General features: G+C 60.1%; 51 protein-coding genes and 1 riboswitch (1 of these 52 cut by a window edge). Of the genes, 30 read left to right on the top strand and 21 right to left on the bottom strand.

Annotated features, from left to right (window positions below):
* Positions 1-447: 447 nt before the first annotated feature.
* The 8 genes from ASG55_RS26500 (at position 448) to ASG55_RS19680 (ending at position 10,372) form a co-directional block, all read left to right on the top strand.
* Positions 448-1,635 carry a YcaO-like family protein gene (locus tag ASG55_RS26500; protein WP_082530321.1) on the top strand — a complete coding sequence of 396 codons (1,188 nt, stop codon included), beginning with the start codon at positions 448-450 and terminating at the stop codon, positions 1,633-1,635.
* A gap of 26 nt (positions 1,636-1,661) precedes the next feature.
* On the top strand, positions 1,662-3,368 hold the full coding sequence (locus ASG55_RS19710) for an ATP-binding cassette domain-containing protein (protein WP_056789900.1): 1,707 nt from the start codon (positions 1,662-1,664) through the stop codon (positions 3,366-3,368).
* Between the two features lie 167 nt (positions 3,369-3,535).
* Complete coding sequence (locus ASG55_RS19705; protein WP_007913915.1) at positions 3,536-4,495, top strand: AAA family ATPase; 960 nt, start codon at positions 3,536-3,538, stop codon at positions 4,493-4,495.
* 5 nt (positions 4,496-4,500) lie between these two features.
* A complete protein-coding gene (locus tag ASG55_RS19700; RefSeq protein ID WP_056789465.1) occupies positions 4,501-5,445 on the top strand; it encodes a DUF58 domain-containing protein in 945 nt (314 codons plus the stop codon).
* Positions 5,442-5,939 (top strand): DUF4381 domain-containing protein, encoded by a 498-nt coding sequence (locus tag ASG55_RS19695; RefSeq protein ID WP_056789462.1) that lies wholly within the window; start codon positions 5,442-5,444, stop codon positions 5,937-5,939. Before ASG55_RS19700 ends, ASG55_RS19695 begins: the two co-directional genes overlap by 4 nt.
* Complete coding sequence (locus ASG55_RS19690; protein ID WP_056789460.1) at positions 5,932-7,011, top strand: vWA domain-containing protein; 1,080 nt, start codon at positions 5,932-5,934, stop codon at positions 7,009-7,011. The genes ASG55_RS19695 and ASG55_RS19690 overlap by 8 nt, the downstream gene beginning before the upstream one ends.
* Positions 7,008-8,744: a vWA domain-containing protein gene (locus ASG55_RS19685; protein ID WP_056789457.1), complete on the top strand. Its 1,737-nt coding sequence runs from the start codon at positions 7,008-7,010 to the stop codon at positions 8,742-8,744. Before ASG55_RS19690 ends, ASG55_RS19685 begins: the two co-directional genes overlap by 4 nt.
* Positions 8,741-10,372 carry a BatD family protein gene (locus tag ASG55_RS19680; RefSeq protein WP_056789454.1) on the top strand — a complete coding sequence of 544 codons (1,632 nt, stop codon included), beginning with the start codon at positions 8,741-8,743 and terminating at the stop codon, positions 10,370-10,372. The genes ASG55_RS19685 and ASG55_RS19680 overlap by 4 nt, the downstream gene beginning before the upstream one ends.
* Positions 10,373-10,462: 90 nt before the next feature.
* Here the strand turns inward: ASG55_RS19680 and ASG55_RS19675 are convergent, their stop codons facing one another.
* The 7 genes from ASG55_RS19675 to ASG55_RS19640 form a co-directional block, all read right to left on the bottom strand.
* Complete coding sequence (locus ASG55_RS19675) at positions 10,463-10,765, bottom strand: hypothetical protein (protein ID WP_056789452.1); 303 nt, start codon at positions 10,763-10,765, stop codon at positions 10,463-10,465.
* A 290-nt stretch (positions 10,766-11,055) separates the two neighbouring features.
* Positions 11,056-11,265, bottom strand: a complete 210-nt coding sequence (locus ASG55_RS26880) for a hypothetical protein (protein WP_150740990.1) — start codon at positions 11,263-11,265, stop codon at positions 11,056-11,058.
* Between the two features lie 148 nt (positions 11,266-11,413).
* Positions 11,414-11,725, bottom strand: a complete 312-nt coding sequence (locus ASG55_RS19660; RefSeq protein ID WP_056789445.1) for a hypothetical protein — start codon at positions 11,723-11,725, stop codon at positions 11,414-11,416.
* A 72-nt stretch (positions 11,726-11,797) separates the two neighbouring features.
* A complete protein-coding gene (gene cdiI, locus ASG55_RS19655) occupies positions 11,798-12,160 on the bottom strand; it encodes a ribonuclease toxin immunity protein CdiI (protein ID WP_056789442.1) in 363 nt (120 codons plus the stop codon).
* 23 nt (positions 12,161-12,183) lie between these two features.
* Positions 12,184-12,420, bottom strand: coding sequence for a hypothetical protein (locus tag ASG55_RS19650; RefSeq protein WP_236708183.1), 237 nt, complete (start codon positions 12,418-12,420; stop codon positions 12,184-12,186).
* Positions 12,421-12,432: 12 nt separating this feature from the next.
* The gene (locus ASG55_RS19645) at positions 12,433-12,861 is read right to left on the bottom strand and encodes a hypothetical protein (RefSeq protein ID WP_056789439.1); all 429 of its coding nucleotides are present in this window, start codon (positions 12,859-12,861) and stop codon (positions 12,433-12,435) included.
* A 429-nt stretch (positions 12,862-13,290) separates the two neighbouring features.
* Positions 13,291-13,767: a hypothetical protein gene (locus ASG55_RS19640; RefSeq protein ID WP_056789437.1), complete on the bottom strand. Its 477-nt coding sequence runs from the start codon at positions 13,765-13,767 to the stop codon at positions 13,291-13,293.
* A 711-nt stretch (positions 13,768-14,478) separates the two neighbouring features.
* Between ASG55_RS19640 and ASG55_RS27535 the strand changes: the two genes are divergently transcribed.
* The 5 genes from ASG55_RS27535 (at position 14,479) to ASG55_RS19615 (ending at position 25,258) form a co-directional block, all read left to right on the top strand.
* Complete coding sequence (locus ASG55_RS27535) at positions 14,479-15,210, top strand: toxin VasX (protein WP_330219660.1); 732 nt, start codon at positions 14,479-14,481, stop codon at positions 15,208-15,210.
* A gap of 3,364 nt (positions 15,211-18,574) precedes the next feature.
* Entirely contained in the window at positions 18,575-19,705 is a 1,131-nt protein-coding gene (locus ASG55_RS19630) for a hypothetical protein (protein ID WP_082530316.1), read from the top strand.
* Between the two features lie 77 nt (positions 19,706-19,782).
* Positions 19,783-21,027 carry an exonuclease SbcCD subunit D C-terminal domain-containing protein gene (locus ASG55_RS19625; protein ID WP_056789434.1) on the top strand — a complete coding sequence of 415 codons (1,245 nt, stop codon included), beginning with the start codon at positions 19,783-19,785 and terminating at the stop codon, positions 21,025-21,027.
* Positions 21,024-24,665: an AAA family ATPase gene (locus tag ASG55_RS19620; protein WP_056789431.1), complete on the top strand. Its 3,642-nt coding sequence runs from the start codon at positions 21,024-21,026 to the stop codon at positions 24,663-24,665. Before ASG55_RS19625 ends, ASG55_RS19620 begins: the two co-directional genes overlap by 4 nt.
* Positions 24,662-25,258 (top strand): glutathione S-transferase, encoded by a 597-nt coding sequence (locus ASG55_RS19615; RefSeq protein WP_056789428.1) that lies wholly within the window; start codon positions 24,662-24,664, stop codon positions 25,256-25,258. Before ASG55_RS19620 ends, ASG55_RS19615 begins: the two co-directional genes overlap by 4 nt.
* Positions 25,259-25,305: 47 nt before the next feature.
* Here the strand turns inward: ASG55_RS19615 and ASG55_RS19610 are convergent, their stop codons facing one another.
* The 8 genes from ASG55_RS19610 to ASG55_RS19575 all read right to left on the bottom strand — a co-directional run bounded on the left by ASG55_RS19610 (position 25,306) and on the right by ASG55_RS19575 (position 32,192).
* Positions 25,306-25,563: a hypothetical protein gene (locus ASG55_RS19610; RefSeq protein ID WP_056789426.1), complete on the bottom strand. Its 258-nt coding sequence runs from the start codon at positions 25,561-25,563 to the stop codon at positions 25,306-25,308.
* Entirely contained in the window at positions 25,560-25,772 is a 213-nt protein-coding gene (locus ASG55_RS19605) for a hypothetical protein (RefSeq protein WP_039763920.1), read from the bottom strand. Before ASG55_RS19605 ends, ASG55_RS19610 begins: the two co-directional genes overlap by 4 nt.
* 380 nt (positions 25,773-26,152) lie before the next feature.
* A complete protein-coding gene (locus ASG55_RS19600; protein WP_016775003.1) occupies positions 26,153-26,332 on the bottom strand; it encodes a hypothetical protein in 180 nt (59 codons plus the stop codon).
* A 156-nt stretch (positions 26,333-26,488) separates the two neighbouring features.
* Positions 26,489-27,664: a lactonase family protein gene (locus ASG55_RS19595; protein ID WP_056789423.1), complete on the bottom strand. Its 1,176-nt coding sequence runs from the start codon at positions 27,662-27,664 to the stop codon at positions 26,489-26,491.
* The gene (locus ASG55_RS19590; RefSeq protein ID WP_056789420.1) at positions 27,651-27,962 is read right to left on the bottom strand and encodes a DUF5629 family protein; all 312 of its coding nucleotides are present in this window, start codon (positions 27,960-27,962) and stop codon (positions 27,651-27,653) included. The genes ASG55_RS19595 and ASG55_RS19590 overlap by 14 nt, the downstream gene beginning before the upstream one ends.
* A 180-nt stretch (positions 27,963-28,142) precedes the next feature.
* Positions 28,143-29,723: an aldehyde dehydrogenase (NADP(+)) gene (locus tag ASG55_RS19585; RefSeq protein ID WP_056789417.1), complete on the bottom strand. Its 1,581-nt coding sequence runs from the start codon at positions 29,721-29,723 to the stop codon at positions 28,143-28,145.
* A 9-nt stretch (positions 29,724-29,732) separates the two neighbouring features.
* Positions 29,733-30,725: an AraD1 family protein gene (gene araD1 / locus ASG55_RS19580; RefSeq protein WP_041480069.1), complete on the bottom strand. Its 993-nt coding sequence runs from the start codon at positions 30,723-30,725 to the stop codon at positions 29,733-29,735.
* A 144-nt stretch (positions 30,726-30,869) separates the two neighbouring features.
* Positions 30,870-32,192, bottom strand: a complete 1,323-nt coding sequence (locus tag ASG55_RS19575) for an MFS transporter (RefSeq protein WP_056789414.1) — start codon at positions 32,190-32,192, stop codon at positions 30,870-30,872.
* A 192-nt stretch (positions 32,193-32,384) separates the two neighbouring features.
* Here ASG55_RS19575 and ASG55_RS19570 point away from each other — a divergent pair, with 192 nt between their 5' ends.
* Both ASG55_RS19570 and ASG55_RS19565 read left to right on the top strand, forming a co-directional pair.
* Positions 32,385-34,121, top strand: a complete 1,737-nt coding sequence (locus tag ASG55_RS19570; protein WP_056789412.1) for an IlvD/Edd family dehydratase — start codon at positions 32,385-32,387, stop codon at positions 34,119-34,121.
* Between the two features lie 187 nt (positions 34,122-34,308).
* Complete coding sequence (locus ASG55_RS19565) at positions 34,309-35,028, top strand: FadR/GntR family transcriptional regulator (protein WP_024013185.1); 720 nt, start codon at positions 34,309-34,311, stop codon at positions 35,026-35,028.
* 264 nt (positions 35,029-35,292) lie between these two features.
* Here ASG55_RS19565 and ASG55_RS19560 read toward each other — a convergent pair whose 3' ends face one another.
* Both ASG55_RS19560 and ASG55_RS19555 read right to left on the bottom strand, forming a co-directional pair.
* The gene (locus ASG55_RS19560) at positions 35,293-37,677 is read right to left on the bottom strand and encodes an efflux RND transporter permease subunit (protein ID WP_042606775.1); all 2,385 of its coding nucleotides are present in this window, start codon (positions 37,675-37,677) and stop codon (positions 35,293-35,295) included.
* Positions 37,674-38,717, bottom strand: coding sequence for a WD40/YVTN/BNR-like repeat-containing protein (locus ASG55_RS19555; protein WP_056789409.1), 1,044 nt, complete (start codon positions 38,715-38,717; stop codon positions 37,674-37,676). The genes ASG55_RS19560 and ASG55_RS19555 overlap by 4 nt, the downstream gene beginning before the upstream one ends.
* Positions 38,718-39,179: 462 nt before the next feature.
* Between ASG55_RS19555 and ASG55_RS19550 the strand changes: the two genes are divergently transcribed.
* The 7 genes from ASG55_RS19550 to ASG55_RS19520 all read left to right on the top strand — a co-directional run bounded on the left by ASG55_RS19550 (position 39,180) and on the right by ASG55_RS19520 (position 44,520).
* Positions 39,180-39,770, top strand: coding sequence for an amino acid synthesis family protein (locus tag ASG55_RS19550; RefSeq protein ID WP_056789406.1), 591 nt, complete (start codon positions 39,180-39,182; stop codon positions 39,768-39,770).
* A gap of 32 nt (positions 39,771-39,802) precedes the next feature.
* Positions 39,803-40,636 (top strand): alpha/beta fold hydrolase, encoded by an 834-nt coding sequence (locus ASG55_RS19545; protein ID WP_056789403.1) that lies wholly within the window; start codon positions 39,803-39,805, stop codon positions 40,634-40,636.
* Positions 40,633-42,114: an aldehyde dehydrogenase gene (locus ASG55_RS19540; RefSeq protein ID WP_056789392.1), complete on the top strand. Its 1,482-nt coding sequence runs from the start codon at positions 40,633-40,635 to the stop codon at positions 42,112-42,114. Before ASG55_RS19545 ends, ASG55_RS19540 begins: the two co-directional genes overlap by 4 nt.
* 12 nt (positions 42,115-42,126) lie before the next feature.
* Positions 42,127-42,612 carry a flavin reductase family protein gene (locus ASG55_RS19535; RefSeq protein ID WP_056789390.1) on the top strand — a complete coding sequence of 162 codons (486 nt, stop codon included), beginning with the start codon at positions 42,127-42,129 and terminating at the stop codon, positions 42,610-42,612.
* A gap of 131 nt (positions 42,613-42,743) precedes the next feature.
* Entirely contained in the window at positions 42,744-43,133 is a 390-nt protein-coding gene (locus ASG55_RS19530; RefSeq protein WP_024013190.1) for a carboxymuconolactone decarboxylase family protein, read from the top strand.
* Positions 43,134-43,190: 57 nt separating this feature from the next.
* A complete protein-coding gene (locus tag ASG55_RS19525; RefSeq protein WP_042606770.1) occupies positions 43,191-43,955 on the top strand; it encodes a GntR family transcriptional regulator in 765 nt (254 codons plus the stop codon).
* Position 43,956: 1 nt separating this feature from the next.
* Positions 43,957-44,520 (top strand): NUDIX hydrolase, encoded by a 564-nt coding sequence (locus ASG55_RS19520; RefSeq protein WP_056789389.1) that lies wholly within the window; start codon positions 43,957-43,959, stop codon positions 44,518-44,520.
* A gap of 123 nt (positions 44,521-44,643) precedes the next feature.
* Here the strand turns inward: ASG55_RS19520 and ASG55_RS19515 are convergent, their stop codons facing one another.
* On the bottom strand, positions 44,644-44,940 hold the full coding sequence (locus ASG55_RS19515) for a DUF1330 domain-containing protein (protein WP_056789386.1): 297 nt from the start codon (positions 44,938-44,940) through the stop codon (positions 44,644-44,646).
* Positions 44,941-45,008: 68 nt separating this feature from the next.
* Here ASG55_RS19515 and ribBA point away from each other — a divergent pair, with 68 nt between their 5' ends.
* The 5 genes from ribBA to ASG55_RS19490 all read left to right on the top strand — a co-directional run bounded on the left by ribBA (position 45,009) and on the right by ASG55_RS19490 (position 50,463).
* Positions 45,009-46,118, top strand: a complete 1,110-nt coding sequence (gene ribBA / locus ASG55_RS19510) for a bifunctional 3,4-dihydroxy-2-butanone-4-phosphate synthase/GTP cyclohydrolase II (protein WP_056789383.1) — start codon at positions 45,009-45,011, stop codon at positions 46,116-46,118.
* A 426-nt stretch (positions 46,119-46,544) separates the two neighbouring features.
* Entirely contained in the window at positions 46,545-47,570 is a 1,026-nt protein-coding gene (locus ASG55_RS19505; protein ID WP_016775018.1) for an ABC transporter substrate-binding protein, read from the top strand.
* Positions 47,567-48,475, top strand: coding sequence for an ABC transporter permease (locus tag ASG55_RS19500; RefSeq protein ID WP_056789380.1), 909 nt, complete (start codon positions 47,567-47,569; stop codon positions 48,473-48,475). The genes ASG55_RS19505 and ASG55_RS19500 overlap by 4 nt, the downstream gene beginning before the upstream one ends.
* 6 nt (positions 48,476-48,481) lie before the next feature.
* Complete coding sequence (locus tag ASG55_RS19495; protein WP_007918021.1) at positions 48,482-49,291, top strand: ABC transporter permease; 810 nt, start codon at positions 48,482-48,484, stop codon at positions 49,289-49,291.
* A 17-nt stretch (positions 49,292-49,308) separates the two neighbouring features.
* Positions 49,309-50,463, top strand: coding sequence for an ABC transporter ATP-binding protein (locus ASG55_RS19490; RefSeq protein ID WP_056789376.1), 1,155 nt, complete (start codon positions 49,309-49,311; stop codon positions 50,461-50,463).
* 203 nt (positions 50,464-50,666) lie between these two features.
* Here the strand turns inward: ASG55_RS19490 and map are convergent, their stop codons facing one another.
* A complete protein-coding gene (map, locus tag ASG55_RS19485) occupies positions 50,667-51,458 on the bottom strand; it encodes a type I methionyl aminopeptidase (RefSeq protein ID WP_024013195.1) in 792 nt (263 codons plus the stop codon).
* On the bottom strand, positions 51,455-51,682 hold the full coding sequence (locus tag ASG55_RS19480; protein WP_007918027.1) for a ParD-like family protein: 228 nt from the start codon (positions 51,680-51,682) through the stop codon (positions 51,455-51,457). Before ASG55_RS19480 ends, map begins: the two co-directional genes overlap by 4 nt.
* A 209-nt stretch (positions 51,683-51,891) precedes the next feature.
* Positions 51,892-52,083: riboswitch (cobalamin riboswitch) on the top strand.
* 141 nt (positions 52,084-52,224) lie between these two features.
* On the opposite strand from ASG55_RS19480, the gene ASG55_RS19475 reads away from it, so the two are divergent.
* Genes ASG55_RS19475 through ASG55_RS19465 form a run of 3 tightly spaced genes read left to right on the top strand, consistent with a single transcriptional unit; the run spans position 52,225 to position 55,012 of the window.
* Positions 52,225-53,238, top strand: a complete 1,014-nt coding sequence (locus ASG55_RS19475) for an ABC transporter substrate-binding protein (protein WP_056789375.1) — start codon at positions 52,225-52,227, stop codon at positions 53,236-53,238.
* A complete protein-coding gene (locus ASG55_RS19470; protein WP_056789371.1) occupies positions 53,235-54,251 on the top strand; it encodes a FecCD family ABC transporter permease in 1,017 nt (338 codons plus the stop codon). The genes ASG55_RS19475 and ASG55_RS19470 overlap by 4 nt, the downstream gene beginning before the upstream one ends.
* A complete protein-coding gene (locus tag ASG55_RS19465; RefSeq protein WP_056789368.1) occupies positions 54,248-55,012 on the top strand; it encodes an ABC transporter ATP-binding protein in 765 nt (254 codons plus the stop codon). The genes ASG55_RS19470 and ASG55_RS19465 overlap by 4 nt, the downstream gene beginning before the upstream one ends.
* A 210-nt stretch (positions 55,013-55,222) precedes the next feature.
* On the opposite strand, the gene metE is transcribed toward ASG55_RS19465, so the two are convergent.
* Positions 55,223-56,804, bottom strand: partial view of a 5-methyltetrahydropteroyltriglutamate--homocysteine S-methyltransferase gene (gene metE / locus ASG55_RS19460; RefSeq protein WP_056789365.1) — the 3' portion only. 707 nt of this gene lie beyond the right edge of the window; 1,582 of the gene's 2,289 nt are visible here — the last part of the coding sequence; its start codon lies off the right edge, out of view; its stop codon occupies positions 55,223-55,225.

Raw genomic sequence — 56,804 nt, 5'->3', positions numbered from 1 at the left:
ACGCTGATCGATACCTCTACAAGCTCTAAACACCTGAAAACCATAATTCGCGCTAATTTTCCGCATAGAACGCCGCTGTGTTTAACAGCACGAAGCTCGATCCTACTACTCCTCAAGAAGTGCCCTACGCAATCATCGGAAGCCGTCTGATTGCGGGCCCACCCCTCCCTTGTTATTACTCGTTGCGCTTGCAAAAAAACATGCAAGCTCGGCGCACAAAAAAGTGCCGACAACGTGATATTCAATGGAGTCATATGTAATGGGTAGAAAACGTTCTGAAATAAACACCTTCGAGGATTTGCCTTATGGCTCGGGCCACTTTGAAGGTTTCCTGGCGACGGAACTGGACTTCTTCGCCTCACTGACCCGCTGACTCGGCCTCCCGATCAGCCAATCCTGAAAATGCCGAAAGTCGATCTTTCGGCATTCAAGCCTACGAGGCTCACCATGTCAGAGCGTGAGATTTCATCCAGCGAAGCGTTTGTCCGAATAAACAATGTTATCCAGACACTGGGTTTGAAAGCGCGAGTGCGCTATGTCGATGACGGTAATCTGGTCGCTACTGCCGAACTCTATAACGAATACGACACGCTGATTGAATCAGGCGCAGGCAAAGGTCCCGACGCGCTTGTAGGTGCACTTGCTGAAAGCCTTGAGCACTACGCGATGTTTCACGCCGAGCCGCCATTTTGCACAACGCTTGGTTGCAGTGACATCGCTTCGCAGAACGGGGTCGAGTCGGACGGCATTTTCACAAGTCTGCGAAAAAACATCGAGCCTCTACAGTGTCTGCAGCTTGCAGCACTCGACGGCTGCGCCGGGCTTTTTGTGCCATGCGCCCTGCTGTATCCGGTCAAAGATGAACGTAAAACAACGAGTCAACCGACGCGCTTTTTAAATCGCTACGCCTCTAACTCAGGAACTGCTTTCGGCTGCACGAAATCAGAAGCACTGCTGCACGGTACCCTGGAACTGATTGAGCGACACCTGTTGTCCCGGTTTTTCATGGCCGTCTGCAGACTGATACCTGCGATAGATCTCTACTCACCGTCGGCGCCCCTGCTTGCGCAAGCCCTGTTCAACAACTCATACGCGCTACGGGCTGCCGAAGCTTTGCAGATCATCATTATCAAAGACGAGTCAGAAGTTTATCTGGCGGTTGCATTCCCACGAACCGGCCCCGGCGACCGACATATATCCGCAATCGGCTCCGGCTGTTCTTTGGACATATTTATCGCCATCCAAAGAGCGGTAACGGAGCAATTCCAATCAAACGCCTTATACGACGCCAACGATGAAATCGCGGACCGAAAGGTACTTGATGTGCTTTGTCAATCCGAGAAACTGAAACAGCTGATAGACTTTGCACCCGTTAAAAACTTGAAACTCAATACCCTGGCGCCGCCAAAAAGCCTGCTTGCACTCTCTGTTCCTGAACAACTTGCCTTGCTCCGAAAAAACCTGAGCGGTATGAACAAAGTCCTATTTTTCAGAACAGTCATGGAGTACCCGGGGACCAACGTAGTTACCCAGACTTATATCCCGGGTCTCGACCGATTCAACATAATCAGAAATGGCCAACCCGTAGCTCCTCAGCACATTTTGCTCGGCACCAGGAGCACGCCAACGGCGTGATCCAAAACGACCACAGGCCCATACTCATGCAGACATTTATAAGAACAGCCTGCGAGAAACATCGACTCCTGCTGGTGATGACAATAGGCGCGACCATCACCCTGAAAATCCTGTCCCTGGCCCCTCCTTTGTTATTGGGCAAGATCGTCGATTCACTAAACGATGCCGATCACACAACGCTGCGTACGCTGCTTTTTTTCACCGCAGCTTTTACGCTGGCCGGTTGCATTCAGTCGATGACCACCCCCCTGCAAACGCTGCTGCTCTCAAAGCTCGTCCAGCGAATTGTCATGGATGCTTCCATCAATTGGATGGCGCGGTTGATGGGCAAGGATTTTTCCCAGTTTGGCACGTGGCGAGTAGGACACTTCATCAAGTCGGTCGAGCGCGGAATCACTGCCCACGAACAGTTGCTGATGTTCTTCGTCACTACGGGTTTTCCCCTGTGCCTGGAATTTCTTATTGTGGCCGGCGCATTCTGGTATATGGGCGGAGCCTGGGTTTTCTGCGCGCTAGCTGGCCTCGGTGGCTGTTATCTCTATGCAACTCACCGGATCATTCGATGGCGCAGAAAACACATCGATGCTGTTAATGACCAGGAGGATGAGCTGAGTGCAACCTTGGTCAATACTTTGAGGGCTGGTAAATCGATAAAACTGGAACGCGCCGAACGCACGGCCCTGCAACCCTTGAACCGAGCGTTTGAGCGCTACGCCAATGCTGCGGTGACCGTAGCAGGCTCGGGCGGACTGTTGAGCGCGGCGAAGATTTTGTTTATCAGCCTGTCCACCGGCGGTTTGTTGGCTTGGGGAGTCATGGATCAGACGTCCGGACAAGCAAGTATCAGCGTCGGTCAGTTGGTGGCCATTTCCTCTATTGCTGGTACGTTCCTGTTGAATGTATCGGCGCTGACCGAAGGCTATCGGGTGCTGGATCAATTTTCGGCTGATCAACGGCGACTCAAAGAATTACTTGCAACTGCTGACTTCGATAACGATCGCTGCAATGACTCTGATGCGTTGCATAACCTATCAACATTACGGCTCGAGCCCTGCGAGATCACCCATAACGGTGTTGCGCAGCTATCAATTGCCAGCCAGATCAGCTTCCGACAGGGCCAATCCGTTGCGATCATCGGGCCCAGCGGCGCTGGCAAATCGACGTTACTCGAAGCGCTGGCAGGACTGGATTTTTCGGTGCGGCCCCGGCTGTTCATCGACGAGCTGTGCATAGATCGCTTAAATGCTCGCGTTCATCTGGAAACGGTGCGTTACAGCCCCCAGTCTCCGCAGTTCCTGGAAGGAAGTTTTGAACAGTCCGTACTTTTCGGTGTTGAGCAGTCGAAAGCATTGAACGAGGCAATTCAATGCCTCCAGCTTGATGAAATCATTGGCCGAGGTCACATCGCTGAAAACGCCACCAATATCTCCGGAGGTGAAGCGAAGCGGCTTTCGTTGCTGCGACTTCTGAATCGACCGGGCAAATTCAATCTGTTTGATGAGCCGAGTGCTTCGATTGAACCGAAACTCGCTACACCAGTGTGGGATTTGCTATTCAAGACATTCGCTGGACAGGGCCTTATATGTGTCACCCATGATGTTGAACATCTCCATCGTTTTGACCGCGTGCTCGTCATGCAGCAAGGCGCCATCGTTGATGAAGGCAAATGGTTCGAACTACTTGAGCGCCCCGCCATCAAGGTCATATTGCACAGCTTGCACACGCAGACCTGAATCGCAAAAACGTCCAGAAACGGCCCCACGCAGTGCAAACGAGGGCCGATACTGACAAATCGCGCAAATGCCGTTAGTCGCCGCCCCCCACGATGGATTAAAGTAACGCCCCCAGCCCCGGCGTTATCCGAACGCCCCGGCCACCCCCTTTCCAGGAACAGTCACCGATGGAACATCGTGAAGCGCTGCTGGCGCTGCGAACCTTTCTTTCAACGCAGATTCTCGGCCAGGAAAAACTCATCGAGCGCTTGCTCATCGCCCTGCTCGCCGACGGCCATATGCTGGTCGAGGGCGCTCCCGGTCTGGCCAAGACCAAAGCGATCAAAGAACTCGCCGAGGGCATCGAAGCCCAGTTCCATCGTATTCAGTTCACCCCCGACCTGCTGCCGGCTGACATCACCGGCACCGAAATCTACCGTCCGGAAACCGGCAGCTTCGTCTTCCAGCAAGGGCCGATCTTTCACAACCTTGTGCTGGCGGACGAAATCAACCGTGCGCCGGCCAAGGTGCAATCGGCCTTGCTCGAAGCGATGGCCGAGCGTCAGGTCAGCGTCGGGCGCAGCACCTATGAGCTGTCGCCGCTGTTTCTGGTGATGGCCACGCAGAACCCGATCGAACAGGAAGGCACCTATCCGCTGCCGGAAGCCCAGCTCGACCGTTTCCTCATGCACGTCAAGATCGGCTTCCCTGACGCCGCTGTCGAACGGCGCATCCTGCAACAGGCCCGTGGCGAGGCGTTGAATGGCGAGACCAAGCCCGAGCGTCGGGTCAGCCAGCAGGCGATCTTCGCCGCGCGCAAGGAAATCCTCGGTTTGTACATGGCCGACGCCGTGGAGGAATACCTGGTGCAACTGGTCATGGCCACGCGCAACCCGGCCAAGTTCGACCCGGAAATGGCCGAATGGATCGCTTACGGTGCCAGTCCGCGCGGTTCGATTGCCCTCGATCGCTGCGCCCGCGCCCACGCCTGGCTGGCCGGTCGCGACTTCGTCAGCCCGGAAGACATTCAGGCCGTGCTGTTCGACGTGTTGCGCCATCGCATCATTCTGTCGTTCGAAGCCGAAGCCGCTGGCATCGATCAGGACCGCGTGGTGCAGCGGATTCTCGACGTCGTCGCCGTCGCTTGACCCCCATGAACGCCGCCCTGCCCTCCGAATCCGGTATCCGCATCAGCCTCGCCGAGCTGATCGAGATGCGCCACCGCGTGCGCGAGGTGCAGCTGTTTTCCACGCCGAGTCAGCGCAGCCCGCTGATCGGCCTGCATCACTCGAAATTCCGTGGCCGGGGCGTCGACTTCGATCAGGTGCGGGTGTATCAGGCCGGTGACGACGTGCGCACCATCGACTGGCGCGTCACCGCGCGCACGCAGGAGCCGCACACCAAGCTGTTCCATGAAGAACGCGAGCGGCCGATTTTCATCATGGTCGAGCAAAGCACGCGGCTGTTTTTCGGCTCGGGGCTGATGTTCAAGTCAGTGCTGGCGGCGCAGGTTGCAGCGTTGATCGGCTGGGCCGCGCTGGGGCACAACGACCGCGTTGGCGGGCTGGTGTTCGGCGACAACGAGCACTACGAAATCAAGCCTCGGCGCAGCAAGCAGAGCCTGCTGCAATTGCTCAACCGGCTGGTCAAGGTCAATCAATCGCTGCACAGCGAGCGCGAGCCGGATCGCGATGCCTTCGGCGTGGCCCTGCGCCGCGCACGGGAAGTGCTGCGGCCGGGCAGTCTGGCCATCGTCATTTGCGACGAACGCGCGTTGTCCGACAGCGCCGAGCAGCAATTGAGTCTGCTGGCGCGGCATTGCGATCTGCTGATGTTGCCGCTGTCCGACCCACTCGATCACGCCCTGCCCGCTGCCGGCCTGCTGCGCTTTGCCGAGCGTGGCGCGCAGCTGGAAATCGACACGCTGAACTTCGACCTGCGCCAGACCTACCGCGCCCAGGCCGAAGCGCGCATCGCTCGCTGGGAATTGCTCGCACAAAAGCTGCGGGTGCTGCTGATGCCGTTGAGCACGCAAAGCGAAATGGTCGAGCAGATGCGCGAGTTCCTTAACCCGCAGCGTCCGGGGAAAGGTCGATGAACGGCCTCGACCAACTGCAGCCGCTGATCTCACCGCCGCCGATCGCCTTCTGGCCGCCGGCGCCGGGCTGGTGGCTGCTGCTTCTGCTGTTGCCGCTGCTGGGTTTTGCCGTGTGGAAGTTGCGACGTTTCATTCCGATCAAGAAACGCCCGGTGGTGCGCGCCGAGCAGCCGCTGGACCCGGTACGCATCGCCGCGCTCGCCGAACTGGCGCAAATGCCCAAGCCTTACGACGGCGCTCCGGCCGGCGCTTGGCTGCAACAACTCAACGGCCTGCTCAAACGCCTGTGCCGCAACCACTATCCATACAGCCAGAGTCACACCCTCAACGGCCGCAAATGGCTGGCCTTCCTCGATAACCGCTGCCCGGCTGCCGGCCTGACGCGCTGGATGGTGCTGGTCGAAGGCGCGTACAAACCGGAATGCAAACTCGATGACAAAGCCATCGCCGGCCTGACCCAAGCGGTCGACACGTGGATTCGCAAACATGTTTGAGTTCGCCTGGCCTTGGATCTTTGTGCTGTTGCCGCTGCCGTGGCTGATGCGTCTGATCCTGCCGGTGGCCGACAGCGGCGAGCCGGCATTGAAAGTCAGTTTCCTCGCCGACCTCGAAGGCCTCGCCCGCCGCCGCGCCCGCGCCAACTTGCCGGCGTGGCGGCAGCAGGCGCCGTTTATCTTGCTGTGGCTGATCTTGCTGATCGCCGCCGCGCGCCCGCAATGGCTCGGCGAACCGCTGCCGATTGCCGCTAGTGGCCGTGATCTGCTGGTGGCGGTGGACGTGTCCGGTTCGATGGATTTTCCCGACATGCAGTGGCAGGACGAAGAAGTCAGTCGCCTGTCGCTGGTGCAGCACTTGCTCGGCGATTTCCTCGAAAGCCGCGACGGCGACCGCGTCGGTTTGATCCTGTTTGGCAGTCAGGCCTACCTGCAAGCACCACTGACCTTTGACCGGCGCACCGTTCGCATCTGGCTCGACGAAGCGCGGATCGGTATCGCTGGCAAAAACACCGCGATCGGCGATGCCATCGGTCTGGCCCTGAAACGCCTGCGCCTGCGCCCGGCGCAAAGTCGCGTGCTGATTCTGGTCACCGACGGCGCCAACAACGGCGGCGAAATCAATCCGCTGACCGCCGCAAAACTGGCCGCCAGCGAAGGCGTCAGAATCTATCCGATCGGCATCGGCGCCAATCCCGAGGACAGCGGCTCGACCGGCCTGCTCGGGGTCAATCCGAGCCTTGATCTGGATGAACCGGCGCTCAAGGCCATCGCCGAAATCACCGGCGGCCAGTACTTCCGCGCCCATGACGGCAAAGAGCTGCAAGCGATCAAGGACACCCTCGATCAGCTCGAACCGGTGACTCAGCAACCGACTCAGGCACGCCCGGCGCAAGCCTTGTATCATTGGCCGCTGGCGCTGGCGCTGTGGTTGAGTCTGTTGCTGGTCGTCCGCGAACTGTGGCCGGATAACCCGCTGCAACGCCTGTTTACCAAGCAACTGTATTTGCAAAGTCCGCTGCCGGACTGGCGTGAGCGCTTGCAGCGTTTGCGCCTACGGAGGCGCCGATGATCGCGCTCTGGCCGCACTGGTTCCGCCCTTGGTGGCTGCTGCTGTTGCCGCTGCTCGGCTGGCTGCTCTGGCAACTCTGGCACCGGCAGAAACGCGCCGGCCGCTGGCAGATGATTCTGCCGCCGGCATTTCACGCTGCGCTGCTCAGTGGCGGCAGCGGTCGCCAGAGCAAACTGCCGTGGATCGCCCTAGGCGTGGCGTGGTTGCTGACCATTCTGGCCTTGCTCGGGCCGAGCTGGGAGCGCGTCGAACAGACCAGCCAGAAACCCGCCGATCCGCTGGTAGTCGTGCTCGAACTGACCCCGGAGATGCTCGCCACCGACTCGCCGCCGACGCGTCTGGAACAGGCGCGGCGCAAGCTGTTCGACCTGTTGCAGGCGCGCAGCGATGCGCAGACCGCCATCGTCGTTTATGCCGGCAGCGCGCACACGCTGGTGCCGCTGTCGGATGATCTGGCAACCAGTCGCAACCTGCTCGACGCGCTCAAGCCATCGCTGATGCCGGAAGCCGGCCACCGCGCCGATCTGGCCGTGGACGAGGCGCTGGCGTTGCTCAAGCAAGGTGCGCTGGGACAGGGACGGATTCTGCTGATTGGTTCGTCGCTCAATGAAGAGGAACGGCGCGGCATTCGCCGTGCGCTCAATGGCGAGTCCACGCAACTGCTGATGCTCGGCATTGGCACCGCCGAAGGTGCGCCGATTGCCCAGGAGGACGGCAGTTTCCTCAAGGACGAGCAAGGCGCGATCCGCGTGCCGCAACTCGACAGCCCTGGTCTCGCGACTTTCCTCAACAGCGTAGGCGGCGAGTATCACCCGGCGCGTCTTGACGAGGCTGATCTTGGCGCTCTCGGTTTGCTCAACGGCCCGCGCAGCCTGCGCGACGACGGCCAGACCGTGCGCCTCGATACGTGGGCCGATCAGGGTTACTGGCTGCTGTTGCCGCTGCTGTTGCTCGCCGCCTGTGCCGGGCGTCGCGGCTGGCTGTTCTGCCTGCCGCTGCTGTGGTGCCTGCCGCAACCGAGCTACGCTTTCGACTTCGAAGACTTGTGGTTGCGACCCGACCAGCAAGGTTTGCACCTGCTCAAGCAGAAACGCCCGGCCGAAGCCGCGCAGCATTTTGACGATCATCAATGGCAAGGGGTGGCGTTGTACGAGGCCGGCGACTACAGTGGCGCCGCTCAGCGTTTTGCCGAGGGCAGCGATGCCCGCGCCCACTACAATCGTGGCAACGCCCTGGCCAAAAGCGGTGAGCTGGAAGCAGCAATCGACGCCTACGAACAGGCGCTGGAACTGCAACCGGATCTACGTCCGGCGCAGACCAACAAGGCGCTGGTGGAAAACCTGCTGAAGCAGAAAAACGCCCCGCCGCCGCCCGAACCGGACAACCAGCCGAACGAACAAAGTCTGCCCGGCGATGAGCCATCGCCCACTACCGCGCCCCCTCCGGCGGTGAGCAGTGAAACCCAGAGCGAGGCGCAACCGGCCGAGTCGGCCAGCGAACCGCCGCCAACCGCCCCGCCGCTGCCCGGCCCCAATGAAATCCCCGGCAGCAACGAGGAAGAGGAAACCGACACGGTGCCGACCCTGCGCCCGAGCGAGAACAACCTCGAAGGCGAGCAGCGTCAGGCGCTCGAACAATGGCTGGGCAAGATCCCGGACGACCCGGGCGAACTGCTCAGGCGCAAATTCTGGTACGAACAGCAACAACATCAGGATCAGGAAAACAATCGATGACCCGCTTCACCGCTCTCTTGCTGCCCCTGCTGATCTGCACGGCCACCGCTCAGGCGGCCGAGCTGACCGCCAGCGTGGATCGCAGTCGCCTGAACTCCGGCGAGACGGTCGAGCTCACCCTCGAAACTGACGACGTCACCCAGTTCGGCAAGCCCGATCTGTCGGCGCTGGAAGCGCTGTTCGAAGTGCGCGGCACGCGCCAGGTCAACCAGCTCAACACCCTCAACGGCGACAACCGCGCGACCACACGCTGGATCATCACCCTGCTGCCGAAAGAAAACGGCAGCGTCGTGATTCCGCCGCTGCAACTGGGCGAAGCACAGAGCCAGCCGATCACCGTGCAGGTGATCGCCAGCGACAACCGCGAAGACAGCAACAGCCTTGATCCGGTGTTCATCGAAGCCAGCCTCGATCAGACCAGCGTCTACGTGCAGGCCCAGGCCATCCTGACTTTGCGCATCTACCACTCGGTTTCGCTGTACGACGACAGCAGCCTGAGCCCGCTGCAAATTGCCGATGCGCGCATCGAACAACTTGGCGACACGCGCACCTACGAGAAAGACATCAACGGTCTGCGCCACGGCGTGATCGAGATGCGCTACGCGATCTATCCGCAGCACAGCGGCCTGCTGACCATCGCGCCGCAGACGTTCAGCGCCACGCTGGTGGATACCGCGCCATCGGCAGACGCCTCGGGGCCGAAACCCGGCAAACTGATGCGCGTCAGCTCGGCGTCGATTCCGCTGACGGTCAAACCGAAACCGCTGACCTACCCGGTCGATGCGCCATGGTTGCCGGCGCGCAACCTCAGCCTCAGCGAAAGCTGGAGCCCGGAACCGGATCACACTCAGGTCGGCGACTCCCTGACCCGCAGCCTGACCCTGAAAGTCGAAGGCCTCGCCAGCTCGCAACTGCCAGCCCTGCCCGCCACCGACGTCAACGGCCTGCGCCGCTACCCCGACCAACCGGTGCTGAGCAACCAGAGCAGCGACCGCGGGATCATCGGCAGCCGCGAAGAACGCGAAGCCCTGGTGCCAAGCCGCAGCGGCGCGATCGACCTGCCAACCGTCGACGTGGTCTGGTGGAACACCTTCGAAGACCACCTCGAACACAGCAGCCTGCCCGCGCGCACCCTGCAAGTGGCGAACAACCCCAGCCTGCAAATCGACACCCCGGCCGGCACCCTGCAACCGAGCACGCCCGACAACGACACCCTGTGGTGGTGGAAACTCAGCACCCTGATCCTCGCCTGCACCACCCTGCTCGGCTTCGGCCTCTGGTGGCGCGCCCGCTGGCAACCGGCAATCCACCGCGCCGCCCAGACCGGCCCGAGCCCACGCACCCTGCTCGACGACATCAAACGCGCCAGCCAGGCCAACGACCCCCACGCCACCCGCCAGGCACTGGACGCCTGGGCGCGGCAACAGCCGGAGACACTGGCGGATATGGCGGCGCGGTTTGTGCCGTTGTCGGATGCGCTGGATGGGTTGAATGGAGCGCTGTACAGCGAGACGGGACAGCACTGGCAGGGTGAGGATTTGTGGCGGGCGATCCGCACGATTCCCGCCGCCGAGCGCGTGCAGGATCCGGTGAGTGAGAGTGGATTGCCGCCGCTTTATCCGAAGTGAAAAGCAAAAGATCGCAGCCTTTGGCAGATCCCTACGGATTGTGTGTAGGAGCTGCCGAAGGCTGCGATCTTTTGATCGGAAAGTCCGGAATCAATACTCGAATTTCGTTTTGACTTGTTCGCCTTCTCGATAGGAGAGGACGAATGACTTCCATGGCTCGCCACGCTTGACTGCGTTTTCCTGAAGCTGGTCGACCAAACGAAGGATAATCGCCCCGTTAATATCAGTTTCAGCGTTCCAGTCCTCGACGCCATCTTTCTCAACGCACAGCTCCGTCTCGATGTAGCCCTCCCCCAACTCCACGCCATAACGGAACGCGCCATAGCCATGGACGATGCCGGCTTCGACCACCTGGAAGATCTCTTGGACGATCTTTATGTCTTCGGTAATCACTGTAAAACCTCCAGATTGCGACTGAAGCTGAGTTCCTCTGAGATGTCCAATCCATAAGCTATTTGTTTCCCGCGCCTCTCCTCATGCGCCACCAACTTCTACTTAGACAGCCTCAACGATGGCGTCGTTTCCCCCGAAATCAGGCACATAAAACCTTAAACCCACGCCAGTGACACTGAAGCCTGAATTATTGAAAACCAGAACCTCTCCTCGCTTGGCCAAAAACTGTCGAACCACAAGCGCATTCTCACCGACCAGTTTCTGGTTGTCCCAAGCAAGCTCACTCCATTTCAAAACTCAACGCCAAAGACCCGGTAGCGCTCATCAAAGTAAACGTGCACGCCTAAATCATCGTAAGCGTCGGTCGGTACTGTCGAATATTCGGCTTTGTAAAACGCCTCAAACCGATCACCAAGCGCCTTCCTTGATTCTTCTCGGGACATGCCAGCGTGAATCAATCCGAGATCACCGCGACTTAAAAAACTAAATACCAATGTCATCTTTTCCGGGATCTCCTGAACCAAGAAAGATGCGCGAGTCCTTCCAAGATGGTCAGGCTTGACGCCCGCGCCCCTTACTAAAGACCCGATGTCGTCGCATTCTGCACCTATGGATAACTCACTGGTGGTAGCCCTGATAATCAAATCCTTATGGAATATCCGGCCAGACTGGCTTGCGCAGCAGTGCATCCAAATCTTCGAAAATATCCCTGAAAAAATTGGCGAGATCCATGAAGTCCGTTCGTGAATTCAGCAACGCGGCTTTCAACATGACATCATCTGTATTTTCTTTGGCGGATGCCGCTCTGGACATATTGTAGAAAGCGTTTGCTAGCCTTTCCGCTAACTCGTCTTCCCAGTTCAGCTTGTAATCAGCTTCCCAACTGCCACCATCAAAATCACCGGCTTTATCTTTCACCAATTGGATAATCAGTTTCTTTACTGACTCGAAATCTTTCATCTTTCATCTTTCAACTTTCTCTTGATCGGATAACTTTTGGCTGCGCTGAACAAATGGCACACTTTTTACTTATCAGACATGGCTCCCGCTCAAGAGAACATCGACTTTCGCCTTATATTCAGGATGACGCTGTAGGTACTTATCACAAGCTAGCCGAAGGTATTCCATGCAGACCTCTTCACTGATAATAATTGTGTCTGCATCGCTAGAGGGATACTCATAAGAAAACTCCACTCCTTCGAAATGGCCCTCTTCAAATGAGCTATTTACATCAGGAAAGTTACAGTATGCTCCATCAACACTGAACCCCCAACGCCTCGCAATATAGCCCGCAGCCTCGATGAAACGGCCATCATCATACATCCGGTCAAAATACCCTTTGACAATCCAATAAGGGTCTGACTGGCGGTATGGCTGACCGAACAACTCCTTCATAACAACCTCACTTCATTGCCGGATCATACACTGTCATTTCTTGAGTCTTCTGAATCGGGAACAATGTCCAACTCGTCCCACAGCATCGACAAGCCTATGCTTTCCATATAAGTCCCAAAGTCCAGAAAAGGCGCAACGCCGATCGCCTCAACTGAAAACCAGGTAGCGTCGCACTCTGGGCACATGAATAACTCTTTCCCAGTGGCCTTGACATGGGCACAGACAATGTAATCCTGCTGACATCTTGGGCAGATGATCATCTCTGGCTCCTGTTAGAGCACGATGCCGTTGAATGAATTTTCGCGGCGCAGATTGATATATAAAGTGGTGATCAAGTCGTCGTCATCGTCAACGTAAAACCCCATCCCCAACTCACCGACTTCAAATCCGTCATCGTCAATGACGGGGTCAATACCATGGCGACGAAACAAAGCCAACACGTCCGTGGATGTTTCGCCTACCAGCTTGTGGCCGTTCCAGGACACCGTGCTTCTTTCGAAAAACTCTACCCCTTTAACTATATCTCGCTCGTCGTAGTAGACATGAAGATCGAGCTGAATATAAGCATCGGTAGTATTCAAGGAGTCAGTTGTTTTCCAGAACACTTCGAAACCGGCTCCCAGAATTTCGCGCACTTGAGCTCTGGACAGTTTTCCATTCAGGGGGCCGACCAATCCGTATTCCGCAATTGAAAAGTCCATTTGAAGCCTCTTGCTGGCGAACAATCCAGTTTCTACTCTTTCCCCGCAACGCATGTGGGCGCGCCCTAACGTACTTCCTTGGTATAGGAAGAAAATTTACCGCCACCTTGATCAATATGTAGTCGTTCGCATTTATTGCATCGATAAACAGTAGTAGCACCCGCTCCTATCTGCTGATAGAACTCTTCCTCTGACAACCAACGATCTGCCAAGGCAGCACCCAGCTCATCTATCTTTCGCTCGGCAACCATTGAAAACTCGGACTCGGACATACCATGAGACAAATTGATTATCTGACCGCACACACAGGAAAATTTAGGCATTGTATTGGTGGCTCAACTCAAGAAAAGTAACTGCTCGCACACGGTCTTGAGACGGGCACATCAAGACAAAAAATCTTTTATCAGCGAGCGTTGGGAATGGGATCAATCATTGTTTCACCTGATAAAACGTAACCACCGGGCCGTAATCCTCATCCGAGTTCGACACCTCGACAGTGAATAATGTGTCCGGGAATTTCTCCTTCAGCACCATTCGCCAGGCAAACCCGATCATCTCGCACAGCTGAAGAAATATTCTGGGCGATACACCATTTCCGTATTGGCCAAAAACATCATAAATCTTCACACAATTCATAAGCCGCTCAACCTCCGCCATGTCGCCAGCGGCCAGGTTCACGCAGCGCGCGAACGCTTCGTGTGAAAAATTTCGCTCGAGGAAGACGCCTCCCTCAGACTCGATGAACGTCGGGAACAGCAACGTGGAAAACATCAATATCTGTTCCGGGTGGCATTGGTCGTTGATATACGAATGAATATCCAGGCCTTCCTGATTTGCCCATTGCTGCTTCCACGCGTCATAGGGTTCAGCGTCGATGACGAAGGGTAAAGAGTTGATCAGATGCATTGCATGGGCTCCAGACACGATTTTCGCCGTAGGGGACCTGGGGGACAGATCTCTGTTTATCAGAACTTGGTTTGTCCCTGGTTCTGCTCCATCACCCGCACGATCCAGCGAGATACTGGGATTGGCAACGACGATGCCATCGGCCTGCGCTCATAGTGGCTGCAAGACCATGATGTTTGCCAGCAGGAACGTCTGTCCGCGCTTGGGCATGCCAATGAACTGATGAGTTCGCCCACAGGGGCAGGAGACTGGTGCGCGAGGAATACGTACGACGGACGTCCATGTAGAAGATCCTGTAACGGGCAATAATCGATCTGATCAGGTGCCATGCTCGGCCGGACAGCGGCGCGAATGAGCGCAAAGAGTCGCTGGCGTCTCTACAATGGCGCATCATCCGGAACGATATTAGGTGGCCACTATTTTGGCGTCAATCAATGGATGGCTTGAACAATCGGTTTCGATGAGCGGTACAGCCCGTATCCTCGGGCAATGCGCCTGTTAAAGGCTCTGTTTGCCCTGCGTCGGTTGGCGACCGCGGGTACGCATTTCGAGCTACTCACGATTCATCCGAAGCAACCTCTGTAAGATTTCAGACGATCCCTTGTAGGCTTCATCCCGAGTGTTCGATTCCTACGCAAAACACAGAAAGATCTGACTGCTGTCGTTTTCCAGATACACGCACATTTCTCTGTCACAAACAGACACAGGGAAATGTGCTCAATGATGCACCCCGCCAACCTCGCGGCAGCCGCAGCGTCCAAAGCCCCGATCATCGGCCCCGCCGCCTGCCCCTTGCGCAACACCCACGTGCAACTGTTGCCCCTCGCGTACGGCCTGGTGGAAAAACCCTTCGACCCCAGCACCGAAATCACGCTGCCGTACACCCTGACCACGCGCCCCATGGGCATCCGCCGCCTGCGCGACGGTTGGCTGTACATCGTCGACAGTCTCAGCGGCGAGCTCTACGAATACCGCGTGCTGGAAGGTGTCATCAGCGCATTGCTGCATCGCGGCAAAAGCGTCAGCGAGGATCAGCGCAGCGCCATCGAAGAACGTCCGGCGTTGATCTTTTCGCGCAAAAGCACCCTTTACGTGACCTTTGCTGCATCGCGGCAAAAGCGTCAGCGAGGATCAGCGCAGCGCCATCGAAGAACGTCCGGCGTTGATCTTTTCGCGCAAAAGCACCCTTTACGTGACCTTTGCCGACGTGCAGTTGAGCGCGGCGAAATGCCGACAGGTGCTGGACAGCGCGCAGGAACGCGAGCACTTCATGCAGGCCGTCGATCTCGGCCCGGTGCATTGTCTGATCGGCGGCGAGCATCTGCTTACCGTGGCCCAGGCCAAACAGTGGCTGGCGGAAGTGGCCTGCACAGCGAAACCGCTGGCCGAGGCAGACGCCACGCGGATGCCGGCGGTGCAGGTCAGCGATGCGCCGGAGCATGAGCGTGAACCCTATCTGTGGGAAAACCCGCGACGTTTTCGCGAGGCGCATATCGGCGAATTTCTTGGTCGGGTGCGCGGACCTTATCAGGACGACACGCTGTTTCTGCTGGTCAACGACGACCTTGGGGTGATGCGCGACCTGGCCGATTATCAGGACCTGGTAGTCGGCTGGATCGAGCAGTGGAGCAACACCGACAACAACGAGCGCGACTATCTGCTGGCCAGTTACATCGAGTCGCTGAGCCAGCTCGGATCTCAGGACTTCGACACTTTGGCNGTCGGCTGGATCGAGCAGTGGAGCAACACCGACAACAACGAGCGCGACTATCTGCTGGCCAGTTACATCGAGTCGCTGAGCCAGCTCGGATCTCAGGACTTCGACACTTTGGCCAAGGCCAGCGACGATCCGCGCGCCCAGGCATTGTTTGCTGAACTGGAGCAATTGCCCGAACCGGATCGGGAAAATACCCGGCAGGCGCTGCTCGANGGCCAAGGCCAGCGACGATCCGCGCGCCCAGGCATTGTTTGCTGAACTGGAGCAATTGCCCGAACCGGATCGGGAAAATACCCGGCAGGCGCTGCTCGAGTATTTGAACAAGGGTGGTGAGCTCGAGCCAGTTGCAGGCGAAGCCACGCCTGAGTTGCAACAGCTTCGCGAAAAGGCACTGGACGAGTCGCTGGCGCTGAACCGTTTCGACGGCGTCGCCCCGGATTTCACCGCACATGCTCGCGTCACCGCCGAGGCAGATCGGCGCTTTTACACCCGTGAATATTTTGTTGAAGTGGCCCCGGCCGACTTCGTCGAGCGCCACCTCAGCACACTGGTCGAGCTCGGCAAAGATCAGAACCGACGCATGAGAGACGTGCTCGACGGCCCGTTGCTCAGCGGCAAACGCGGCATCAACGACCTGATCGACCGCCCGGCGATGGACGAGGTGCTGAACAGTCATCGCGACAACCTCGGACGCTGGAATCGCCTGCTCGAACGCATCACCGCCGACCGCGCGCAACTGCTGTGCGCCGGGCGTTTCCATCGCTCGGCGTGGTATTTCGACGGGCAAGTGCAGATCGATCAGGCTTTCGCCAGCGAATACGCTTGCCTCAAGGACATCGGCCGTGGCGACGCGGCCAATGAGCAAATGCTCGGTTACCTCGAACAACACCCGCAACTGACCCGCCCGCTGTTCTACACCTTGCCGCTGCGCATGCAGACCGAACAGGCCGGGCAATATTCAACGCTGTTCAANTTACCTCGAACAACACCCGCAACTGACCCGCCCGCTGTTCTACACCTTGCCGCTGCGCATGCAGACCGAACAGGCCGGGCAATATTCAACGCTGTTCAACGCCGGCATGGCGATGTTCAACAACCTGCCGGACTGGCTGGCCAAATTGCAGAGCATCGAGCAGCCACAGCTTCCAGCCCTCGACGATCTGCCGGCACACAGCCGMGTCCTCGCCGATGCCGTGCAAGACACCTACAGCCCGGCGCTGAACCTCGGCCTGAGCCGGGCGCTGGAAGGYTTTGATCTYGCCGGCGAGAAAATYCCCGACCTCGACGAACTGTTCCAGCGCCTGCCCAAAGCCCTGCGCCTGCGCGTSTTCGACGCCGCGCGAACCAGCGGCGTGACCTTCACCGTATCCACCCCGGCGGARCAAGCGGCGCTGCAAGCCACGATCAAGGAAGTGCTGCGCGAGCGCGACTACCTGAAAACCCTCAACCGCGAACGCAACCAGCTCACCCACAACAAAAACCGCCAAGGCCACAAAACCGCCCGGGCGGTGGAATTGCAGCAGGAAATCGTCCGCGTGCGCACGCAATTGGCGCTGTTCGAAGGCCGCCTCGCGGCAAACCGCCAAGGCCACAAAACCGCCCGGGCGGTGGAATTGCAGCAGGAAATCGTCCGCGTGCGCACGCAATTGGCGCTGTTCGAAGGCCGCCTCGCGGCAGCGTTAAGCCCGATTGATGAGTTACCTGATCGCTCGGCGCGACTGTATGGCGCCACCCCGGCGAAAGCGGGATTGACGGTGGTGTTTCCGCCGGCGCAGCAAGGGGAATTGCGCGGGTTGCTGGAGAATATTCGCGCGGGAGTGGCGGGGGTTTCGAAGGCGAGTCTGGTGCGGACGGAGGGGATGGGGTTGGTGGTGGTGTTGGTGCAGGTGGTGAATTTGGTGGGGGCTTTGCGTGAACTGCGTAGGCAAACAGCGAATAAACGAGTTTGGCAGCCATTCGCCAATGCGATTGTCGCTACTGGGGCTGCAGGATTTACTGCCGCGCAAAGTCTTGGGGATACAGCCTTGAAAAACCGCAGTTCATTTCTGGCGACGAATCTTCAGCAGGCGGCGCTGAAAAACGTGCATGTGCAGTTGGGGAAACTGCATGTGGGATTAGGTTTTTTCACCTATTTGGCAGGGTTGGCATCGTCTGCGAACAGTCTTGTTACGCAGCGCAAAAATTGGGAGCAGGCGATTCGTAGTGGAAGCCATTCGGCGGGTAATGCAGCGGCACTGGGCACCTTGGGTTCCAGCGGAATGACAACCGTCAACGCATATGGTTTGGGTCACACCCTGTACGCAGGTTATACCGTGATTGTGGCGCCAAACGGTGCTGCACGAACTGCCGCGTGGGCCGCTGCGGGTACACGCCTTTCTACGGTGTTCTTCCGTTTCAACTTGGCGGGCGCGCTATTTACGGTCCTGGAGCTCAGCGGCAGTTGGTTGTATAGCCGCTTCAACCTCAGTGCCCACGATAAATGGCTGACAATCACACCATGGAGCAGGGATGGCGAGATGCGTGGTGACCACACATTTGATGACTATCAAAGTTACTTGGCTTTTTTAATTCACGCGCCTTACGCGCAACTTGGGAGAAATCCGCATGACTACTGGCTGAAAGATCTGCTGGTCATAGCCAAGACCAGCGATATTCATCTGGTGCTGCCTCGACTGACGCTGAATGACTTGTTACCTCCCCTTGGCAGTGAACCAAGCTGCCGGCTAGGTATCGGCGCACACCGCATTTCCACTCCGCTGCACAGTAGAGGAGTTCCACGGGAGCGGAGAGATGTCATCAGCAACGAAATTGTGAATAGCCTGCGCATCGTCAAGTCCAATTCGGAGGGACTCGTGCTCTGTCTTCAATACCCCACAAATTCCGACTCTGAATTCGTCCCGGCGAAAGAAACACTGGAGTTGGCGGTGTGCATTCAGGCTATGAACAAAAGGGGTGAGTGGCAGTCACGAACCCGAGTAATCCATCTGGATCCTCGTGGAGACGGACACTACGCCGTAGTTGCACCTCAGTTTGTCAAAGAAAAGCCACCACTTGTGAAGGTCGAAATCCAGTATCTGGAGCGAGCCGACCATGCGCAATAGCAACGACAAACAAACACCAAGAGTGGCATTTGTACTGCCGAAACAAGCGGGATTTATTGAGCCGTTTCCGAGTGGAAAAATTACCTATCTCGCGCCCTTGCCATTACCAACACAAACGCCACCCTACGGGCCTCATATAGGGGTACTAAACAGTGTTTACATGGACTTCGGGTTGGGAAACCCGCAGGTATTTATGTGGCAGGTGACTTTAGGAGGACCGTTCAGTGGCACATTCATGATCGCGTTTCTATATCCACTGGTGGGAGGCTTAATTGGGCTCATGTTTGGAGATAACTGGGAGTTCATTAAGGAAATTATTGAGGGTGTTTTTCTTGCCCTTTACAAATTGGCGTTATTAACGGGTTTTATGGCCTTGGGTATCGGCCTGGCCGTCTGGCACCACGTCCACAAAAAACGTCTCTCCCTCATCCCAACCCGCTTCAACCGCCAACGCCGCGAAGTCTGCTTCATGCCCGAAGGCGCCACCGAACCAGTCTTCGTTCCATGGGAATCGCTCAGCGCCTGGATCATCGAAGCCAAAGGCGCCACCCAGTTTGGCATTCACCGCCAATACGGCATGGGCATCGGTTTCTACCAAGGTGAAACCCTCATAAGCCAGGAATTCCAATGCGCCGGCCTGGAGCTCGCGATCAGCCATTGGGAAGCGATTCGCGGTTACATGGAGTACGAGGTCAACGACCTCAAATCGATTCAGGATTTGCAGGATCTGCAAGGCCCGGACGACCCACCCCACGAAGGCCTGCATACATTCCACAATGCCCGCGCGCGGATGCATCAGGAGATCCATGAAGGCCGCCGCTCGCGGTTGTCGGGGTTCTTCTGGTACCTGTATCACGTCATGACCCTATGGACGATTCCCAACCGTCTGCTCGAATGGGAAATTCGTCGGCTGGAAAGAATCGGCAAGCAGGCGCTGCCGGAAGTCATGCGCGAATGGTCCGAGCCATTGCCAAAAGAGCAATGGGCCAAGCCGAGCGAAGAGTTGTTGCGGATGAGCGAGCTGGTGCGGCAGATGCACAGACGCCACCCGCATCGGCCGATTACCGAAATATTCGCCGCTGCCGGTGCAAGCAGACACGCGACAAGGCAAGGGGCGTGATTTGCCAGTAAACTCCCCTCCTTTCGCCGCCCGTTCTTCTTCGCGGCCACCCTCTTGATCAAAATGCGGAGTCCACCTTGCGTCTGTTCCACACCTCCGACTGGCACCTTGGGCAAAACCTGCACGGCCAGGAGCGCGATTTCGAGCACGCGTGTTTTCTCGAATGGCTGCTGCGCCAGTTGCACTTGGCGCAGCCGGATGTGCTGCTGATTGCCGGCGATATCTTCGATACGGTCAATCCGCCGGTCAAAGCTCAGGAACGCCTTTACGACTTCATCGTCAGCGCTCACGAACAGCAGCCGTTGCTGACCATCGTGATGATCGCCGGCAACCATGATTCCGGCTCGCGGATCGAGCTGCCGGCGCCGTTGATGCGGCGTTTGCGCACTCACGCGTTGGGTCGGGTCTTGTGGCTGGATGACGGGCAACTCGATGCCGAGCGCCTGCTGCTGCCGCTGCCGAATGCCCAAGGAGAAATCGCCGCGTGGTGTCTGGCGCTGCCGTTTTTGCGCCCGGCGGAAGTCACTGGCGCGCATCTGGGTGACAACTATCTGCGCGGCATCGGTCAGGTGCATGAATGGCTGATCGCGGCGGCGAATGCCAAGCGTCAACCCGGGCAGGCGTTGATCGCTATCAGCCACGCGCACATGGCCGGGGGCTCGGTGTCGGAGGATTCCGAGCGCAGCCTGATCATCGGCAATGCCGAAGCGCTGCCCGCCAGCCTGTTCGGCGAAAGCATCAGTTACGTCGCCCTCGGCCATTTGCACAAGCCGCAGAAGGTCAACGGCGAGGAGCGCATTCGCTACAGCGGCTCGCCGATTCCGCTGTCGTTCTCCGAAATCGGTTATCAGCATCAGATTCTCGATGTGGTCCTGGACGGTGAAACTCTGGTCAGCGTCGAGCCGAAACTGATCCCGCGCTCGGTCAATCTGCAGCGCATCGGCCCGGCGCCGCTGGCCGAGATTCTGCTGCAACTGGCCGACCTGCCGAACATCGATCTGCTCGCCGAAACCCAGCGCCAGCCCTGGCTCGAAGTGCGCGTGCGTCTGGATGAGCCGCAGCCGGATCTGCGCCATCAAGTGGAAACCGCACTGCAAGGCAAAGCCGTGCGACTGGTGCGCATCGCCGCTGAATACGCCGGCAATCGTGGCGCCGATGGCAGCGATGACGGCAGCACGTTGATCGAACTCGACCAGCTCACCCCGCAGGAATTGTTCAGCCGCGCCTGGCTCGACAATTACGGCAGCGAGGTCGACGAGCAGACGCTCAAGGACTTCGCCGAACTGCTGCAGGACGTGCAACTGGAGGGCGAGCAGCCATGAAGATTCTCGCCATTCGTTTGAAGAACCTCGCCTCGCTGGCCGGTCCTTTCGAGATCGATTTCACCGCCGAACCGCTTGCCAGCGCCGGCCTTTTCGCAATCACCGGCCCGACCGGCGCTGGCAAGAGCACGCTGCTTGATGCGTTGTGTCTGGCGCTGTTCGGCGCCGTGCCGCGCCTGAACAACACCGGTCGCGATGCCAAAGTCCCCGACGCTGACGGTGAAATCGCCACTGGTGACCCGCGCACCTTGCTGCGGCGTGGCACCGGTGAAGGCTATGCCGAAGTGGATTTTGTCGGCGTCGATGGCCGCCGCTATCGCGCGCGCTGGGAAGCCAATCGTGCTCGCGAGAAGGCTGGCGGCAAGCTCCAGGCCAGTCGGCAGAGCCTGCGCGACATCGATCAGGATCAACTGCTCGCCAGCCAGAAAGGCGAATACAAAACCCAGCTGGAAGCCGCGCTGGGCCTCAACTTTGAACAGTTCACCCGCGCTGTGCTGCTGGCGCAGAGTGAGTTCAGCGCGTTCCTCAAGGCCGACGACAACGACCGCAGTGAACTTCTGGAAAAACTCACAGACACCGCGCTCTACACCCGCCTCGGCCGCCGCGCTTTCGACAAGACCAAAGAAGCCCGCGAAGCGCACAAGCTGTTGCAGGATCAGGCTACCGGGGTAACGCCTTTGGCGCCGGAAGCCCGCGCCGAACTCGACGAGCGTTTCAACACCGCGCAGCAACAGATGAAGGCGCAACAGGCGCAGCTCAAACAGCTTGAGCAACAACACGGTTGGCTGAAGGATTTGCGTCAGTTGCAGGACGCGCAAAAAGCCGCCAGCGAACAACTGCAAGCCGCGCAGCAGCAATGGCAGGCACTGGCCGGCGAGCGGGTAAAACTGACGCGTCTGGAACAGCTTGGCCCGCAGCGCCATCAGTTCGCGCGCAAGGCCGAGCTTGATGCGCTGCTGACGCCACTGGCGACGCAGATTGCCGCGCACACCCAACAACACGCCGCGTTGGGCGAACGCCAGACGCAACTGGCGCAAAACCTCGATACAGCAAAAGTCGCCCTCAGCGAAGCACAACAACGCCAGAGCGAAAACGCGCCGTTGCTGCGTCAGGCATTCGAAGAGCAAAGCACCCTCGCCCGTCTGATCAAGGACACTGCCAGCAGCGCCGAAGCCCGACAAACCGCCGAGCAAGCGTTCAAGGATGGCCAGAGCGCGATTCAGGCCTTGCAGGAAAAACAGGCTGAAGTCGCCGCACGCTTGCAACGCATCGCCACCGAGCTTGAGCAGAGCGCCCATCTGGCGCCCTTGAGCGATGCCTGGAGCGCCTATCGCGACCGTCTGCAACAGCTGATGCTGATCGGCAACCGCATGAACAAGGGCCAGACCGAACTGTCGTCCCTCGAACAGAACGCCGCGCGCAGTGCTGAGCAACTGGCCTCGCACAAACAGCAACTGGAAGTGCTGTTCAAAGAGGCCGGCGCCGAGCCCGATGCGGTGGCCGAACAGATCGGCCTGCTCGGCACTTTGCTGCAGGACAACCGCAAACAGCTGCGCGCAATCGAAGACCTGTCGCGCCTGTGGGCGTCTCAGCAGGATCTCGACAAGCGCAGCGCCGAGTTGCAACAACGTCAGCTCGACGCGCAGCAGCAACGTGAACGTCTGACCCAGGACGGTGTGAAAACCAAGGCCGAGCTGACCGTCGCCGAGCAGACCCTCAATGTCACTCGCGAACTGCTCGAGCGTCAGCGGCTGGCGCGCAGTGCCAGTGTCGAAGAGTTGCGCGCGCAGTTGCAGGACGATCAGCCCTGCCCGGTCTGCGGCAGCAACGAGCATCCCTATCATCAGCCCGAAGCGCTGTTGCAAAGCCTTGGCCGTCACGATGAAAGCGAACAGGCCAACGCCCAGCAAGTGGTCGATCAGCTCAAGGAAAAACTGATCGAGCTGCGCGGCGAAGTCGGTGGCGTGATCGCGCAACAGAAAGAATTGCTCCAGCAACAGGAACAACTGGCGGCGCAACAACAAGCCCTGGCGCCGAGCCTCGACGCGCATCCGCTGGCCGCGCAACTGTTCAATCAGAACGCCGACAAACGCGACGCCTGGCTCAGCCGCCAGACCGAGCAGTTGAACCAGAGCATCACTCAAGACGAACAACGCCAAAGTGCCCTGCTCACCTTGCAACAGGACGCGGCGCGCTTGTCGCAACAATTGCGTCAGGCCGAGGTGGCGCATCAGCAAGCGGCGCAACAGCTGAGCCATCAGCAGCATGAACTCAACAGCGACCGTCAGCGTCTTGAAGAAGAACTCGCCGCGTTTGGCCCGCTGCTGCCCGCCGACACGCTTGAGGCCTTGCGCCTTGAGCCGGCGGCAACGTTCATGCAGCTGGATCGGCAGATCGGCGAGCGTCTGGCCCAGCTTGAGCAGCAAAAGGAAGAGCTGAGCGAACAGCAGCAACGCCAGCAGACGTTGGAGAAAGAACAGGATCGCCAACAGCTGCGCACTCAGCAACTGCACAGCGCCGAGCAACAATTCACCACGCTGACCGAGCAGCAGCAAAGCTGTCAGGAAAAGCTCGCGCAGTTACTTGGCGAGCACAGCAGCGCCGAGCATTGGCAGCAGCAGCTGGAACATGCGGTGGAACAGGCGCGCGTCGCCGAAACCAGTACGGCTGAAGAGCTGCAAAGCGTGCGCACGCAGCTGGTGCAGATCGCAGCCGAACTCAAGTCACAGCAGGATCGCCTGCAAGCATTGGAGGCTGAAGAACAGGCACTCGCCGGCAAGATCGCCGATTGGCGCGCCAGCCACCCGGAACTGGATGACAGCGGCCTGGAAGACTTACTGCGCTTCGACGACGCGCAAGTCGCCGACCTGCGTCAGACCCTTCAGCACAACGAAAAAGCCATCGAACAGGCCCAGGTCTTGTTGCAAGAGCGCGATCAGCGCCTGCTCGATCACCAGGCCCGGCAGGACGGCAATCTTGACGCCGAACAGCTGGACAGCGCCCTCGCCGAGCTGCAAAACCAGTTCGCCGTCAGCGAACAGCAGTGCGCCGAACTGCGCGCCGAACAGGCGGAAGACCAGCGCCGACAGAACGCCAATCAGGCGTTGGCCCGGCAGATCGCTGACGCCTACGCCGAGTATCAACGCTGGGCGCGACTCAGTGCCTTGATCGGCTCGGCCACCGGCGACACCTTCCGCAAGATCGCCCAGGCCTACAACCTCGACCTGCTGGTGCATCACGCCAACGCGCAGCTGCGCCAACTGGTCAAACGCTATCGCCTCAAACGCGGCGGCAGCATGCTCGGCCTACTGGTGATGGACACGGAAATGGGCGACGAACTGCGCTCGGTGCATTCGTTGTCGGGCGGCGAGACGTTCCTCGTATCACTCGCACTTGCGCTGGGTCTGGCTTCGATGGCGTCGAGCACGCTGAAAATCGAATCGCTGTTTATCGATGAAGGCTTTGGCAGCCTTGATCCGGAATCCTTGCAACTGGCCATGGACGCGCTCGATGGCTTGCAGGCGCAGGGCCGCAAGGTGGCGGTGATTTCCCATGTGCAGGAAATGCACGAACGGATTCCTGTGCAGATTCAGGTGCGGCGCCAGGGCAATGGTTTGAGCACGCTGGAGGTGAAATGAACACGCTGTACTCCTTCCGCCGCTGCCCTTACGCCATGCGTGCGCGAATGGCGCTGCGTTATGCGGGCGTGCCGGTGGAGATTGTCGAAGTCAGTCTCAAGGACAAACCGGCGCAGATGCTGGCGCTCTCGCCCAAGGGCACGGTGCCGGTGCTGAATGCCGATGGCGTGGTGATCGATGAGAGTCTGCAGATCATGCGCTGGGCGTTGGCGCAGAATGATCCGGATGATTGGTTGCTGGCCGGTGATTCGTTCGCGGCACTGTGGATGGAGAAACTGATTGAAGGCAATGATCAGATTTTCAAATCGGCTTTGAATCGCTACAAGTACGCCGAGCGTTACCCTGAGCAGCCGATGGAAGCTTATCGGGCTGAAGGTGCGTTATTTCTGCAGAAACTGGATGAGCTGCTTGAAGGACGTGAGTACTTGCTGGCCGATCATCCGAGCCTCGCCGACATCGCCCTGCTGCCCTTCGTCCGGCAGTTCGCTCACGTTGATCGCGAGTGGTTCGCGCAGACGCCTTATGTTCGCTTGCAAGCCTGGTTGCAGCGCTTGCTCGAATCCGAGCTGTTCACCTCGATCATGAAGAAGTAACCCTCTCTCCCTCTTGATCGTTCCCACGCAGAGCGTGGGAACGATCATTAGGCCAGTGCTTGGCACATGCCCAGCGCCATGCAATCCACTTCAAACGGCCCGAGAAAATCCAGCGCAACCTTGACCGGTGGATTGCCGGCCATCAGCCCCAGCGTGTTGGCTCGTTCAATGTTGTGCGCGATGTTGTGGTTGGCCTCTATGGCCCGGGCCAAGCCGCCCACCGAGCCCTGGCCAAATCCCAACAGTGAGGCGCCGTTGGTCATCAGCGCGAGGCTGGCGATGACCCAGAGTCTGTAGCCTTTCATGCGCCGCCGACTCCTGCGAGTTCGGCCCTGTCGACCATTGCGCTTTGCGAGCGCAGTTCGAACTGGATGCCGGGGTGGGCGACGTCGATCGGGGCGTCGAAGCTGTGTTCCATTTGCGCGCCGATGCTGACAAACAGCACCACGGCCAGGTACAGACCGATGGCCAGGTAGGCGCCGCGTTTGGCGGAAGTGAGGATTGCGCTGGCCATGGTGTTCTCCGTGGGCAAAGGTTTCGATGGCCACAGAATCAATCAAAAAAGCCGAAGCAACCACTCAGGGTTTGCAATGGTGAATATCAGCTTCGTTGATTATTTAGCGGCTCTATTTGCCGGCGAGAGAAAACCTATGAGTGGAGAACGCGTACGCGCGTAGGAGCTGCCGAAGGCTGCGATCTTTTGACGATTGATCGTTCCCACGCTCCGCGTGGGAATGCCTCAAGGGACGCTCCGCGTTCCAATGGGACGCAGAGCGTCCCGGGCTGCGTTCCCACGCAGAGCGTGGGAACGATCAGGTTACGCGCGCGTTGGAGCTGCCGAAGGCTGCGATCTAGATCGCAGCCTTCGGCAGCTCCAACAAGGAGATGGCAATTTCAGGCTTGGGTTTTGTGATCCAGCGCGGCGTAGAAGTTGGCGCTTTGTTGCAGGTATTTCTGGGTGTAGCTCTGGGTGTGGGATTTTTTGCTGGCGATTTCGACGTTGGCACCGGCTGGCAATACCACGGTGGCAGAAATGGCGGAAGCGGCGATGACGGAGAAGAGATTGAAATTCATGGCGGTAACCCTCGTGTTCGTTTGCTTGGTTTGCCCGGTCGGGCTGTGAAACAAACGTAACGCTCGAGGGTTGCTCGCTTGAAATCTTTTGTAGCATTAGCCGATATCAGTGCAATTAATACAACGATGCAGGCCCCGCAGACCGGGGCCTGTGGCTTATTGTCGCACTACAAACTTCAGATCGCTTGGCGCGTCCATCGGCAGTTTTTGCACGGTTTTGCCGAGCAGACCGGTCTTGGTATCGCGTTCGACGACGACAATCTGGTTGCTCTTCTGGTTGGCGATCAAGACGAATTTACCGCTCGGATCGAGAGCAAACTCGCGCGGGTGATCACCCTCGACCGAGCGCTTTTGCAGCTCTTTGAGCTGACCGGTCGCAGGATCAATGCCGAACACTACGAGTTGATTGGCCGTGCCGCGATTGCTCACGTAGAGAAACTTGCCGTCAGCCGAGGCATGCAGCGCCGCGCCGGCCTTGTCCGAGGTTGGCTGGCCCGCTGCAAGATCGACCAACTGCGTCTGGGTCAGTACGCCGTCCTTGTAGTCGAACACCGCGACCTGTGCACTCATCTCCATGGTCAGCCAGGCGTGTTTGCCGTCAGCGCTGAACAGCAGATGACGCGGGCCACTGCCGGCCGGCAAGGCAACCGAGGCGGTTTTTGCCGGGGTCAGCGGCAGGTGCGGGTTGGCCTTCGGGTCGTACTGATAGATGAAAACCTTGTCCGCGCCCAAATCATTGGAGAACACATAGCGACCGTCCGGCGAAGACACCGTCGAGTGCACGTGATTCGAGGCCTGGCGCTCAGGGTTGACCCGACTGGCCGGGTGGCCGCTCATCTGCACCACCGGTTTCAGCTGGCCGTCGGCATCGACCGGCAATACCGCCAGGGTGCCGCCCGGGTCTTCCATCACCGAGTAGTTGCTGACGAACAGGTGTCTGGCATCAGCGCTGAGGCTGGAATGGGTCGGCTCGTTGCCCAGGCTCTGCACCTGATTGATCAGGCTCAGCGCGTGGGTCTTCGGGTCGATGGCGAAGCTGCTGACGCGGCCGACCGGGTCAGTCTGGCCCGGGCCGTTTTCGTTGACCACGAACAAGCGCTTCTGGTCTTTCGAGAGGGTCAGCCACGAAGGGTTTTCGGTCTTGACCACTTGCAGCGGCTTGGCGTCGATCTGGCCGGTGGCACTGTCGAACTGCATGCGGTAGATGCCCTGGCTGGAACCGGCGGTGTACGAGCCGACCAGCAACTGCAAGGTGTCGGCGCTGGCGCTGGAAAGCCCCATCGCGCCGACGCTGCCGGCCATCAGCAAAGGCCAGAAATTACGCATCTTCATTATTGTCATCCTCATCGTCGCTGCTGCTGACTACGTCGCCGAGGCACACCAGACGATGCTCGCCCGTGGTCTTGGTGTCGCTGGCGTAACCGACGATCAGCCAGCTCTGCAGCGTCTCATCGAACGTCGCTTGCGCGACCTGCGCCGGGGTGAATTCCCAGTGCTTGGCTGCACGGCCATCAATGCATTCGATGTGCAGGTTATCGTCCTCGTCGAGGGCGAATTCGAAGGCGTGCAGGCCATCGATTTCGACCATATCGCAGTGTTCGAGGGCGTTGAGAAGGGTTTGGGCAGTCATGGCAAACAGTCTTTCTAGGGGGGGAAAGGGCCAATGATAGCCCAATGTGATCCAGAGGCCTTATGGGAACACTTGTGGGAGCGAGCCTGCTCGCGAATGCGGTGTGTCAGGCCATGAAAGGCTGACTGAAAGAATGCATTCGCGAGCAGGCTCGCTCCCACAGGGGACATCGGCTTGGCTTTAGATCGCCTCACGCGATGGCTTGCCATCCACCAGGCGCTGAATCCGCAGCGGGTTGGCGTTTTTCAGTGGTTCGGGCAGCAAGCTGTCCGGGTAGTTCTGGAAGCACACCGGGCGCAGGAAGCGATCGATCGCCAGCGTGCCCACTGACGTGCCGCGCGCATCGGACGTCGCCGGGTACGGGCCGCCATGCACCATCGAATCGCACACTTCGACACCAGTCGGATAACCATTGAGCAGGATGCGCCCGACTTTCTGTTCCAGCAGCGGCGTCAGCTCGGCGAATTGCTCGAAGTCAGACGGCTCACCAATGATCGTCGCGGTCAGTTGACCGTGCAGGCCGTGCAGCGCTGCGCTCAGTTGTGCCTGATCGGCCACTTCGACGATTACTGTGGTCGGACCGAACACTTCTTCCTGTAGCACTTCGTCGCCGTTGATCAACAGGCTGACATCGGCCTTGAACAACTGCGGCTGCGCCTGATTGCCCTGCTGCGGATTACCGGCCAGATGCTCAATGCCGCTGTGCGCCAGGAGCTTTTCCAGGCCTTTACCGTAGCTGCCGAGGGTGCCGGCGTTGAGCATGGTTTGCGCCGGTTGATCGCCGATTGCAGCGGCGACTTGCTCTACAAACGCGCTGAACTGCGGTGAGCGAATACCGATCACCAGACCCGGGTTGGTGCAGAACTGACCGCAACCCTGCACCACCGAAGCGGTGAGGTCGCGCGCAACGGTTTCCGAACGCGTGGCCAGTGCCTGCGGCAAGACGATCACCGGGTTGATGCTCGACATCTCGGCGAACACCGGGATCGGTTGCGGACGTGCGGCTGCCATGTCGCACAGGGCGCGACCGCCCTTCAGCGAGCCGGTGAAACCAACGGCCTGAATTGCCGGATGCTTGACCAGCCATTCACCGACGCCGCCACCGTAGATCATGTTGAACACGCCGGCGGGCATACCGGTTTTTTCTGCGGCACGAATGATCGCGTCGGCGACCAGTTCAGCGGTGGCCATGTGGCCGCTGTGGGCCTTGAATACCACCGGGCAACCGGCGGCCAGTGCTGCTGCGGTATCGCCACCGGCAGTGGAGAACGCCAGCGGGAAGTTGCTGGCACCAAACACCGCGACCGGGCCGAGGCCGATGCGGTACTGACGCAGATCCGGACGTGGCAGCGGCTGACGATCCGGCAGTGCCAGATCGATCCGTGCGCCGTAGAAATCACCGCGACGCAGGACTTTGGCGAACAGACGCATCTGCCCGCTGGTGCGACCACGCTCGCCCTGAATGCGACCGGCCGGCAGCGCGGTTTCGCGGCAGACCACGGCGACGAAATCGTCGCCAAGCGCATCCAGCTCATCCGCGACTGCGTCGAGGAACTGCGCGCGACGTTCGGCGCTGAGGCTGCGATAGGTCGGATAAGCCGCAGCGGCGGCCTTGGCGGCGGCATCGACCTCTTCGGCCGTGGCCTGGATGAAATCATGCGGCAGGGCATCGCCCGTGCTGGCGTCGACCGAGTGCAGTTTGACGCTGCCGGCGGCGCTGCGCTGACCGCCGATGTAGTTGTGACCGAGAATCTGAGTCATGGGATCTCCTTAAAGGGTGCCGATGCTGTCCGGTTCAAAAGCCGCTTTGACCGGTGCGATACCGTTGACCAGCGGTGCGCCGAAGTCGGCCTGGCTGATCTCGAACGTGTCGCCCGGCTGGGTGCGGATGCCGTCGGCAAACGACAGGGTCGCAGTGCCGAAAAAGTGAATATGCACGTCGCCCGGACGCAGGAACTGACTGTATTTGAAGTGGTGGTACTCGAGGTTCGCCAGGCTGTGGCACATGTTGGCCTCGCCACTGAGGAACTCGTTCTGCCAGAGCACTTCGCCGTCACGCAGGATTCGGCTGGTGCCGGCAAGGTGTTGAGGCAATTCACCGGTGCGAAGTTCCGGGCCATAACTGCAACTGCGCAATTTCGAGTGCGCCAGGTACAGGTAATTCTTGCGCTCCATGACGTGGTCGGAGAACTCGTTGCCCACCGCGAAACCGAGGCGATACGGCTTGCCATCGTTGCCGATGACGTACAGGCCGGCCATCTCCGGCTCTTCGCCGGCGTCTTCGGCGAACGGCGGCAGCGGGAACGCCTGCCCCGGACGCACGACAATGCTGCCGTCGCCCTTGTAGAACCACTCTGGTTGCACGCCGGCCTGCCCCGCCGCCGGTTTGCCACCCTCCACGCCCCATTTGAAAATGCGCATGGTGTCGGTCATCGCCGCTTCATCGCCGGCCTGCTGGTGCATTTTGTCGCGGGCCGAAGCACTGCCCAGATGGGTCAGACCAGTACCGCTGACCAGCATGTGTGCCGGATCCGGGTGATCCAGTGGCGGCAGGATGCGCAGGTCTTTGAGCAACTGCGCGTAGTCGTGGCTGGCACCGAGGCCGAGGCTTTGCACTTGCTGCTCAAGGGAGCTACCGGCCTCGATTGCCGCCAGGGCCAGATCACGGACACTGCGGGCGTCCTCGACTTCGCGGACCTGACCGTTGTCGACCACGCCGACACGGCGCTCGCCGTTGGGTAATTCGAATTGAACCAGATGCATGATTTTCTCCTGTTCCATCAAAAACGCCGCTATCCCCTGTGGGAGCGAGCCTGCTCGCGAAAGCGGTGTACCGGTCACCAGCAGTGTTGAATGTGATGGCCTCTTCGCGAGCAGGCTCGCTCCCACAGGGGCCAGTGTTGTCAGTCAGATGCGGGTCGCGCCACGGGCGCTGGCGGCGAACTGGTCGACGGGCAGCACATGCTTGCGTTCCAGCACGCGGTAGACGATGCCGGTCAGAATCAGCCCGAACACCATCACGCCCGAGAGGAAGTACAACCCCGAAGCCAGATTGCCGGTGTATTCCTTCAACGCGCCGATCACGAACGGCCCGATGTAACCGCCGAGGTTGCCGACCGAGTTGATCAAGGCAATCCCCGCCGCGGCACTCGCGCCAGCAAAGAAACGCCCCGGCAAGGTCCAGAACACCGCGGTGCATGAGAACAGCGCGAACGCCACCAGACACAGCGCCGCCAGTTGCGCCACCGGCAGCGACAGCCAGGCACTGAGGAACAGGCCCAGCGCACCGAGCACATATAGCACCGCCAAGTGGCCGTAGCGATCATTCAAGCGGTCGGAGCTGCGCGGAATGATCAGCAGGCCGATGATCCCGAAAATGTATGGCACCGAAGAGACGAACCCGGTGACCAGATCGCTGCCGCCGAACTGTTTGATCAACGTCGGCAGCCACAGGCCCAGACCATAAATGCTCAGGGTCACCGGCAGATAGAACAGCGCCAGCAACAACACACGTTTGTCTTTCAGCGCATGCAGCGGATTGCCGTGACGGGTCTGGCCGTACTCCTGCAAATCCTTTTTCAGTTCGCCGGTCAGCCAGTCTTTTTCCGCCTGATCCATCCACTTCACTTGCTGCGGGCCGTCCGGCAGCCAGCGCAGCACCGGCCAGGTCAGCAGGATCGCCGGGGTGCCGATGACGATGAACAGCCACTGCCAGCCGTGCAGGCCGAGGATGCCGTCCATGCCCAGCAAACCGCCGGACACGGGACCGGTGATCATCATCGCGATGGGTTGCGAGAGGATGAACAGGCCGAGGATCTTGCCGCGATGGCGCACCGGGAACCATTGGGTGATGTAGTACAGCACACCGGGGAAGAAGCCCGCCTCGGCCGCGCCGAGCAGAAAGCGCATCACGTAGAAGCTGTGCGGCCCTTGCACGAAGGCCATGCCGATGGTGATCGCGCCCCAGGTGATCATGATCCGCGCGAACCAGCGCCGCGCGCCGAAGCGTTCGAGCATCAGGTTGCTGGGAATCTCGAGAAGGAAGTAACCAATGAAGAACAGCCCGGCACCGAGGCCATAGGCCGCATCGCCGATGCCGATGTCGGCGCCCATGTGCAGCTTGGCGAAGCCGACGGCGGAGCGATCCACATAGGCGATCAGGTACAGCAGGATCAGGAAGGGAATCAGTTTCAGTGTGATGCGCCGGACAAGCCGCAATTCCTGGCTCATGAGATCGGTCTCCGATTGTTGTTTTTATAGAACCTCGGGGGACGCCTCTCGCCAAAACAGCCAGGGCCACCCCTCCGTCGAAAACGACTATATAGTAATACTAATTACCCAACAACACTTCCAAAGCGCGGATTTTGAGCTTAGATTAAGCGTCAGCTCGCAAACAATAGTCTTACAATAAGAGAATCGATCATGTCTGATAAGAAACCCACCCTGCGCTCCGCCCAATGGTTTGGCACGGCCGACAAGAACGGCTTCATGTACCGCAGCTGGATGAAGAATCAGGGCATCGCCGACCATCAGTTCCATGGCAAGCCGATCATCGGCATCTGCAATACCTGGTCGGAACTGACCCCGTGCAACGCGCACTTCCGCCAGATCGCGGAGCACGTCAAACGCGGGGTGATCGAGGCCGGTGGTTTTCCGGTGGAGTTTCCGGTGTTCTCCAACGGCGAATCGAACCTGCGCCCGACCGCCATGCTCACCCGCAACCTGGCGAGCATGGACGTCGAAGAAGCGATTCGCGGCAACCCGATCGACGGCGTCGTGCTGCTCACCGGTTGCGACAAAACCACTCCAGCACTGCTGATGGGCGCGGCCAGTTGCGACGTGCCGGCCATCGTCGTCACCGGCGGGCCGATGCTCAACGGCAAGCACAAGGGCAAGGACATCGGTTCCGGCACCGTGGTCTGGCAGCTCAGCGAACAGGTCAAGGCCGGCACCATCACCATCGATGACTTCCTCGCAGCCGAGGGCGGCATGTCGCGTTCGGCGGGCACCTGCAACACCATGGGCACCGCGTCGACCATGGCGTGCATGGCTGAAGCGCTGGGCACTTCGCTGCCGCACAACGCCGCGATTCCGGCTGTGGATGCACGCCGTTATGTGCTGGCGCACATGTCCGGCATGCGTGCGGTGGAGATGGTTCGCGAAGATTTGAAACTGTCGAAGATCCTCACCAAGGAAGCCTTCGAGAACGCCATTCGCGTCAACGCCGCCATTGGTGGTTCGACCAACGCCGTGATCCACTTGAAAGCTATCGCCGGGCGCATCGGCGTCGAGCTGGACCTGGACGACTGGACCCGCATCGGTCGCGGCATGCCGACCATCGTCGACCTGCAACCGTCCGGGCGTTTCCTGATGGAAGAGTTCTACTACGCCGGTGGTTTGCCAGCGGTGCTGCGTCGCCTCGGCGAAGCCAATCTGATCCCCAACCCGAACGCACTGACGGTCAACGGCAAGTCCATCGGCGAGAACACTAAGGACGCGCCGATCTACGGCGAAGACCAAGTGATCCGCACCCTCGACAATCCGATTCGCGCTGACGGCGGCATCTGTGTGTTGCGCGGCAATCTGGCGCCGTTGGGCGCGGTGCTCAAGCCGTCCGCCGCTAGCGCTGAACTGATGCAGCATCGCGGTCGCGCCGTGGTGTTCGAGAACTTCGACATGTACAAGGCGCGGATCAACGATCCGGAGCTGGACGTCGATAAGGATTCGATTCTGGTGATGAAGAACTGCGGGCCGAAGGGTTATCCGGGCATGGCTGAAGTCGGCAACATGGGCTTGCCGGCCAAGCTGTTGGCGCAAGGCGTGACGGACATGGTGCGCATTTCCGATGCACGCATGAGCGGCACCGCTTACGGCACGGTGGTTCTGCACGTCGCCCCGGAAGCGGCAGCGGGCGGGCCTTTGGCGGCGGTGCAGGAAGGCGACTGGATCGAACTCGATTGCGCCAGCGGCCGTCTGCATCTGGACATTCCGGATGCTGAACTGGCCGCGCGCATGGCCGATCTGCAAGCACCGCAGCATTTGCTGGTGGGCGGTTATCGTCAGCTGTACATCGATCACGTCCTGCAGGCGGATCAGGGTTGCGACTTTGACTTCCTGGTTGGTTGCCGAGGTGCCGAGGTTCCGCGCCACTCTCACTAACAGCGCAATTCCCCTGTGGGAGCGAGCCTGCTCGCGAAGAGGGAGTGTCAGTCGACATCTATTTGACTGATATGCCGCCTTCGCGAGCAGGCTCGCTCCCACAGTTGCTTTTGCGTATCGCCTCAAATCTGTGCCGTGCCTGCTATGATGCGCGGCATCTCCATCGCTCAGGATCGCGCCACTCCCCATGGATTACCGCAAACCTTCCGACCGTAAAAGCATGCACTCGCGCATCGTCCAGGAACTGGGCATGCAGATCGTCTCCGGACGCTTTTTGCCCGACGACAAACTGCCCGCCGAAGCCCTGCTTTGCGAGGAGTACGCGGTCAGTCGCCCGGTATTGCGCGAAGCCACGCGGGTGCTGGTGGCCAAGGGGCTGGTGTATTCCAAGCCTCGCGTGGGCACAGTGGTCAAGGCCCGCCGCGAATGGCACATGCTCGACCCGGACGTGCTGCACTGGCTGATGCAGAGCAGCCCGCAGAATGAATTCTTCAACGTGCTGACCAGCGTGCGCAGCATCATCGAGCCGGCAGCGGCCGCCCTCGCCGCTCAGCATGCAACCGATGCCGACATCGCCGCGATCAACGAAGCCTACCAACGCATGGAAGCCGCGCCGACTCCGGAAGCGCTGTTGCAGCCGGACCTGGACTTCCACAGCCGCATCGCCGATGCCACGCACAACGACCTGCTGGCGAACCTGTGCAACATGTTGGCGGTAGCGATTGCCGAGGCGTTGAAGCATTCCAATCAACGGCCGAATCTGCATGAACTGGCGTTGCCGCGGCACAAGGCGATCCTGACCGCCATCGAGAATCGTGATGCGCTGGGTGCCCGACATGCGACGCTGGTGCAGCTGGATGATGCGCGCAGTGCGTTGAGTGTGGTGCTTGGCGCTGAGCTTTCTTAGGGCTTGAGACCGCTTGCCCTCACCCTAGCCCTCTCCCAGAGGTAGAGGGGACCGATTGGGGAATATTTGAGATTTACGCCGACTTGAACGTTCTGCTGTGAATCCATAACCGACTCGGTATTTCAGGTCGATATATCTAGCCGCACCCCTCGGTCAGTCCCCTCTCCCTCCGGGAGAGGGCTAGGGTGAGGGGCTCTTGATGTTGATTCACAAAAAAAGCCGCAACCCCTCAAGGTTGCGGCTTTGTCGTTTCAGCCTGTCAGATCAGTGGGCAAACAGCGAATTGCCCTTCTGCCCCGCCAGCTTCTCAGGCTTGATCAGGAACTTGGCCAGCGCCGGCAGCAGCCACAGCGCGCCGAACATGTTCCACAGCAGCATGAAGGTCAGCATCAGGCCCATGTCAGCCTGGAACTTGATCGCCGAGAAGATCCAGGTGCACACGCCGATCGCCAGGCACAGGCCGGTGAACAGCACCGCTTTACCGGTGGACTTCAGGGTCTGGTAATAGGCTTCCTGCAACGGCAGCCCGGCACGCAGGAAACTTTCCAGGCGGCTGTAGATGTAGATGCCGTAATCCACGCCAATCCCCACGCCCAACGCCACCACCGGCAGCGTCGCAACTTTCACGCCGATGCCCATGAACGCCATCAGCGCGTTGCCGAGTACCGAGGTCAGCACCAGCGGCAGGACGATGCACAGGGTTGCCGCCCAAGAGCGGAAGGTGATCATGCACATCACCGCCACGCAGATGTACACCAGAATCAGAATGGTCAGCTCAGCCTGTTTGATGACTTCGTTGGTGGCCGCTTCGATCCCGGCGTTACCGGCAGCAAGGATGAATTCCAGACCGTCCTTATTGTTTTCCTTGGCGAACTCCTGCACCGCTTGCACCGCACGGTCGAGGGTTTCGGCCTTGTGGTCGTTGAGGAACACCAGTACCGGTGCCAGCGAGCAGCTGTTGTTGTACAGGCCATCGGCGCGGGCGATCGAGTTGTTCAGTACGTCCGGGTTGCGCGACAGGGTTTCCCATTTCAGGTTGCCCTCGTTCATGCCCTTGATCATCTGCTTGGACACGGTCACCAGCGAGATCGCCGACTGCACGCCCTCGGTGTTCTGCATCTTCCACATCAGCTGATCGATCGGCGCCATGGCTTCGTAGCGCGAGCAGCCTTCAGCTTTGGTCTTGACCATCACCACCAGCACGTCGGAGCTGGTCGAGTAGTTGCTGATGATGAAGTTGTTGTCCTTGTTATAGCGCGAGTCCGGACGCAGTTCCGGCGCGCCCTGGTCGAGGTCGCCGATCTTCAGGTTCTGGCTGTACCAGAGGCCGCCACCGAAGGCGATCAGCGCCAGCGCTACCGAAATCGGCGCGACTTTCGGGCTGGCGAAGTTCGACAGCAGACGCCAGAACGGGTGCTCGCGGTTGGCGTCCTTCTTGCTCTTGGCAATCGCGCGCTTGCTGATGCCGACATAGGAAATCGCCACCGGCAGCAGGATCAGGTTGGTGAACACGATCACCGCAACGCCGATGGAGGCGCCGATAGCCAGTTCACGGATCACGCCGATGTCGATGATCAGCAGAGTGATGAAGCCCACCGCATCGGCGAGAATCGCGATCATCCCCGGCAGGAACAACTGGCGGAAGGTGCGCCGCGCAGCGGTCAGGGCGTTATCGGCCTCGCTGGATTGCAGGGCGATACCGTTGATTTTCTGCACGCCGTGGGAAATGCCGATGGCGAAAATCAGGAACGGCACCAGCATCGAATACGGGTCGAGGCCGAAGCCGAAGAAGTGCATCAACCCGAGTTGCCAGACCACCGCCACCAGCGTCGTACTCAACACAGCGATGGTGCTGCGCAGGCAGTTGGTGAACCACAGCAGCAGAATCAGGGTGATGACGAAGGCGACACCGAAGAACAGCACCACCATCACCAGACCGTCGATCAGGTCACCGACCTTCTTGGCGAAACCGACGATGTGGATCTTGATGTTGGGGTTCTGCGCTTCGAACTTGTTGCGGATCTTGTCTTCGAGTTCATGGGAGAACTGGCGATAGTCCAGCGCCAGCAGCTTGCCCTGATCCTGGGGGTCCGGATAGGCCTCCAGCAGAGGGATGTCGACGATGCTCGACTTGAAATCGTTGGCCACCAGACGCCCGACCTGGCCGGACTTGAGCACGTTGTTGCGCAGCAGATCGAGGCTGTCCTGGGAACCGTTGTAGCTCTGCGGAATCACTTCACCGCCGGCGAAACCCTCTTCGGTCACTTCGGTCCAGCGTACGCTCGGGCTCCATAGCGATTTGAGGCCGGAACGATCGACGCCGGAAATGTAGAACACTTCGTCGTTGATCTGACGCAGGGTCTCCATGTACTCCTTGGAGAAAATGTCGCCGTCGGTGGCTTCCACCGAAATACGCACGGTGTTGCCGAGGTTCGCGAGATCGTTGCGGTGCTCCATCATCTTTTCGATGAAGGGATGCTGCAGCGGGATCATTTTTTCAAAACTGGTCGACGGCCGGATCAGCGTGGCCTGCCAGAACAGGAAAATGCTCACCACCAGGCAGATCAGGATCACGGCCGGACGGTTGTTGAAGATCAGGCGCTCGAGAACCGTCGCCTTTTCCTGCTGAGGAGTGATCAAGGAAGTCATAGCCCCGCCTTCTTGTTATTGGTCTCGGCACCGTTTGGCTGGGTGATGTGCAAACCACCCTGCCCGGTCAGAATCAGGTTGCCGTTGCCAGCGGCGGTAACCGACGACAGCGAAATGCGATCCGGACGGTTGAACACGCTGAAGGTTTCGCCGTTGTCGCTGCTGCTGATCACCGAACCGCCGTTACCGACGATCACGATCGAGCCGTCTTCGAGCAGCGTGCCGCCAGACAGACCGAACTCCAGCGCACCGCGTGCAGCTTTGAGTTCGACCTGCTCCCAGGTGCTGCCGAAATCAGTGGAGCGATAAAGATTGCCGCGCAAGCCGTACGCCAGCAGGGTCTGCGGCTGCGCCGTGCCGATCACGCCGAACAGCGAACCTTCGTACGGGCCTTCGAGCTTTTCCCAGGTCTGGCCGTCATCGGCGGAGCGGAACATGCTGCCGGACTCGCCGACGATGAACAGCCCGGCGTCTTTCACGGCGGCGATGGCGTTGAGGTGGAACTGGTCTTCGTTGTCGAGGCGATCGCTGACGTCTTCCCAGTGCTTGCCGCCGTCGGAGGTTTCCAGCAGCGTGCCGTAGGCGCCCACGGCAAAGCCGCTGCTGGCGTCCTTGAACCAGACGTCGAGCAGCGGCGATTCGCGTGCGAGGTCTTCGAATTGTTTGGTCCAGGTCAGACCGCCGTCTGCGCTGGCGAGAATCTGTGCGTCGTGGCCCACGGCCCAGCCGTTTTTGTCATCGACGAAATACACGGCAGTGAGCAGTTGCCGGGTCGGCACCTTGGCCTGGGTCCAGGTTTTGCCCTGGTCATCGGAATAGACGATGTGCCCGCGATCGCCGACCGCGACAAGACGCGCGCCAGCGTGGACGACATCAAGAATCAGGCTTTTTGCGGCCTTGGCCGATTCGGTGGCATAGACCACGTCAGCCGGGGCCTCGGCGGCAATCACAGGTGCCGATAACGTGGCAAAGCCCAGCAGCGAGAGTGCTGTGGCCAGCAACGCGGTGTTGCGTAACGCCGGCGGGCGGCAACGACTCATAGACCTTCCCCTATTTATTATTGTTGGGCCATCGGGCCTTCAAGGGCGCCGCAAGGGTGCTCGGCTAGTGGCAGATCAGAAGCATAGTCCTGAAACCCGCAATCCAGAGCCCCTTCGGAAGCTGGCTCATCCTATCGGGCTTTGCAAATGTCTGACAATCGGCGCCGCGTTATCTTTTGTTAACCGAAAGCGGCTCTCTGTAACCCATCATTTTCCCTGTGGGAGCGAGCCTGCTCGCGAATGCGGTGTATCAGTCACCCTGTTTATTGGCTGACCCACCGCTTTCGCGAGCAGGCTCGCTCCCACAGGGTTTGTAGTGATGGTTGGTTTTGCGACAAAGGGTGAATGCGCAGCCATTCGTAGGATGGATGACGCAATTGTTGCGGAGGGGACTTGCAGGATCGGTATTATGGTATACCATCAGACGCACAGACACTCTCAATCCCCCAAACGGAGCAGCTCATGAGTTTCGAAATTCGCAAGATCGTCAGCTATGTCGAAGAAACCTTCATCGAAGGCGGCAAGTCCACTGACAAGCCGGTGACCATGGTCGGCCTCGCCGTGGTGATGAAGAACCCGTGGGTGGGCCACGGTTTTGTCGAAGACCTCAAGCCGCAGATCCGCGCCAACTGCTCCGACCTCGGCGCCATGATGGTCGAGCGCCTGGTGGGCATCATTGGTGGCGCCGAGAAGATCGAGGCTTACGGCAAAGCCGCCGTGGTCGGCGCTGACGGCGAGATCGAACACGCCTCCGCCGTGATCCATACGCTGCGCTTCGGCAACCACTATCGCGAAGCGGTGAAAGCCAAGAGCTACCTGAGCTTTACCAACAAGCGCGGCGGTCCGGGCACGTCGATTCAGATCCCGATGATGCACAAGGACGACGAAGGCCTGCGTTCGCACTACATCACCCTGGAAATGCAGATCGAAGACGCGCCGCGTGCCGACGAAATCGTCGTCGTGCTGGGTTGCGCCGACGGTGGCCGCCTGCACCCGCGTATCGGCAACCGCTACATCGATCTGGAAGAACTGGCCGCCGAAAAAGCCCAGTAATCACAACAAGAAAGGCATTGCAGGAGCGCTCCATGATTCGGCTCACCGCTGAACTCACCCCGGCTGGCACCAGTTACCTGGCGACCGGCCAAGGCCAGCCCGTGGTCTTGATCCACGGCGTGGGCCTGAACAAAGAAATGTGGGGCGGGCAGATTGTCGGCCTCGCCAGCAAATATCAGGTGATCGCCTACGACATGCTCGGCCACGGCGCCAGCCCGCGCCCGGCCAGCGGCACCGACCTGCTCGGTTACGCCGATCAGTTGCTCGAGCTGCTCGATCACCTGAATCTGCCCCAGGCAGCGGTGATCGGTTTCTCCATGGGCGGCCTGGTCGCGCGGGCCTTCGCCCTGCATTACCCGGAGCGCCTGCAAAGCCTGGTGGTGTTGAACAGCGTGTTCAACCGCAGCGAAGAACAGCGTGCCGGCGTGATTGCCCGCACTGCCCAGGCTGCCGAACACGGCCCGGACGCCAATGCCGAAGCGGCGTTGTCGCGCTGGTTCAGCCGTGAATATCAGGCGGCCAACCCGGCGCAGATCGCCGCGTTGCGCCAGACTCTGGCCAACAACGATCCGCAGGGCTATCTGACCACCTACGAATTGTTCGCCACCCAGGACATGTACCGCGCCGACGACCTGAACAGCATTCAGGCGCCGACGCTGATCGCCACCGGCGAACTCGACCCCGGCTCGACGCCGGAAATGGCCGAGCAACTGGCCCGACGCATCCCCGCTGCGAAGGTTGCCGTGCTGCCCGAGCAACGGCATATGATGCCGGTAGAGTCGCCACGTCTGGTTAATCAGATGCTGCTGGAATTTCTTCAATTCGCACACTCCCGACAAAACCATATAAAGGGGATCGTTGCATGACACTCGCACGCTTCCAGATGTGCATCGGCGGAGACTGGGTCGACGCCCTCTCCGGCAAGACCTTCGAAAGCCTCAACCCGGCCTCCGCGCAAGCCTGGGCGCAATTGCCCGACGCCGATGAAGCGGACGTCGAACGCGCCGTGCAAGCGGCGCAAACGGCCTTCGACAGCCCGGCGTGGCGTGGTCTGACCGCCACTGCGCGCGGCAAACTGCTGCGCCGCCTCGGTGATCTGATCGCAGAAAACAAGGAACACCTGGCGCAGCTGGAAAGCCGCGACAACGGTAAGCTGATCCGCGAAACCCGTGGCCAGGTCAGCTATCTGCCGGAGTTCTTCCACTACACCGCAGGCCTCGCCGACAAGCTTGAAGGCGGCACCCTGCCGTTGGACAAGCCCGACCTGTTTGCCTACACCGTGCACGAAGCCATGGGTGTGGTCGCCGCGATCATTCCATGGAACAGCCCGCTGTACCTGACGGCGATCAAACTGGCCCCGGCCCTCGCCGCCGGCAACACGATTGTGATCAAGCCGTCCGAGCACGCCTCGGCGACCATTCTTGAGCTGGCACGCTTGGCCCTCGAAGCCGGGATTCCGCCGGGCGTGGTCAACGTCGTCACCGGTTACGGCCCGAGCACCGGCGCCGCCCTCACCCGCCATCCACTGATCCGCAAGATCGCCTTCACCGGCGGCGCGGCGACGGCACGGCATGTGGTGCGCAGCAGCGCCGAGAATTTCGCCAAGCTGTCGCTGGAACTGGGCGGCAAGTCGCCGAATATCATCTTCGCCGACGCCGACCTGGACAGCGCGATCAACGGCGCGATTGCCGGGATCTACGCAGCGTCCGGGCAGAGTTGCGTGTCTGGTTCGCGCTTGCTGGTGCAGGATGAAATCTACGATGAATTCGTCAATCGTCTGGTCGAGCGCGCCCAGCGCATCCGCATCGGCAACCCACAGGAAGACAACAGTGAAATGGGGCCGATGGCCACCGCGCAGCAACTGGCGGTGGTCGAAGGTCTGGTCGCCGATGCGATCGCCGAAGGCGCGCGTTTGCGCACCGGTGGCAAGCGTCCGGCGGATCTCGGTGAAGGCTGGTTCTACGAGCCGACGCTATTCGAGTGCGACCGCAATTCGATGAAGATCATGCAGGAAGAAGTCTTCGGCCCGGTGGCTTCGGTGATTCGTTTCAAAGACGAAGCCGAAGCGCTGGCGATCGCCAACGACTCGCAGTTCGGCCTCGCCGCCGGCATCTGGACTCGCGATCTCGGTCGCGCCCATCGTCTGGCCCGCGATGTGCGCTCGGGGATTATCTGGGTCAACACTTACCGCGCAGTGTCGGCGATGGCGCCGATCGGCGGCTTCAAGAACAGTGGCTATGGACGCGAAAGCGGCATCGACTCGGTGCTGGCCTACACCGAACTGAAAACGGTGTGGATCAACCTCTCCCAGGCGCCGATGCCTGATCCGTTTGTGATGCGCTAGGAGTCCTGCGAAATGATCGAACCCGGCATTTACAAAGACGTCATGAGCTCGTTCCCGTCCGGCGTCACGGTGGTCACCACCCTCGACCCGGACGGCGGCATCGTCGGTATCACCGCCAGCGCGTTCAGCGCGCTGTCGATCGACCCGGCGCTGGTGCTGTTCTGCCCCAACTACGCCTCCGACACCTACCCGGTACTGCGCGACAGCAAGAAATTCGCCATCCATTTGCTCTCCGCCGAGCAGACCGCCGAAGCCTACGCGTTCGCCGGCAAGGGCAAGGAAAAGGCCAAGGGCATCGAGTGGCATTTGAGCGAACTCGGTAACCCGATTCTGGCCAAGGCGACGGCGATCATCGAGTGCGAGTTATGGCGTGAATACGACGGCGGTGATCACGCGATCATTGTCGGCGCAGTGAAGAACCTGATCCTGCCCGAGCAACCGGTGACGCCGATGATTTATCACAAAGGCAAGCTCGGCCCGTTGCCGACTCTGGCCTGAAGCGACAATGCAAAACCCTGTGGGAGCTGGCTTGCCAGCGATGAGGGCTTAACATTCAACATTGATGTTGGCTGATAGTCCGCTATCGCTGGCAAGCCAGCTCCCACAGGGATTGAGGTGAGGCAAAGAATATGAGTAACGAAAAGTACGAAAAAGGTCTGCAGATCCGTACGCAGGTATTGGGCGAAGCCTACGTGCAACGCTCGATCGAGAACGCCGACGATTTCACCCGTCCGCTGCAGGAAATGGTCACCGAATACTGCTGGGGACATGTCTGGGGGCGTGAGGGTCTGTCGCTCAAGGAACGCAGCATGATCAACCTGGCGATGATCTCCGCGCTCAACCGCCCGCATGAACTCAAGCTGCATGTGCGTGGCGCCTTGCGTAACGGCCTGAGTCGTGAGCAAATACGCGAAATTCTGCTTCAGGTCGGCATTTATTGCGGCGTTCCGGCGGCCGTGGACAGTTTCCGGCTGGCCCGTGAAGCCTTTGCCGAAGCCGACGCCGAGGCCTCCAGTTAACCCTCGGCTGTTTTGATGCCCGTCTGGCATGGACAGCCAAGCTCAAGAGCGGACCCCATGAAACGCCAGCCACTCGACGACAGCTTCAAGGTCAATCGCAACCCCGTTACCCTGCGCGAAATCGTGCTGGACAAACTGCGTAGCGCGATCATGAATTTCCAGCTCATGCCAGGCGATCGCCTGGTCGAACGCGACCTCTGTGATCGCCTCGGCGTCAGCCGCACTTCGGTGCGCGAAGCCTTGCGTCACCTCGAATCAGAAGGTCTCGTCGAATTCGCCGATGCCAAAGGCCCGCGCGTAGCCATCATCACCCTCGCCGATGCCGTCGATATCTACGAATTGCGTTGCGTGCTCGAAGGCCTGATCGTGCAGCTGTTCACCCTGCGCGCCAAAGCCAAGGACATCAAAGCATTAGAAAAAGCCCTTGATGACAACCGCAAAGCGTTGAAGGACGGCGAGCTGCAACAGGTGATCGACTCGGTGCAGGGCTTCTACGACGTGCTGCTCGAAGGCTCAGGCAACCATGTCGCCGCCACCCAATTGCGCCAGTTGCAGGCACGCATCAGCTATCTGCGCGCGACCTCGGTCTCCCAGGAAAACCGACGCGGCGCAAGTAATCACGAGATGGAAAAAATGGTCGAGGCGATCAAGAGCGGCGATCCGCTGGCGGCGCATCAGGCGTGTGTCGATCACGTCCGCGCGGCGGCTGCCGTGGCCCTCGATTACCTCAAGCGCAAACAGGAAGAAACCGGCGTCGCCGTCAAAGGCACCCCGGCGATCACCCTGCCGATCGCGCTGAAAGAACCCCGCATAGGTCAATGACATGTTCAGCCCGAGCTTTTGCCCGAAATGCGGTGGCCCTGACCTCGGTCAGCAGACGCCGCCGGGCGATACGCACGAGCGCCTGATGTGCCGCGGCTGCGGCTATATCCACTACGTCAATCCGAAGATCATTGCCGGCTGCATCATTGAGCAGGAGGGCAAATACCTCCTGTGCCAACGGGCGATCCCCCCGCGCCCGGGCACCTGGACGCTGCCGGCCGGTTTCATGGAAAGCGGTGAAACCACCGAGCAGGCGGCGTTGCGTGAAGTCTGGGAAGAAAGCGGCGTGCGCGCGGAAATCGTCTCGCCGTATTCGATTTTCAGCGTGCCGAAAATCAGCGAGGTGTACATCATCTTCCGCGCCATCGCCCTGGAGATCACCGGGCAGTATGGGCCGGAGACCATGGATTACAAGTTCTTCGCCCCTGAAGAGATTCCGTGGGAGCAGATCTACTACCCGGCGATCCGGCAGATTCTCGAGCGCTATATCGAAGAGCGCCAGGCTGGGGTTTACGGGATTTACATGGGTAATGATGACAGCGGCAAGATCCATTTCATGCGCTGATCACCACCTATACCCCTGTGGGAGCGAGCCTGCTCGCGAAGGCGTCGTGTCAGTCGATACAAATGTTGAATGATCGAACGCATTCGCGAGCAGGCTCGCTCCCACATAGTTTGGTGGTGTGGCTCAGTTCGGGGCGATGCCTTCTACGATGATGATCTCCGCCCTCGCCCATTCTTCGCGGTAACTTTTCGCCTCCTGATACGCCGCCGAGCGATAGCACGCCACGGCCTGTTCGTAGCTCGCGAACTCGATGATCACGGTGCGCTGTGGCGTCTGCCGCCCTTCCAGCGCTTTGCTGCGCCCGCCTCTGGCGAGAAACTTGCCGTCGAATGCGGCAATCGCCTGCGGGGTGCGCTGGGTGTATTGGCTGTAGTGCTCGGCATCGGCTATATCCACATGTGCAATCCAGTACGCCTTCATAGTGACCTCTTTGTTGATTTTGTATTATGGTATACCAATATATTTCCAACGAACCCTGAGAGTCCAGCATGGCCTTCAACAGCATCGAAGAAATCATCGAAGATTATCGCCTCGGCAAAATGGTCCTGCTGGCCGATGACGAAGACCGCGAGAACGAAGGCGACCTGCTGCTGGCCGCCGACCGTTGCACGCCGGAGGCTATCAGCTTCATGGCCCGCGAAGCACGCGGGCTGATCTGCCTGACCCTCACCGACGAACATTGCCAGCGTCTGGGCCTGGAGCAAATGGTACCCGCCAACGGCAGTGTGTTCAGCACTGCATTTACCGTGTCGATCGAAGCGGCGGTCGGCGTGACGACCGGCATTTCCGCAGCAGATCGCGCGTGCACCGTGGCCGCCGCCGTCGCGCCAAATGCCCGCGCCGAAGACCTGGTGCAGCCCGGCCACATCTTCCCGCTGCGCGCCAAGGAAGGTGGCGTGCTCACCCGCGCCGGGCACACCGAGGCCGGTTGCGATCTGGCGCGCCTGGCCGGGTTCACCCCCGCCTCGGTGATTGTCGAAGTGATGAACGACGACGGCACCATGGCGCGCCGCCCGGATCTGGAGCAGTTCGCACGCAAACACGGGATCAAGATCGGCACCATTGCTGACCTGATCCACTATCGCCTGAGCACCGAGCACACCATCGAACGCATCGGTGAACGTGAGCTGCCGACGGTGCATGGCACCTTCCGTTTGATCACCTTCGAAGATCGCATCGAAGGTGGCGTGCACATGGCGATGGTCATGGGCGACCTGCGCCGCGAAGAGCCGACGCTGGTGCGCGTGCATGTGATCGATCCGCTGCGCGATCTGGTCGGCGCCGAGTACAGCGGGCCGACGAACTGGACCCTCTGGGCAGCGTTGCAACGGGTCGCGGCGGAAGGTCATGGGGTTGTGGTGGTGCTGGCCAATCATGAATCGTCGCAGGCGTTGCTCGAGCGCGTTCCGCAGTTGACCCAGCCGCCACGGCAGTTCAGCCGTTCGCAATCGCGGATTTATTCCGAGGTCGGGACGGGGGCGCAGATTCTGCAGAACCTCGGGGTGGGCAAGCTGCGCCACCTCGGGCCACCGCTGAAGTATGCGGGGTTGACCGGGTATGACCTTGAGGTGGTTGAGAGCATTCCGTTCACTGAATGACGCCGCCCTCACCCCAGCCCTCTCTCAGAGGGAGAGGGAGCCGACCGCGTTGACCGGTCGCTATACATCGACCTGGGATACCGAGTCGAACTCAGCTTTGAGCAGCATACGGATCCACTCCTTTCCCATTAGCGAATCGGGCTCGGTTTTGAACAGCATGAAGATCGGCTCCCTTTCCCCCTCTCCCCTTGGGAGAGGGCTGGGGTGAGGGGCTGGATCTCACATTCACAAAATATCTCAGGCCGAACGGCTCAAAAAAACCAACCGGCCAGATAACCGGTAAGGCAAAGTGCTTGCACAAAGTTTGGAATACCATAATATGATATTCCATAGACCGGACGACGTGAAAAAGCGTCCAGCTACTGCTCCCGACAGGCGGGCAACAACGCAAGGCCCGCTCAAAAACACAACAATGAGGGCGTGAACATGGTGTTGAACAAAGCTGCAACCGCGATCTTTTTCGCGGGACTGCTCAGCGTTACCGGCCAGGCTGCAATGGCTGCCGAAAGCGTGAATTTTGTCAGCTGGGGCGGTAGCACCCAGGATGCGCAGAAACAGGCCTGGGCCGATCCGTTCAGCAAGGCCAGCGGCATCACCGTCGTCCAGGACGGCCCCACCGACTACGGCAAACTCAAAGCCATGGTCGAAAGCGGCAACGTGCAGTGGGACGTAGTCGATGTCGAAGCCGACTTCGCTCTGCGCGCCGCTGCCGAAGGCCTGCTCGAACCCCTCGATTTCAAAGTGATCCAGCGCGACAGGATCGACCCGCGCTTTGTCAGCGATCACGGCGTCGGTTCGTTCTTCTTCTCCTTTGTCCTCGGCTACAACGAAGGCAAGCTCGGCGCCAACAAGCCGCAGGACTGGAGCGCGCTGTTCGACACCAAGACCTACCCGGGCAAGCGCGCCCTGTACAAATGGCCAAGCCCCGGCGTGCTCGAACTGGCGCTGCTGGCCGACGGCGTTGCGGCTGACAAGCTCTACCCGCTGGATCTGGATCGCGCCTTCAAGAAACTCGACACCATCAAGAAAGACATCGTCTGGTGGGGCGGCGGTGCGCAGTCGCAGCAACTGCTGGCGTCCGGCGAAGCGAGCATGGGCCAGTTCTGGAACGGTCGGGTGCACGCCCTGCAGGAAGACGGCGCACCGGTCGGCGTGAGCTGGAAGCAGAACCTGGTCATGGCCGACATTCTGGTCATCCCCAAAGGCTCGAAAAACAAAGATGCGGCGATGAAGTTCCTCGCCAATGCCAGCAGCGCCAAAGGTCAGGCCGACTTCTCCAACCTGACCGCCTACGCGCCGGTCAACCTCGACAGTGTGGAGCGTCTGGATTCGACGCTGGCCCCCAACCTGCCGACGGCTTACGCCAAGGATCAGATCACCCTTGATTTCGCTTACTGGGCCAAGAACGGTCCGGCTATCGCGACACGGTGGAACGAATGGCTGGTCAAATGAAAATCGCGGCCACTGCGCCTCGTCCTTCCACTGCCACCGGGAGCGCCGCCGGCGCTGCCGGTTCGGCTTTCAAGCAACGCTGGCGCGGCGCCGGCAACCTCGTCCCGGCACTGCTGTTCCTCGGCCTGTTCTTTCTCGCGCCGTTGATTGGCCTGCTGTTGCGCGGTGTGCTGGAACCTGTGCCGGGTCTCGGCAACTACGAACAGTTGTTCGCCAATTCGGCCTATGCGCGGGTGCTGCTCAACACCTTTTCGGTGGCCGGGCTGGTGACGCTGTTCAGCCTGCTGCTGGGCTTTCCGCTGGCCTGGGCGATCACCCTGGTGCCGCGCGGCTGGGGGCGCTGGATCCTCAACATCGTGCTGCTGTCGATGTGGACCAGCCTGCTCGCCCGCACCTATTCGTGGCTGGTGTTGTTGCAAGCCTCGGGCGTAATCAACAAGACCTTGATGGCCATGGGCATCATCGATCAACCGCTGGAGATGGTGCACAACCTGACGGGCGTGGTGATCGGCATGAGCTACATCATGATCCCGTTCATCGTACTGCCGTTGCAGGCGACCATGCAGGCCATCGACCCGATGATCCTGCAGGCCGGCTCGATCTGTGGCGCCAGTCCGTGGACCAACTTCTTCCGGGTGTTCCTGCCGCTGTGCCGGCCGGGTCTGGCGTCCGGCGGTTTGATGGTGTTCGTAATGTCGCTCGGTTACTACGTCACCCCCGCGCTGCTCGGCGGGGCGCAGAACATGATGCTGCCGGAGTTCATCATTCAGCAGGTGCAATCGTTCCTCAACTGGGGCCTGGCCAGTGCCGGCGCCGCGTTGCTGATCGCAATTACCCTGGTGCTGTTCTACTTCTACCTGAAGCTTCAACCGGAATCCCCGGTTGGCGCCAGTAACGCGAGGTAAGCCGACATGCTCCTGACCCCCAATGCCATGAGCCGGCGCATGCGTTTCGGCCTCTACGCTACGACTGGGCTGATCGGCCTGTTCCTGCTGTTGCCGATCGTGTTCATCGTGCTGCTGTCGTTCGGCTCCTCGCAGTGGCTGGTGTTCCCGCCACCGGGCTGGACGCTGAAATGGTACGGCCAGTTCTTCTCCAATCCCGACTGGATGAACGCCGCTGCCGCCAGCCTAAAAGTTGCCGTGCTGACCACGATCTGCGCTGTGGCGCTCGGTTTGCCAACCGCGTTTGCGCTGGTGCGCGGACGCTTCCCCGGCCGCGAGATGCTCTACGGCCTGTTCACCCTGCCGATGATCGTGCCGCTGGTGATCATTGCCGTGGCGGTGTACGCGCTGTTTCTCAAGCTCGGCTACACCGGAACGATGTTCGCCTTCGTCGTCAGCCATGTGATCGTCGCGCTGCCGTTCACCATCATCTCGATCATCAACTCGCTGAAGCTGTTCGATCAGTCGATTGAAGACGCGGCGGTGATCTGCGGTGCCTCGCGCTTGCAAGCGGTGTTCAAGGTGACGTTCCCGGCGATTCGTCCGGGCATGGTCGCCGGCGCCCTCTTCGCCTTCCTCGTTTCGTGGGACGAAGTGGTGCTCAGCGTGATGATGGCAAGCCCGACTCTGCAAACCCTTCCCGTGAAAATGTGGACCACCCTGCGCCAGGACCTGACCCCGGTGATCGCCGTCGCTTCGACGCTGCTGATCGGCCTGTCAGTGTTGGTCATGGTGATCGCCGCCGCCCTGCGCCGGCGCAACGAAATCAGCGCCTGAGCGCCCAGGAGTACGACATGAGTGCCGTGATCAAAGACGCATCCCAGCAGAGCGACAAACCCCTGGTCAGCCTGCGCAACCTGAACAAGCACTACGGCGATTTTGCTGCCGTCGATAACATCTCGCTGGACATCAAGGACGGCGAATTCCTCACCTTCCTCGGCTCCAGCGGCTCGGGCAAAAGCACCACGCTGTCGATGCTCGCCGGGTTTGAAACACCGAGCAGTGGCGAGATCCTCGTCAACGGCCAGTCGCTGGTCAACGTGCCGCCGCACAAGCGCGACATCGGCATGGTTTTTCAGCGTTACTCGCTGTTCCCGCATCTGTCGGTGCGCGACAACATCGCCTTCCCTTTGGCGATCCGTAAACTGGCTGCGGCCGAGCGCGAAAAGCGCGTCGATGCGATGTTGAAGCTGGTGCAACTCGAACAGTTCGCCCATCGCCGCCCTTCGCAACTGTCCGGTGGCCAGCAACAACGGGTTGCCATCGCCCGGGCGCTGGTTTACGAGCCGCGCATTCTGCTGATGGATGAACCGTTGGGCGCGCTGGACAAGAAGCTGCGCGAGGACTTGCAGGATGAACTGCGCCAACTGCACCGACGCCTGGGTATCACCATCGTGTACGTGACCCACGACCAGGAAGAAGCCATGCGTCTGTCGCAACGCATCGCGATTTTCAGCCACGGCAAAATCGTTGGTCTGGGCAGTGGTTATGACCTTTACCAGAATCCGCCGAATGCGTTTGTCGCGTCGTTTCTGGGTAATTCGAACTTCCTCAAGCTCAAGGTGCAAGGCAATGCAGCGGCGAGTTTCGAGGGCCAGTCGTTGTCGATTCGGCTGACGTCCGGGTTGCACACTGATCAGGATGTGCTGCTGATGGTGCGTCCGGAAAAGGCCTTGGCGCTGAGCACGCAGCAGGCGCTGGATGAGCCGCTGGCGGCGGGCTGGAATGAGGTGTCGGCGAACGTTGTGGAGGTGCTGTTTCTCGGTGAAAGCCAGACGTGCAGCGTGGTGACTGCGGGCGGGACGTCGATGACGGTGAAAGCGCTATCGGCAGCGGGCATGCCGCTCAAGGCCGGCGATCCGGTACGGGTGCGCTGGGCGACGGCGGATGCTTGTGTTTATACCGAGTGGACCGAGAGCGACTTGAACAAGGCTGCCGGGGCTCACTGATTGCGCTGAGTCAGTTGGATCTACCCCCTCACCCCAGCCCTCTCCCCCACGGGGGGCGAGGGGGAAAGGGAGCCGATCTTCATGCTGTTCAAAATGTAAGTTCGACTCGGTATCGCACGTCGGCGTATCTCGCAACAACACCTCGGTCAGTCCCCTCTCCCATTGGGAGAGGGCTAGGGTGAGGGCAAGCAGGCGACACGGTATTAGCCAATGGCCCGGTACCCTTCAATCTCATCCGGCCACGCCGTCAGCACTTCAAACCCGCTCTCCGTCACCGCGACCATATGCTCCCACTGCGCCGACAACGAGCCATCCTTGGTCAATACGGTCCAGCCATCCGGCATGTTCTTCACATGGCGTTTGCCGGCATTGAGCATCGGTTCCACGGTGAAAATCATCCCGGCCTTAAGCTTCAGGCCCTGATTGGGAAAGCCGTAATGCAGGATCTGCGGTTCGTCGTGATAGACCTTGCCGATACCGTGGCCGCAGTATTCGCGCACCACGCTGAAGCCCTCCGCCTCCGCCAGGCTCTGGATCGCATGACCGATATCGCCCAGCGTCGCGCCCGGTTTCACTGCACGAATGCCCGCGCACATCGCATCGTAAGTGGTCTTGATCAGGTGCTGCGCCTCGGGGCTTGCCTCACCCACGACATACATGCGACTGGTATCGCCGAACCAGCCATCCTTGATCACGGCGATGTCGAGATTGACGATGTCGCCATCCTTCAATGGCGTACCCGATGGAATCCCGTGGCACACCACATCGTTGACCGACGCGCAGACGGTTTTCGGAAAGCCGTGATAACCGACATTGGCTGGCACCGCCTTCTGCACATTGACGATGTAATCGTTGCACAGTCGATCCAGCTCATCGGTGGTCACGCCAGCCTTCACATGCGGCACCAGCATTGCCAGCACTTCAGCGGCGAGTTTGCCGGCGGCGCGGGATTTTTCGATGTCGGCCGGGGTGTTGATCTTGATCTGGTTTCTCATGCGCTGACGGCTTCCTGAGTCAGTTGTTGCAGATCCAGCCCACCATTCTGTTCGGCGCGGATCAGCAGGCGGCAAATGGCGCTGTGGTCGAGATTGGGATGCAGCTCGGCGAGCATGCCGATGCGCATCCAGTGCTCAGCCTGTGCGTTGATCGAGCGGCTGAGGGCGTTGCTGGAGATACGCAGGTTCTCGTGCATGTCCTCTGAAATCTTTACGATGCCCATGTCTATATCCGATACGAAATGTATATGGATCGTATACTAGCCAAGCTTACCCTCGGATTGCAAACGCTTCGCCACGCAAACACGCACCCGTGTAGGAGCTGCCGAAGGCTGCGATCTTTTGATCTTGCCCGTTAAAGACCAGATCAAAAGATCGCAGCCTTTGGCAGCTCCTACCAAAGCAGATTCGGCTCCCCATCAGCGGCCTGATCGACTACCATGCCCGCGCCGGTTTCCACACGGAATTAATAGGGAATCCGAGGTGCTCCACGCATCAATCGGAACTGCCCCCGCAACTGTAGGTGCCGAGCCTGCTCCTCGACTGCCACTGGGTGAACCCCGGGAAGGCCGGAGCGTGGCGATGACGCATCAGTCAGGAGACCTGCCGGCACAGTGACTGACCAACCGGCGGGGTGTCCGGGAAGGACATCGTGCCGTGCGCATTTTCCCCGTGCCGGCCTTGCGCAGTTTCCACGACCGCGCCCGAGGTGTGTTTCCAAACCGTACCCGCCCACTCCCGTACGGTTCCCTCTGGAGACTGCCACATGCTGCTGCCCCGCGTTGCCACCCTGCTCACCACTCTGAGTCTTTGCCCCCTGGCGCAAGCGGCGCCGACTGCGTATCCGCTGACCGTCGAAAACTGTGGCAGCAGCCTGACCTTTCAGCACGCGCCTGCGCGCACGGTGACCATCGGCCAGGCCGGCACGGAAATGCTCTATGCCTTGGGTCTGGGCGACAAAGTCGTTGGCACTTCGCTGTGGTTCAACGACGTGCTGAGCACATACAAAGCACAGAACGACAGGATCGAGCGCCTCGCCGACAACGAGCCGAGTTTCGAAGCGGTGATCGCTAAACGCCCGGAGCTGGTTGCCGTCGAGCTGGAATGGATGGTCGGCCCGCAAGGCGCGGTCGGCACCCGCGAGCAGTTTCATGAACTGAAGATTCCGACCTATCTGCTGCCCTCCGATTGCGAAGCCAAGGACAACCTCGTCGGTTCGGACGGCACGCGGCTGGCGCCGTTTCGCATCGACAGCATCTACAAAAGCGTGAGCCAACTGGCGGCGATTTTCGATGTGCAGGCGCGTGGCGAGCAGCTCAATGAGCAGCTCAAAGCCAGCCTCGCGCAGTCGATCGCCACCGCGAAAAAGCAGCAGCGCAAAGACGTCAGCGCCCTGGTATGGTTCTCCAGCGCCGAGATGGACATCGAGCCGTTCGTGGCCGGGCACAAAGGCGTTCCCGATTTCATGCTCAGCACCCTCGGCGTGCGCAACGTCGTCGAGTCCGATGAAGAATGGCCAACCGTCGGCTGGGAAACCATCGCCAAGGCCAACCCGACGTTTCTGGTGATTGCGCGCATGGATCGTCGACGTTTCCCGGCGGACGACTATCAGAAGAAACTCGCCTTCCTGCGCAGTGATCCGGTGACGCGCAACATGGACGCGGTCAAGCACAACCGCATCATCATCCTTGACGCCATGGCCATGCAGGCCAGCCTGCGCACCTTCGACGGCCTCGAACAACTGGCCAGCGCCATCAACGGCTACGACCTGTCGCAATGAGCAGACGCCTGATCCGTTTGCTGCTGGTGCTGTTGACGCTGTCGGTCGCGCTGATCGGCGGCGTGGCCATTGGTGAGACTTCGATCGAGCCGAGCGTGGTGTTGCAGGTGCTGGCCAACAAGCTGTGGGGCGCCGGTTATGTGCTCGACCCGATCGACGAAGGCATTGTCTGGAACTATCGCCTGACCCGCGCGCTGGTCGCGGCGGCCTGCGGCGCCGGTCTGGCGACCTGTGGCGTAATCCTGCAGTCGCTGCTGCGCAATCCGTTGGCCGATCCGTATCTGCTGGGAATTTCTGCTGGCGCCTCGACCGGCGCGGTGATGGTCGCCCTGCTCGGCGTCGGTGCCGGGGCGATTTCATTGTCGGTCGGTGCTTTTGCCGGCGCGGTGACCGCTTTCGCACTGGTGATCCTGTTGGCGCGAGTCAGCGGCTCGGCCAGCGGCACCGGGCAGATCATTCTGGCCGGGATTGCCGGCTCGCAGCTGTTCAACGCCCTCACCGCTTTTCTGATCACCCGCTCGGCCAGCTCGGAACAGGCGCGCGGGATCATGTTCTGGCTGTTGGGCAATCTCGGCGGCGTGCGCTGGCCGTCGGTGGGGCTGGCGGTGCCGGTGGCGGTGTTGGGGTTGGTTGTTTGTCTGTGGCATCGGCGGGCGCTGGATGCGTTCACCTTTGGTGCGGACTCGGCGGCGTCTCTCGGCATTCCAGTGCGACGTGTGCAGATTCTGTTGATTGGCTGCGCCGCGCTGGTGACGGCGGTGATGGTGTCGATTGTCGGCTCGATCGGCTTTGTCGGTCTGGTGATTCCCCATGCCGCGCGGTTGTTGCTCGGCACCGGCCATGCCCGTCTGCTGCCGGCCAGTGCGTTGGGCGGCGCAGTGTTTCTGATCGCCGCCGATGTGCTGTCACGCACCCTGATCAAGGGTCAGGTGATCCCGGTCGGCGTGATCACTGCGCTGGTCGGCGCGCCGGTGTTCGCGCTGATTCTGGTGGGCCGGAGATCGGCGCGATGAACACGGTTTTGAGTTGTGCTGATGTGGGCTTCAAAGTGCGCGGTGCCGAATTGCTCAACGGTGTCAGCCTCGATGTTCAGCGCGGCGAGACCCTGGGCATTGTCGGGCCGAACGGGTCGGGGAAATCCACGTTGCTCAAATTGCTGGCCGGCCTGCGCGAACCGAGCGCGGGTCGGGTGCAGCTCGACGGTCGGACGCTGGGCAAGATGTCGCGGCGCACTATCGCGCAGACGCTCGCGGTGGTTGAGCAACAGGCCGATACCGACGATGGCATTCGCGTGTTCGACGCGGTGGCGCTGGGGCGGACGCCGTGGTTATCGGCGCTGCAACCGTGGTCGCCGGCCGATGACGCCATCGTCGAGCAAGCGCTGGTCGACGTCGACGCCGTGCACCTGCGCAACCGCCTCTGGCGCAGCCTCTCCGGCGGGGAACGCCAGCGCGTGCACATCGCCCGCGCACTGGCGCAGCGCCCGCAGATCCTGCTGCTCGACGAGCCGGCCAACCACCTCGACATCCAGCATCAGTTGAGCATTCTGCACGTGGTGCGCGCACTGCCGGTGACTACGCTGATCGCCCTGCACGATCTCAATCAGGCGCTCAAGTGCGATCGCCTGGCGGTGCTGGAGCGCGGGCGTCTGGTGGCACTGGGCGAGCCGCTGCACGTGCTGACGCCGGAGCGGTTACAGACGACTTTCGGGGTCAGGGCGCACTATCTGACAGACCCGTTCGATGGTGCGCCGATATTACGCTTCCTTGCCTGATGCATGGGTGGCTGACACACCGCTTTCGCGAGCAGGCTCGCTCCCACAAAGGATTTGTGTGTTGCCGTGAATGACGGGGAGAACGCGAGTTCTGTGGGAGCGAGCCTGCTCGCGAAGGCGTCAGGTCATCCAACATGGTGTCGATTGACACACCGCTTTCGCGAGCAGGCTCGCTCCCACAAAGGTTATGTATTCCAGGGCGGTAAAGGGTCAGGCCCACTCTTTGCGCAGTTGCCGCGCGGCGCTGACCATGTGCACCAACGCCGCCTCGGTCTCTGGCCAGCCTCGGGTTTTCAAGCCGCAATCCGGATTGACCCACAGCCGCTCCACCGGAATACGCTGCGCCGCCTTGCGCAGTAAACCGACCATTTGCGTCACATCCGGAATCCGTGGCGAGTGAATGTCGTACACGCCGGGGCCGATGTCGTTCGGGTAGGCAAACGCTTCAAACGCTTCGAGCAGTTCCATGTCCGAACGCGAGGTTTCGATGGTGATGACATCGGCGTCCATCGCCGCGATCGACTCGATCACATCGTTGAACTCGCTGTAGCACATGTGCGTGTGGATCTGGGTTTCGTCGCGCACGCCGGAGGCGCACAGGCGGAACGCTTCGCTCGCCCAGTGCAGATACGCCGGCCATTGCGCCCGGCGTAACGGCAAGCCTTCACGGAACGCCGCTTCGTCGATCTGCACGATTTTGATTCCCGCCGCTTCCAGATCATTCACCTCGTCACGAATGGCCAGCGCCAGTTGTTGAGCCTGCACCTCGCGGCTGACGTCTTCGCGCGGGAACGACCACATCAGCATGGTCACCGGGCCGGTCAGCATGCCTTTCATGACCTTGTCGGTTAGGCCTTGGGCGTAGCGGATCCACTCGACCGTCATCGCCTGCGGGCGGCTTAGGTCACCGAAAATCACCGCCGGTTTGACGCAGCGCGAACCGTAGCTCTGCACCCAGCCAAAGCGGGTGAAGGCATAGCCGTCGAGCTGTTCGGCGAAGTATTCGACCATGTCGTTGCGCTCGGCCTCACCGTGCACCAGCACATCCAGGCCGAGGCGCTCTTGAATTTCCACCGCGTGGCGAATCTCCGTGTGCATCGCATCGGTGTAATCGGCCGCGCTGAGCTTGCCTTGCTTGTAGGCCTGACGCGCCAGACGGATCGCCGACGTTTGCGGAAACGAGCCAATGGTGGTGGTCGGGAATAACGGCAGGTCGAGCTTGCCGCGCTGTTTGGCAATACGCTGGGCAAACGGCGATTGGCGTTGCGCATCCTTGGCAGTGATCGCCGCGACCCGCGCTTGTACCGCCGGTTTGTGAATACGCGGCGAGGCAGCGCGGCTGGTCTGCACCGAACGGCTTTGCGCGAGGGCACGCAGTACCTTCGGCGCTTCCGGCTCGCTGACCGCTTGAGCGAGCACGGCGACCTCTTCGCACTTCTGCACGGCGAACGCCAGCCAGCTTTTCAGTTCGGCATCGAGCTGGTCTTCGCGGCCCAGATCAACCGGGCTGTGCAGCAATGAACAGGACGGTGCTACCCACAAACGATCACCCAGACGCTCATGAGCATGGCGCAGCGTCGCCAGCGCGTTTTGCAGATCGCAGCGCCAGACGTTCCGACCGTTGACCACACCCAGCGACAGCACCTTATAAGCCGGCAGACGATCCAGAATGGTCGGGTACTGATCCGGCGCGCGCACCAGATCGATGTGCAAGCCATCGACCGGCAGGTTCGCCGCCAGACCGAGATTTTCTTCCAGGCCACCGAAGTACGTGGCGAGCAGTTTTTTCAGC

Origin of the sequence: Pseudomonas sp. Leaf434, from assembly GCF_001425545.1 — a bacterium.
Classification (GTDB): Bacteria; Pseudomonadota; Gammaproteobacteria; order Pseudomonadales; family Pseudomonadaceae; genus Aquipseudomonas; species Aquipseudomonas siliginis.
Note: the sequence above shows the minus strand (reverse complement) of the source record. Positions and strands in the feature narration are given on the sequence as shown.

What these genes read in the sequence shown, in the direction of transcription:
- ASG55_RS26500 (WP_082530321.1), top strand. Translation starts at nt 448, where the DNA reads ATGTCAGAGCGTGAGATTTCATCCAGCGAAGCGTTTGTCCGAATAAAC.
- ASG55_RS19710 (WP_056789900.1), top strand. Translation starts at nt 1,662, where the DNA reads ATGCAGACATTTATAAGAACAGCCTGCGAGAAACATCGACTCCTGCTG.
- ASG55_RS19705 (WP_007913915.1), top strand. Translation starts at nt 3,536, where the DNA reads ATGGAACATCGTGAAGCGCTGCTGGCGCTGCGAACCTTTCTTTCAACG.
- ASG55_RS19700 (WP_056789465.1), top strand. Translation starts at nt 4,501, where the DNA reads ATGAACGCCGCCCTGCCCTCCGAATCCGGTATCCGCATCAGCCTCGCC.
- ASG55_RS19695 (WP_056789462.1), top strand. Translation starts at nt 5,442, where the DNA reads ATGAACGGCCTCGACCAACTGCAGCCGCTGATCTCACCGCCGCCGATC.
- ASG55_RS19690 (WP_056789460.1), top strand. Translation starts at nt 5,932, where the DNA reads ATGTTTGAGTTCGCCTGGCCTTGGATCTTTGTGCTGTTGCCGCTGCCG.
- ASG55_RS19685 (WP_056789457.1), top strand. Translation starts at nt 7,008, where the DNA reads ATGATCGCGCTCTGGCCGCACTGGTTCCGCCCTTGGTGGCTGCTGCTG.
- ASG55_RS19680 (WP_056789454.1), top strand. Translation starts at nt 8,741, where the DNA reads ATGACCCGCTTCACCGCTCTCTTGCTGCCCCTGCTGATCTGCACGGCC.
- ASG55_RS26880 (WP_150740990.1), bottom strand. Translation starts at nt 11,265, where the DNA reads ATGACATTGGTATTTAGTTTTTTAAGTCGCGGTGATCTCGGATTGATT.
- ASG55_RS19660 (WP_056789445.1), bottom strand. Translation starts at nt 11,725, where the DNA reads ATGAAAGATTTCGAGTCAGTAAAGAAACTGATTATCCAATTGGTGAAA.
- cdiI (WP_056789442.1), bottom strand. Translation starts at nt 12,160, where the DNA reads ATGAAGGAGTTGTTCGGTCAGCCATACCGCCAGTCAGACCCTTATTGG.
- ASG55_RS19650 (WP_236708183.1), bottom strand. Translation starts at nt 12,420, where the DNA reads ATGATCATCTGCCCAAGATGTCAGCAGGATTACATTGTCTGTGCCCAT.
- ASG55_RS19645 (WP_056789439.1), bottom strand. Translation starts at nt 12,861, where the DNA reads ATGGACTTTTCAATTGCGGAATACGGATTGGTCGGCCCCCTGAATGGA.
- ASG55_RS19640 (WP_056789437.1), bottom strand. Translation starts at nt 13,767, where the DNA reads ATGCATCTGATCAACTCTTTACCCTTCGTCATCGACGCTGAACCCTAT.
- ASG55_RS27535 (WP_330219660.1), top strand. Translation starts at nt 14,479, where the DNA reads ATGTGCTCAATGATGCACCCCGCCAACCTCGCGGCAGCCGCAGCGTCC.
- ASG55_RS19630 (WP_082530316.1), top strand. Translation starts at nt 18,575, where the DNA reads ATGCGCAATAGCAACGACAAACAAACACCAAGAGTGGCATTTGTACTG.
- ASG55_RS19620 (WP_056789431.1), top strand. Translation starts at nt 21,024, where the DNA reads ATGAAGATTCTCGCCATTCGTTTGAAGAACCTCGCCTCGCTGGCCGGT.
- ASG55_RS19615 (WP_056789428.1), top strand. Translation starts at nt 24,662, where the DNA reads ATGAACACGCTGTACTCCTTCCGCCGCTGCCCTTACGCCATGCGTGCG.
- ASG55_RS19610 (WP_056789426.1), bottom strand. Translation starts at nt 25,563, where the DNA reads ATGAAAGGCTACAGACTCTGGGTCATCGCCAGCCTCGCGCTGATGACC.
- ASG55_RS19605 (WP_039763920.1), bottom strand. Translation starts at nt 25,772, where the DNA reads ATGGCCAGCGCAATCCTCACTTCCGCCAAACGCGGCGCCTACCTGGCC.
- ASG55_RS19600 (WP_016775003.1), bottom strand. Translation starts at nt 26,332, where the DNA reads ATGAATTTCAATCTCTTCTCCGTCATCGCCGCTTCCGCCATTTCTGCC.
- ASG55_RS19595 (WP_056789423.1), bottom strand. Translation starts at nt 27,664, where the DNA reads ATGAAGATGCGTAATTTCTGGCCTTTGCTGATGGCCGGCAGCGTCGGC.
- ASG55_RS19590 (WP_056789420.1), bottom strand. Translation starts at nt 27,962, where the DNA reads ATGACTGCCCAAACCCTTCTCAACGCCCTCGAACACTGCGATATGGTC.
- ASG55_RS19585 (WP_056789417.1), bottom strand. Translation starts at nt 29,723, where the DNA reads ATGACTCAGATTCTCGGTCACAACTACATCGGCGGTCAGCGCAGCGCC.
- araD1 (WP_041480069.1), bottom strand. Translation starts at nt 30,725, where the DNA reads ATGCATCTGGTTCAATTCGAATTACCCAACGGCGAGCGCCGTGTCGGC.
- ASG55_RS19575 (WP_056789414.1), bottom strand. Translation starts at nt 32,192, where the DNA reads ATGAGCCAGGAATTGCGGCTTGTCCGGCGCATCACACTGAAACTGATT.
- ASG55_RS19570 (WP_056789412.1), top strand. Translation starts at nt 32,385, where the DNA reads ATGTCTGATAAGAAACCCACCCTGCGCTCCGCCCAATGGTTTGGCACG.
- ASG55_RS19565 (WP_024013185.1), top strand. Translation starts at nt 34,309, where the DNA reads ATGGATTACCGCAAACCTTCCGACCGTAAAAGCATGCACTCGCGCATC.
- ASG55_RS19560 (WP_042606775.1), bottom strand. Translation starts at nt 37,677, where the DNA reads ATGACTTCCTTGATCACTCCTCAGCAGGAAAAGGCGACGGTTCTCGAG.
- ASG55_RS19555 (WP_056789409.1), bottom strand. Translation starts at nt 38,717, where the DNA reads ATGAGTCGTTGCCGCCCGCCGGCGTTACGCAACACCGCGTTGCTGGCC.
- ASG55_RS19550 (WP_056789406.1), top strand. Translation starts at nt 39,180, where the DNA reads ATGAGTTTCGAAATTCGCAAGATCGTCAGCTATGTCGAAGAAACCTTC.
- ASG55_RS19545 (WP_056789403.1), top strand. Translation starts at nt 39,803, where the DNA reads ATGATTCGGCTCACCGCTGAACTCACCCCGGCTGGCACCAGTTACCTG.
- ASG55_RS19540 (WP_056789392.1), top strand. Translation starts at nt 40,633, where the DNA reads ATGACACTCGCACGCTTCCAGATGTGCATCGGCGGAGACTGGGTCGAC.
- ASG55_RS19535 (WP_056789390.1), top strand. Translation starts at nt 42,127, where the DNA reads ATGATCGAACCCGGCATTTACAAAGACGTCATGAGCTCGTTCCCGTCC.
- ASG55_RS19530 (WP_024013190.1), top strand. Translation starts at nt 42,744, where the DNA reads ATGAGTAACGAAAAGTACGAAAAAGGTCTGCAGATCCGTACGCAGGTA.
- ASG55_RS19525 (WP_042606770.1), top strand. Translation starts at nt 43,191, where the DNA reads ATGAAACGCCAGCCACTCGACGACAGCTTCAAGGTCAATCGCAACCCC.
- ASG55_RS19520 (WP_056789389.1), top strand. Translation starts at nt 43,957, where the DNA reads ATGTTCAGCCCGAGCTTTTGCCCGAAATGCGGTGGCCCTGACCTCGGT.
- ASG55_RS19515 (WP_056789386.1), bottom strand. Translation starts at nt 44,940, where the DNA reads ATGAAGGCGTACTGGATTGCACATGTGGATATAGCCGATGCCGAGCAC.
- ribBA (WP_056789383.1), top strand. Translation starts at nt 45,009, where the DNA reads ATGGCCTTCAACAGCATCGAAGAAATCATCGAAGATTATCGCCTCGGC.
- ASG55_RS19505 (WP_016775018.1), top strand. Translation starts at nt 46,545, where the DNA reads ATGGTGTTGAACAAAGCTGCAACCGCGATCTTTTTCGCGGGACTGCTC.
- ASG55_RS19500 (WP_056789380.1), top strand. Translation starts at nt 47,567, where the DNA reads ATGAAAATCGCGGCCACTGCGCCTCGTCCTTCCACTGCCACCGGGAGC.
- ASG55_RS19495 (WP_007918021.1), top strand. Translation starts at nt 48,482, where the DNA reads ATGCTCCTGACCCCCAATGCCATGAGCCGGCGCATGCGTTTCGGCCTC.
- ASG55_RS19490 (WP_056789376.1), top strand. Translation starts at nt 49,309, where the DNA reads ATGAGTGCCGTGATCAAAGACGCATCCCAGCAGAGCGACAAACCCCTG.
- map (WP_024013195.1), bottom strand. Translation starts at nt 51,458, where the DNA reads ATGAGAAACCAGATCAAGATCAACACCCCGGCCGACATCGAAAAATCC.
- ASG55_RS19480 (WP_007918027.1), bottom strand. Translation starts at nt 51,682, where the DNA reads ATGGGCATCGTAAAGATTTCAGAGGACATGCACGAGAACCTGCGTATC.
- ASG55_RS19475 (WP_056789375.1), top strand. Translation starts at nt 52,225, where the DNA reads ATGCTGCTGCCCCGCGTTGCCACCCTGCTCACCACTCTGAGTCTTTGC.
- ASG55_RS19470 (WP_056789371.1), top strand. Translation starts at nt 53,235, where the DNA reads ATGAGCAGACGCCTGATCCGTTTGCTGCTGGTGCTGTTGACGCTGTCG.
- ASG55_RS19465 (WP_056789368.1), top strand. Translation starts at nt 54,248, where the DNA reads ATGAACACGGTTTTGAGTTGTGCTGATGTGGGCTTCAAAGTGCGCGGT.